This window comes from Nitrospirota bacterium, from assembly GCA_020851375.1.
In the GTDB taxonomy this organism is placed as follows: Bacteria; Nitrospirota; 9FT-COMBO-42-15; order HDB-SIOI813; family HDB-SIOI813; genus RBG-16-43-11.
In genome coordinates this window covers 57,672-115,342 of record JADZCV010000005.1, presented here as the reverse complement: position 1 = coordinate 115,342, position 57,671 = coordinate 57,672, and the positions used below count along the sequence as shown (strand labels likewise).

Annotated in this window: 59 protein-coding genes, 4 tRNA genes and 1 other RNA gene (2 of these 64 cut by a window edge); 34 read left to right on the top strand and 30 right to left on the bottom strand. The window is 46.1% G+C overall.

The window, feature by feature from the left end:
* A protein-coding gene (gene prmC / locus IT393_01565; protein ID MCC7201337.1) for a peptide chain release factor N(5)-glutamine methyltransferase crosses the window boundary here: on the bottom strand, positions 1–90 show its 5' end (the start). 786 nt of this gene lie to the left of the window's left edge; only the first 90 of its 876 coding nucleotides appear in the window; the start codon lies at positions 88–90; its stop codon lies beyond the left edge, outside the window.
* 575 nt (positions 91–665) lie between these two features.
* Here prmC and IT393_01560 point away from each other — a divergent pair.
* From IT393_01560 to IT393_01515, 10 genes are all read left to right on the top strand, one after another.
* Positions 666–2,663, top strand: a complete 1,998-nt coding sequence (locus IT393_01560) for a cation:proton antiporter (protein MCC7201336.1) — start codon at positions 666–668, stop codon at positions 2,661–2,663.
* An 89-nt stretch (positions 2,664–2,752) separates the two neighbouring features.
* The gene (gene ftsH, locus IT393_01555; protein MCC7201335.1) at positions 2,753–4,552 is read left to right on the top strand and encodes an ATP-dependent zinc metalloprotease FtsH; all 1,800 of its coding nucleotides are present in this window, start codon (positions 2,753–2,755) and stop codon (positions 4,550–4,552) included.
* Positions 4,553–4,605: 53 nt separating this feature from the next.
* Positions 4,606–5,406: a dihydropteroate synthase gene (folP, locus tag IT393_01550; protein ID MCC7201334.1), complete on the top strand. Its 801-nt coding sequence runs from the start codon at positions 4,606–4,608 to the stop codon at positions 5,404–5,406.
* A 12-nt stretch (positions 5,407–5,418) separates the two neighbouring features.
* Positions 5,419–6,282, top strand: coding sequence for a TIGR00159 family protein (locus IT393_01545; protein MCC7201333.1), 864 nt, complete (start codon positions 5,419–5,421; stop codon positions 6,280–6,282).
* Positions 6,283–6,292: 10 nt separating this feature from the next.
* On the top strand, positions 6,293–6,961 hold the full coding sequence (locus IT393_01540) for a hypothetical protein (protein ID MCC7201332.1): 669 nt from the start codon (positions 6,293–6,295) through the stop codon (positions 6,959–6,961).
* Positions 6,958–8,322 carry a phosphoglucosamine mutase gene (locus tag IT393_01535; GenBank protein MCC7201331.1) on the top strand — a complete coding sequence of 455 codons (1,365 nt, stop codon included), beginning with the start codon at positions 6,958–6,960 and terminating at the stop codon, positions 8,320–8,322. The genes IT393_01540 and IT393_01535 overlap by 4 nt, the downstream gene beginning before the upstream one ends.
* Before the next feature lie 19 nt (positions 8,323–8,341).
* Positions 8,342–8,800 carry a cytochrome c gene (locus IT393_01530; GenBank protein ID MCC7201330.1) on the top strand — a complete coding sequence of 153 codons (459 nt, stop codon included), beginning with the start codon at positions 8,342–8,344 and terminating at the stop codon, positions 8,798–8,800.
* A gap of 6 nt (positions 8,801–8,806) precedes the next feature.
* Positions 8,807–9,244: a Rieske (2Fe-2S) protein gene (locus tag IT393_01525; protein ID MCC7201329.1), complete on the top strand. Its 438-nt coding sequence runs from the start codon at positions 8,807–8,809 to the stop codon at positions 9,242–9,244.
* Between the two features lie 48 nt (positions 9,245–9,292).
* Positions 9,293–10,042, top strand: a complete 750-nt coding sequence (locus IT393_01520; GenBank protein ID MCC7201328.1) for a cytochrome b N-terminal domain-containing protein — start codon at positions 9,293–9,295, stop codon at positions 10,040–10,042.
* Between the two features lie 115 nt (positions 10,043–10,157).
* A complete protein-coding gene (locus IT393_01515) occupies positions 10,158–10,709 on the top strand; it encodes a hemerythrin domain-containing protein (protein MCC7201327.1) in 552 nt (183 codons plus the stop codon).
* A gap of 19 nt (positions 10,710–10,728) precedes the next feature.
* On the opposite strand, the gene rnpB is transcribed toward IT393_01515, so the two are convergent.
* The 8 genes from rnpB to IT393_01475 form a co-directional block, all read right to left on the bottom strand.
* An RNA gene (gene rnpB / locus IT393_01510) (RNase P RNA component class A) lies at positions 10,729–11,117 on the bottom strand.
* Positions 11,111–11,554, bottom strand: coding sequence for a ribonuclease HI family protein (locus tag IT393_01505; protein ID MCC7201326.1), 444 nt, complete (start codon positions 11,552–11,554; stop codon positions 11,111–11,113). Before IT393_01505 ends, rnpB begins: the two co-directional genes overlap by 7 nt.
* Positions 11,527–12,258, bottom strand: coding sequence for a hypothetical protein (locus IT393_01500; GenBank protein ID MCC7201325.1), 732 nt, complete (start codon positions 12,256–12,258; stop codon positions 11,527–11,529). The genes IT393_01505 and IT393_01500 overlap by 28 nt, the downstream gene beginning before the upstream one ends.
* A gap of 65 nt (positions 12,259–12,323) precedes the next feature.
* Positions 12,324–12,399: transfer RNA gene (locus IT393_01495), tRNA-Ile, on the bottom strand.
* A 7-nt stretch (positions 12,400–12,406) separates the two neighbouring features.
* Entirely contained in the window at positions 12,407–14,173 is a 1,767-nt protein-coding gene (gene rpoD, locus IT393_01490) for an RNA polymerase sigma factor RpoD (protein MCC7201324.1), read from the bottom strand.
* Between the two features lie 19 nt (positions 14,174–14,192).
* The gene (locus tag IT393_01485) at positions 14,193–15,989 is read right to left on the bottom strand and encodes a DNA primase (protein ID MCC7201323.1); all 1,797 of its coding nucleotides are present in this window, start codon (positions 15,987–15,989) and stop codon (positions 14,193–14,195) included.
* A 16-nt stretch (positions 15,990–16,005) separates the two neighbouring features.
* Positions 16,006–16,461: a GatB/YqeY domain-containing protein gene (locus IT393_01480; GenBank protein ID MCC7201322.1), complete on the bottom strand. Its 456-nt coding sequence runs from the start codon at positions 16,459–16,461 to the stop codon at positions 16,006–16,008.
* Between the two features lie 4 nt (positions 16,462–16,465).
* Entirely contained in the window at positions 16,466–16,654 is a 189-nt protein-coding gene (locus tag IT393_01475; protein ID MCC7201321.1) for a 30S ribosomal protein S21, read from the bottom strand.
* Positions 16,655–16,812: 158 nt separating this feature from the next.
* Here IT393_01475 and IT393_01470 point away from each other — a divergent pair, with 158 nt between their 5' ends.
* Complete coding sequence (locus tag IT393_01470) at positions 16,813–17,352, top strand: HNH endonuclease (GenBank protein ID MCC7201320.1); 540 nt, start codon at positions 16,813–16,815, stop codon at positions 17,350–17,352.
* A gap of 47 nt (positions 17,353–17,399) precedes the next feature.
* Here the strand turns inward: IT393_01470 and IT393_01465 are convergent, their stop codons facing one another.
* The 6 genes from IT393_01465 to IT393_01440 all read right to left on the bottom strand — a co-directional run bounded on the left by IT393_01465 (position 17,400) and on the right by IT393_01440 (position 23,616).
* A complete protein-coding gene (locus IT393_01465) occupies positions 17,400–18,020 on the bottom strand; it encodes a pentapeptide repeat-containing protein (protein MCC7201319.1) in 621 nt (206 codons plus the stop codon).
* A gap of 26 nt (positions 18,021–18,046) precedes the next feature.
* Entirely contained in the window at positions 18,047–18,940 is an 894-nt protein-coding gene (locus IT393_01460; protein MCC7201318.1) for a 2-oxoacid:ferredoxin oxidoreductase subunit beta, read from the bottom strand.
* Between the two features lie 67 nt (positions 18,941–19,007).
* Positions 19,008–20,744: a 2-oxoacid:acceptor oxidoreductase subunit alpha gene (locus tag IT393_01455; GenBank protein MCC7201317.1), complete on the bottom strand. Its 1,737-nt coding sequence runs from the start codon at positions 20,742–20,744 to the stop codon at positions 19,008–19,010.
* A 31-nt stretch (positions 20,745–20,775) separates the two neighbouring features.
* Positions 20,776–20,973 (bottom strand): hypothetical protein, encoded by a 198-nt coding sequence (locus IT393_01450; protein ID MCC7201316.1) that lies wholly within the window; start codon positions 20,971–20,973, stop codon positions 20,776–20,778.
* A gap of 215 nt (positions 20,974–21,188) precedes the next feature.
* The gene (locus IT393_01445; GenBank protein ID MCC7201315.1) at positions 21,189–22,526 is read right to left on the bottom strand and encodes a sigma 54-interacting transcriptional regulator; all 1,338 of its coding nucleotides are present in this window, start codon (positions 22,524–22,526) and stop codon (positions 21,189–21,191) included.
* Between the two features lie 55 nt (positions 22,527–22,581).
* On the bottom strand, positions 22,582–23,616 hold the full coding sequence (locus tag IT393_01440) for a zinc-binding dehydrogenase (protein ID MCC7201314.1): 1,035 nt from the start codon (positions 23,614–23,616) through the stop codon (positions 22,582–22,584).
* 314 nt (positions 23,617–23,930) lie between these two features.
* Here IT393_01440 and IT393_01435 point away from each other — a divergent pair, with 314 nt between their 5' ends.
* Both IT393_01435 and IT393_01430 read left to right on the top strand, forming a co-directional pair.
* A complete protein-coding gene (locus tag IT393_01435; protein ID MCC7201313.1) occupies positions 23,931–24,746 on the top strand; it encodes a TIGR02757 family protein in 816 nt (271 codons plus the stop codon).
* A complete protein-coding gene (locus IT393_01430; GenBank protein ID MCC7201312.1) occupies positions 24,733–26,133 on the top strand; it encodes a glucose-6-phosphate isomerase in 1,401 nt (466 codons plus the stop codon). Before IT393_01435 ends, IT393_01430 begins: the two co-directional genes overlap by 14 nt.
* Positions 26,134–26,142: 9 nt before the next feature.
* Here the strand turns inward: IT393_01430 and IT393_01425 are convergent, their stop codons facing one another.
* On the bottom strand, positions 26,143–26,862 hold the full coding sequence (locus IT393_01425; GenBank protein ID MCC7201311.1) for a DUF1003 domain-containing protein: 720 nt from the start codon (positions 26,860–26,862) through the stop codon (positions 26,143–26,145).
* A 99-nt stretch (positions 26,863–26,961) separates the two neighbouring features.
* Between IT393_01425 and IT393_01420 the strand changes: the two genes are divergently transcribed.
* From IT393_01420 to IT393_01400, 5 genes are all read left to right on the top strand, one after another.
* Complete coding sequence (locus IT393_01420; GenBank protein ID MCC7201310.1) at positions 26,962–27,459, top strand: rubrerythrin family protein; 498 nt, start codon at positions 26,962–26,964, stop codon at positions 27,457–27,459.
* A 261-nt stretch (positions 27,460–27,720) separates the two neighbouring features.
* Positions 27,721–28,137 carry a cytochrome c gene (locus IT393_01415; GenBank protein ID MCC7201309.1) on the top strand — a complete coding sequence of 139 codons (417 nt, stop codon included), beginning with the start codon at positions 27,721–27,723 and terminating at the stop codon, positions 28,135–28,137.
* Positions 28,138–28,197: 60 nt separating this feature from the next.
* Positions 28,198–29,565 (top strand): cbb3-type cytochrome c oxidase subunit I, encoded by a 1,368-nt coding sequence (locus IT393_01410; protein ID MCC7201308.1) that lies wholly within the window; start codon positions 28,198–28,200, stop codon positions 29,563–29,565.
* Positions 29,549–30,385 (top strand): CbbQ/NirQ/NorQ/GpvN family protein, encoded by an 837-nt coding sequence (locus tag IT393_01405; protein ID MCC7201307.1) that lies wholly within the window; start codon positions 29,549–29,551, stop codon positions 30,383–30,385. Before IT393_01410 ends, IT393_01405 begins: the two co-directional genes overlap by 17 nt.
* Position 30,386: 1 nt before the next feature.
* On the top strand, positions 30,387–32,429 hold the full coding sequence (locus IT393_01400; protein ID MCC7201306.1) for a hypothetical protein: 2,043 nt from the start codon (positions 30,387–30,389) through the stop codon (positions 32,427–32,429).
* Between the two features lie 303 nt (positions 32,430–32,732).
* Here the strand turns inward: IT393_01400 and IT393_01395 are convergent, their stop codons facing one another.
* The 3 genes from IT393_01395 to IT393_01385 all read right to left on the bottom strand — a co-directional run bounded on the left by IT393_01395 (position 32,733) and on the right by IT393_01385 (position 33,831).
* Positions 32,733–32,915 carry a hypothetical protein gene (locus IT393_01395; protein MCC7201305.1) on the bottom strand — a complete coding sequence of 61 codons (183 nt, stop codon included), beginning with the start codon at positions 32,913–32,915 and terminating at the stop codon, positions 32,733–32,735.
* A gap of 145 nt (positions 32,916–33,060) precedes the next feature.
* Positions 33,061–33,444, bottom strand: a complete 384-nt coding sequence (locus IT393_01390; GenBank protein ID MCC7201304.1) for a DoxX family protein — start codon at positions 33,442–33,444, stop codon at positions 33,061–33,063.
* Positions 33,445–33,660: 216 nt separating this feature from the next.
* Positions 33,661–33,831 (bottom strand): hypothetical protein, encoded by a 171-nt coding sequence (locus IT393_01385; protein MCC7201303.1) that lies wholly within the window; start codon positions 33,829–33,831, stop codon positions 33,661–33,663.
* Positions 33,832–33,877: 46 nt separating this feature from the next.
* On the opposite strand from IT393_01385, the gene IT393_01380 reads away from it, so the two are divergent.
* Positions 33,878–34,327: a nucleotidyltransferase domain-containing protein gene (locus IT393_01380; GenBank protein MCC7201302.1), complete on the top strand. Its 450-nt coding sequence runs from the start codon at positions 33,878–33,880 to the stop codon at positions 34,325–34,327.
* A complete protein-coding gene (locus tag IT393_01375) occupies positions 34,290–34,748 on the top strand; it encodes a DUF86 domain-containing protein (GenBank protein ID MCC7201301.1) in 459 nt (152 codons plus the stop codon). The genes IT393_01380 and IT393_01375 overlap by 38 nt, the downstream gene beginning before the upstream one ends.
* A gap of 10 nt (positions 34,749–34,758) precedes the next feature.
* Here the strand turns inward: IT393_01375 and IT393_01370 are convergent, their stop codons facing one another.
* The gene (locus tag IT393_01370) at positions 34,759–34,890 is read right to left on the bottom strand and encodes a peptide-methionine (R)-S-oxide reductase (protein ID MCC7201300.1); all 132 of its coding nucleotides are present in this window, start codon (positions 34,888–34,890) and stop codon (positions 34,759–34,761) included.
* A 281-nt stretch (positions 34,891–35,171) separates the two neighbouring features.
* Between IT393_01370 and IT393_01365 the strand changes: the two genes are divergently transcribed.
* From IT393_01365 to IT393_01335, 7 genes are all read left to right on the top strand, one after another.
* The gene (locus IT393_01365; GenBank protein MCC7201299.1) at positions 35,172–36,203 is read left to right on the top strand and encodes a hypothetical protein; all 1,032 of its coding nucleotides are present in this window, start codon (positions 35,172–35,174) and stop codon (positions 36,201–36,203) included.
* Positions 36,204–36,276: 73 nt separating this feature from the next.
* A complete protein-coding gene (gene serS, locus IT393_01360; protein MCC7201298.1) occupies positions 36,277–37,545 on the top strand; it encodes a serine--tRNA ligase in 1,269 nt (422 codons plus the stop codon).
* Between the two features lie 147 nt (positions 37,546–37,692).
* Positions 37,693–37,779: transfer RNA gene (locus IT393_01355), tRNA-Ser, on the top strand.
* A gap of 179 nt (positions 37,780–37,958) precedes the next feature.
* Positions 37,959–38,052 (top strand) — tRNA-Ser (locus tag IT393_01350).
* An 89-nt stretch (positions 38,053–38,141) separates the two neighbouring features.
* Entirely contained in the window at positions 38,142–38,657 is a 516-nt protein-coding gene (locus IT393_01345) for a DUF2155 domain-containing protein (GenBank protein ID MCC7201297.1), read from the top strand.
* A gap of 12 nt (positions 38,658–38,669) precedes the next feature.
* Positions 38,670–39,365, top strand: a complete 696-nt coding sequence (locus tag IT393_01340; GenBank protein MCC7201296.1) for a type 1 glutamine amidotransferase — start codon at positions 38,670–38,672, stop codon at positions 39,363–39,365.
* Positions 39,366–39,454: 89 nt separating this feature from the next.
* The gene (locus IT393_01335) at positions 39,455–39,649 is read left to right on the top strand and encodes a hypothetical protein (protein ID MCC7201295.1); all 195 of its coding nucleotides are present in this window, start codon (positions 39,455–39,457) and stop codon (positions 39,647–39,649) included.
* On the opposite strand, the gene pyrF is transcribed toward IT393_01335, so the two are convergent.
* Positions 39,646–40,350, bottom strand: a complete 705-nt coding sequence (gene pyrF / locus IT393_01330; GenBank protein MCC7201294.1) for an orotidine-5'-phosphate decarboxylase — start codon at positions 40,348–40,350, stop codon at positions 39,646–39,648. The genes IT393_01335 and pyrF overlap by 4 nt on opposite strands.
* Positions 40,351–40,589: 239 nt before the next feature.
* On the opposite strand from pyrF, the gene IT393_01325 reads away from it, so the two are divergent.
* Positions 40,590–41,423 carry a kinase/pyrophosphorylase gene (locus IT393_01325; GenBank protein ID MCC7201293.1) on the top strand — a complete coding sequence of 278 codons (834 nt, stop codon included), beginning with the start codon at positions 40,590–40,592 and terminating at the stop codon, positions 41,421–41,423.
* 7 nt (positions 41,424–41,430) lie between these two features.
* On the opposite strand, the gene IT393_01320 is transcribed toward IT393_01325, so the two are convergent.
* The 9 genes from IT393_01320 to IT393_01280 all read right to left on the bottom strand — a co-directional run bounded on the left by IT393_01320 (position 41,431) and on the right by IT393_01280 (position 48,743).
* Positions 41,431–41,778 carry an SCP2 sterol-binding domain-containing protein gene (locus tag IT393_01320; protein MCC7201292.1) on the bottom strand — a complete coding sequence of 116 codons (348 nt, stop codon included), beginning with the start codon at positions 41,776–41,778 and terminating at the stop codon, positions 41,431–41,433.
* Positions 41,747–42,673 carry a U32 family peptidase gene (locus IT393_01315; protein MCC7201291.1) on the bottom strand — a complete coding sequence of 309 codons (927 nt, stop codon included), beginning with the start codon at positions 42,671–42,673 and terminating at the stop codon, positions 41,747–41,749. The genes IT393_01320 and IT393_01315 overlap by 32 nt, the downstream gene beginning before the upstream one ends.
* Before the next feature lie 129 nt (positions 42,674–42,802).
* Positions 42,803–43,810 (bottom strand): U32 family peptidase, encoded by a 1,008-nt coding sequence (locus tag IT393_01310; GenBank protein MCC7201290.1) that lies wholly within the window; start codon positions 43,808–43,810, stop codon positions 42,803–42,805.
* A 41-nt stretch (positions 43,811–43,851) separates the two neighbouring features.
* A complete protein-coding gene (locus IT393_01305) occupies positions 43,852–44,607 on the bottom strand; it encodes a cbb3-type cytochrome c oxidase subunit II (protein ID MCC7201289.1) in 756 nt (251 codons plus the stop codon).
* Positions 44,589–45,374 carry a CBS domain-containing protein gene (locus IT393_01300; GenBank protein ID MCC7201288.1) on the bottom strand — a complete coding sequence of 262 codons (786 nt, stop codon included), beginning with the start codon at positions 45,372–45,374 and terminating at the stop codon, positions 44,589–44,591. The genes IT393_01305 and IT393_01300 overlap by 19 nt, the downstream gene beginning before the upstream one ends.
* A 46-nt stretch (positions 45,375–45,420) precedes the next feature.
* Positions 45,421–46,677 (bottom strand): ATP-dependent Clp protease ATP-binding subunit ClpX, encoded by a 1,257-nt coding sequence (gene clpX / locus IT393_01295; GenBank protein MCC7201287.1) that lies wholly within the window; start codon positions 46,675–46,677, stop codon positions 45,421–45,423.
* Positions 46,678–46,684: 7 nt separating this feature from the next.
* Positions 46,685–47,278 carry an ATP-dependent Clp endopeptidase proteolytic subunit ClpP gene (clpP, locus tag IT393_01290; protein MCC7201286.1) on the bottom strand — a complete coding sequence of 198 codons (594 nt, stop codon included), beginning with the start codon at positions 47,276–47,278 and terminating at the stop codon, positions 46,685–46,687.
* Between the two features lie 17 nt (positions 47,279–47,295).
* Complete coding sequence (gene tig, locus IT393_01285; GenBank protein MCC7201285.1) at positions 47,296–48,534, bottom strand: trigger factor; 1,239 nt, start codon at positions 48,532–48,534, stop codon at positions 47,296–47,298.
* Positions 48,535–48,660: 126 nt separating this feature from the next.
* Positions 48,661–48,743: transfer RNA gene (locus IT393_01280), tRNA-Leu, on the bottom strand.
* A gap of 356 nt (positions 48,744–49,099) precedes the next feature.
* Here IT393_01280 and IT393_01275 point away from each other — a divergent pair.
* The 6 genes from IT393_01275 to IT393_01250 all read left to right on the top strand — a co-directional run.
* Positions 49,100–50,875: an SLC13 family permease gene (locus IT393_01275; protein ID MCC7201284.1), complete on the top strand. Its 1,776-nt coding sequence runs from the start codon at positions 49,100–49,102 to the stop codon at positions 50,873–50,875.
* Between the two features lie 148 nt (positions 50,876–51,023).
* A complete protein-coding gene (locus tag IT393_01270) occupies positions 51,024–52,136 on the top strand; it encodes a LysM peptidoglycan-binding domain-containing protein (GenBank protein MCC7201283.1) in 1,113 nt (370 codons plus the stop codon).
* Positions 52,137–52,203: 67 nt separating this feature from the next.
* On the top strand, positions 52,204–53,313 hold the full coding sequence (dprA, locus tag IT393_01265; GenBank protein ID MCC7201282.1) for a DNA-protecting protein DprA: 1,110 nt from the start codon (positions 52,204–52,206) through the stop codon (positions 53,311–53,313).
* A gap of 12 nt (positions 53,314–53,325) precedes the next feature.
* Positions 53,326–55,569, top strand: coding sequence for a type I DNA topoisomerase (topA, locus tag IT393_01260; GenBank protein MCC7201281.1), 2,244 nt, complete (start codon positions 53,326–53,328; stop codon positions 55,567–55,569).
* Positions 55,566–56,879: a methylenetetrahydrofolate--tRNA-(uracil(54)-C(5))-methyltransferase (FADH(2)-oxidizing) TrmFO gene (trmFO, locus tag IT393_01255; protein MCC7201280.1), complete on the top strand. Its 1,314-nt coding sequence runs from the start codon at positions 55,566–55,568 to the stop codon at positions 56,877–56,879. Before topA ends, trmFO begins: the two co-directional genes overlap by 4 nt.
* Positions 56,876–57,671, top strand: the 5' portion of a protein-coding gene (locus IT393_01250; GenBank protein ID MCC7201279.1) for a tyrosine recombinase XerC. 185 nt of this gene lie beyond the right edge of the window; 796 of the gene's 981 nt are visible here — the first part of the coding sequence; its start codon is at positions 56,876–56,878; its stop codon lies beyond the right edge, outside the window. Before trmFO ends, IT393_01250 begins: the two co-directional genes overlap by 4 nt.

The following is a 57,671-nucleotide window of genomic DNA, read 5'->3' as shown; positions in this document are numbered from 1 at the left end:
TGCATCTATGTATGGAGAAGGCACTTTGCGGCAGACGAGATAATCATTGGCCCATCTTAGAAGGCCGGCAACTGTACTAATTTCATTCACTCGAAAATACTCCTAAGTACCCGTCATTCCCACGGAACCTGTCCCTGCAGGATTTTTCACCCGTCATTCCCACACAACCTGTCCCCGCAGGATTTAAGCGGGGAGTGGGAATCCAGAACCAGGCCCCGGTCTGGATTCCCGCTTACGCGGGAATGACGTTTTCATGAACCCTGGTGAGCCCTGAGCTATGAGCTTGTCGAACAGTCGAAGGGCTCATGACGGTTCACCTGAAAATGCTCCTATTCACCCGTCATTCCCACGGAACCTGTCCCCGCAGGATTTAAACGGGGAGTGGGAATCCAGAATCTGGCCCCGGTCTGGATTCCCGCTTACGCGGGAATGACGTTTTCATGAACCCTGGTGAGCCCTGAGCTGTGAGCTTGTCGAACAGTCGAAGGGCTCATGACGGTTCCTCCGAAAACAGCCCCTGATCATGCCAGTCCGTATAACGGCGTCAGGTCTTGAATTTTCTTGACCGGCAAAATCTAAATTACTATACTGCAAACAGCCTGTAGAATCCAGAATAGATTATTAATTCCATTTACAATAACCTCATAGGAAGGCAATAACTCCTGATGGAACTTGAATTCTTAAAGTCACTCGTTATAATCCTTTGCATTTCAGCCATTATAGTGTTTATCCTCGGAAGGATTAAGATATCTTCAATCGTAGGTTTTCTTATAGCAGGTGTAATTGCCGGGCCCCACGGGGTACATTTAATCGAGGATGTCAGGGATGTCGAACTGTTCGCGGAGATAGGTGTCATCCTGCTGATGTTTACCATAGGGCTTGAGTTTTCACTGAAGAATCTCCTGAGCCTGCGCCGATCAATATTCGGGGGTGGGCTGCTTCAGACATTCCTGACTATAACTGCCGTAGTCTTCCTTACCTCTTTCTTTTTTCAGCACAGTCTTAATATAGCTATCTTTGAGGGATTTCTTGTATCCCTCAGCAGCACGGCCATTGTCATGAAATTACTCCAGGAAAAGAGCGATCTATATTCTCCGCATGGCCGTATGTCACTCGGCATACTTATCTTTCAGGATCTGTGCGTTGTACCGTTCATGCTCATTATCCCTGTCCTTTCAGGAAATGGCGGCGGGATACAGGATATAAGCCTGACTATGCTTAGGGCATTCCTTGTCATAGGGATAGTCCTGCTTGCAGCAAACTGGGGGGTTCCACGGATACTGCATCAGGTGGTTAGTACAAGAAGCCGTGAGCTTTTTGTTATTACCATAATAATTTTATGTCTCGGCACCGCCCTTATAACTTCAGAATTAGGATTATCCCTTGCACTGGGTGCATTTCTGGCTGGCATTGTGATATCAGAGTCCGAATATGCAGCTCAGGCCATTTCAGATATTCTCCCCTTTAAGGAAAGTTTTACAGGCCTGTTTTTTATATCCATAGGTATGCTGATTAACATAAACTTCCTGCGTGCGAATCTCTGGACAATCTCCGGAATAGTAGTTGTAATTATCCTGTTAAAGATCATAACGTCTGCTGTATCCGCATCTGTATCAGGGCAGACACTGCAGAACTCAATCCAAACAGGCTTTTACCTTTCTCAGATTGGCGAGTTTTCCTTTGTCCTCGCAGTAGCCGGTAAAAACTACGGGCTTATTACTGAAGAATTCTATCAGCTTTTCCTGTCAGCCTCAGTACTCACGATGATCACAACGCCCTTTGTCATCAGGGCATCGTCTCCGGCCGCAGTATGGTTTATTTCAAGGGCATTATTCAACAGGCTTGAGAGGAGGCGCAGGGTCGAAGAAAAAGAGGGGATTCCTGCCAGGAGGAGCGGACACGTTATCATCACAGGCTTCGGAATCAACGGACGTAATCTTGCGCACGTCCTGAGAGATTCGGACATACAGTACGTAGTCCTGGAGATGAACAACAATACGGTCAGGAAGATGAAAAGGATGGGAGAACCTATTTATTACGGTGACGGTACGAGCAGTGAAATATTGCATAAACTTGGCATTCATTCAGCAAAGGTTCTTGTAGTTGCCATATCGGATGCACCGGCAACACGGAGAATAGTTCAGATTGCAAGGAAAGAAAATCCGGAACTGCACATCATTGTTCGAACCCGGTATGTTGCAGAGGTTGACCACCTGATGGAATCAGGCGCCAATGAGGTAATCCCTGAAGAATTCGAAACGTCTGTGGAAATATTCTCAAGGGTTCTCCATCACTATAATATCCCAAGGAATGTCATTTCAGAGCATATAGAAAATATCAAAAAAGACTGCTATCTTGTTCTAAGGGGAGTCACACTGCCTCAAAAAGACCTTACTGAACGGCAGGAACTACTGAATGGTATGGAAACAGAAACCTGGCTTGTACGGGACAAATCAGGAGCAATAGGGCTATCCCTGCGGGACCTCAACCTGAGGGTTGAGACAGGCGCCACTATTATAGCAGTAAAACGCAAGGATACCGTTCACCATAATCCTTCGTCTGATTTCGTCGTTCAGGAAGGAGACATTCTGCTTTTTATCGGTAAGAAGGAGGACATAGGCCGGGCTATGGGATATATTGATTCAAAGATAAATGAATTTTAAGCTGATAGTCATCTGCTGTTGTCAAGGTAAAACAAATTGTGTTATATTATTCAATACTTAGTTATGAACAGGAGGAATATAAATAAGACATGAATTCTTTTTATAAGAACTTGGGATTATGGGTCATAATCGGCGGTGTAATGATTCTGTTATATTACCTGTCTCAGCAGGGGGCGCCAACCTCAAAAGAGATGGTATTCAGTGACTTCCTCAACAAGATTGAGGCCGGAGAAGTTGCCGATGTTGTAATCAAGGAAAAACAGATAACCGGGACAATGAAGGATGGTGCCCAGTTTAGTACATATGTTATAGATTACCCCAATCTTGTAACCGACCTCAGGACAAAAAACGTAAAGATTACGGTGAAACCTCCTGATGATACTCCATGGTATATCGCTTTCCTCTTCTCATGGGGTCCTATCATCCTCCTGGTGGCTGTATGGATATTTTTTATGAGACAGACGCAAATGGGAGGGAACAGGGCCCTCTCCTTCGGCAAGAGCCGGGCGCGGATGCTTACTGAAGATCGCAAGAAAGTCACCTTTGCTGACGTAGCAGGTATTGAAGAGGCCAAGGAAGAGGTGCAGGAGATCATTGAGTTTCTTAAAGACCCTCCAAAGTTCCAGAAACTCGGCGGCCGGATTCCCAAGGGGGTCTTGATAGTGGGGCCTCCTGGTACAGGCAAGACCCTTCTTGCAAAGGCTATTGCAGGAGAGGCAAACGTCCCGTTCTTCAGTATAAGCGGCTCTGACTTTGTGGAAATGTTTGTCGGAGTAGGCGCCTCAAGGGTAAGAGACCTTTTTGAGCAGGGAAAGAAGAACGCCCCCTGTATAATATTTATTGATGAGATTGACGCCGTCGGACGTCTTCGCGGGGCAGGACTTGGCGGCGGACATGATGAGCGTGAGCAGACACTGAACCAGCTCCTTGTTGAGATGGACGGCTTTGAGACGAGCGAAGGGGTCATACTAATCGCTGCCACAAACAGGCCTGATGTCCTTGATCCTGCCCTCCTGAGGCCAGGCAGGTTTGACAGGCAGATCGTTGTAGGACGGCCTGACGTACGCGGGAGGATCGAGATACTGAAGGTCCACACAAAAAAGATACCTATGTCAAGCGATGTGGACCTGGAGACTATCGCACGGGGAACGCCTGGATTCTCAGGCGCAGAACTGGCTAATCTTGTGAATGAGGCCGCCCTCTATGCTGCAAGGATTAACAAGAAGTCGGTAGAGATGAGTGATTTTGAGGCTGCAAAAGATAAGGTTCTGATGGGTGTAGAAAGAAAAAGCCTCCTGATAAGCGAAAAGGAGAAGAAGAACACGGCCTACCATGAAGCAGGTCATACCCTTGTGGCAAGACTTCTGCCAGGGACAGACCCGATTCACAAGGTAACTATTATCCCAAGGGGACGGGCGCTCGGTCTTACCCAGCAACTGCCTGTTGACGAGAAATATACATACTCAAAAGAATACCTTTATACAAATATTGCCGTCCTGCTGGGTGGGAGGGCCGCTGAGGAGTTAATGCTGAATCACATGACAACCGGGGCCGGAAATGACATTGAACGGGCAACTGACCTTGCAAGAAAGATGGTATGTGAGTGGGGCATGAGCGAGAGACTTGGCCCTCTTACCTTTGGCAAGAAACAGGAAGAGATATTTCTTGGCCGTGAGATTACCCAGCACAGGGATTACAGTGAACAGACTGCCATAATGATTGATGATGAAGTCAAACGGCTCGTCATGGAAAACTATGACAGGGCAAAGAAGCTCCTTAAAGACAACATTAATACTCTAAAGGCCCTGGCAGAGGCGCTCCTGGAAAAGGAAGTCCTCGACGGTCCGGAAATTGAAGAAATCATACGGTTGACAACTACAACTGTGTAATTATACATATCTTATCTGCACTCAGTTCATGTGCCTCACCGTAGTTAACTGACATGAGTAATAACGTCCGGCTGATGGGAATTTTAAATGTTACCCCTGATTCTTTTTCAGACGGAGGACTTTTCTATGATTACGAAAAGGCAGTAAGCCGCGGGATTGAGCTCGAAGATGACGGTGCGGATATTATTGATATCGGGGGTGAGTCTACACGTCCGGGAGCACCCGCTGTACCGTTTGATGAAGAAGCCAGGCGGGTCATACCTGTAATAGAAACCCTGGCAAGGCGTGTAAGTATTCCAATATCAGTGGATACTTATAAATCCGGAGTTGCAAGACTGGCCATTGAAGCCGGTGCGTCTATTATTAATGATGTAAGCGCCTTGCGATTTGATCCGGAGATGATCAATGTTGCAAGGGACAGGCATGTTCCGGTCATTTTAATGCATATGCTCGGAAATCCGATGGATATGCAGTCAAACCCTGTATATGACGATGTTGTTACTGAGGTGCACATCTTTTTAAAGGAGCGAATACAATATGCCGTTGATAACGGTATCAGCAAAACAAACATTATAATTGACCCGGGAATCGGATTTGGAAAGGGCCTGACTCACAACCTGCTGTTGATGAAACACCTCAGGACTTTTAAGGATATAGGATGCCCTCTGCTCGTAGGTCCTTCCAGAAAGTCTTTCATAGGCACGATCCTGAATCAGCCTGCCTGGGGACGGCTGGAAGGAACAGCAGCGGCTGTGGCAGTCGCAATTATGAATGGGGCAGACATTGTAAGGGTACATGATTTAAAAGAAATGAGACAGGTAGCAGCTATGGTCGAGGCGATACAGGATGCATAACTCATGAATTTCATTAAAGATATAATAAGCGAGCTGCGCTGGCAGGACATAGTGGACATAGCTGTCGTATCCTTTGTATTCTACCGGCTAATACTCCTGATAAAAGGGACACGTGCTTTCTATATGCTTATGGGCCTTGTCATCCTTTTTGTCACATTTGTCATTTCAAGATGGGTCGGGCTATACACGCTCGACTGGTTAATACAGAGCTTTGGCTCCTACATCGTACTCGCGCTGATTATTCTATTCCAGCCTGAAATAAGAAAGGCCCTCGTTCAAATGGGACAAAATCCCCTTACCCAGAGACTGACTCCCATGGAGGAATCCAAGTACATAGAAGAAATTATCAGGGCATCTGTGTCGCTGGCAAGCAAAAAGATAGGGGCAATAATCGTTATAGAAAGAAATACGGAGCTTAAAGACCTTATAGAAATGGGAACTCAACTCGATGCAAGAATTACAAAGGAGCTGCTCACAAGCATTTTCCTGCCATACTCCCCCATGCACGACGGGGCAGTTATTATAAAGGCAGATCGTATCGTAGCTGCAGGATGCTTTCTTCCCCTTACCATCAGCGCAGACGTCAGCAAGACACTAGGGACAAGGCACAGGGCGGCCATAGGTGTTACAGAAGAGACAGATGCAGTTGTAATAGTGGTATCTGAAGAAACTGGCGACATTTCAGTCAGCATTGACGGCAGCATAATGAGGAAACTTGATACTCCTGCCTTACGCCGTGTCCTGACAAACATATTCCAGCAGGAGAAGGGGGGAGATAAAACAACATGGTATGGGAGAATAGTGGAAAAACTATACGTAAAAGGGGAACGCAAGAGGGTCAGGAAAATCATCGAAAGCGAGGAATCAAACAAGTAAGATGGGATTAATGGCATATATAAGAACACTGATATTCGAGAATGCTTTCTTGAAAATAGCCTCTCTTTTTTTTGCTATTATCTTATGGTTCTATATTACACCCATATCCATGAGGGATACCCTTGAGGTCAGTTATGTGCTTCCACTCGAGCTTAAAAACATACCTGAAAATATGATGGTGCTTGGCAAGTTCGAGGACAGGATAAATGTAAGATTAAGGGGGAGACAGAGTATACTCAGAGTTACAGACCCTGATCAGTTGAGTGTAAGCCTTGATCTGTCTAACGTTAAAACAGGTGAGAAATTCTATCCTATTGATAACAGCAATATCAATTTCCCCCCCGGAACAAATATGGATGTCATCAGAATAGAACCAAATAAAATCAAGATTGATGTGGTAAAATCATTAAAGAAAGATGTCAGGGTACAGATAAATGTTAAAGGCAGGCCTGCATCAGGATATAAAGTCCACGGAATCTCAATCAGTCCGCCTCATATTATAGTTGAAGGCCCGGAGAATGATGTAAGGTCATTGTCGGTTGTCGAAGGGCCAGCCGTAGATATATCGGGCAGAAGAAGAAGTTTTTCAAAAGAAATCAAGATCGACACCCCTCTCCACAATGTAAGGATCACAGGAGAAAGGGTTGTAACAGTTGATGTGGAGATAAGCAGACTATGAGAAAACTATTCGGAACGGACGGCATAAGAGGGGTGGCAAATGTTGAACCGCTGACAGCTGAAATGAGTGTCAGACTTGGAAGGGCTGCAGCATATTTCTTTAGAAAGAAAAAGAATAAGATCGGCCATCACAGGATAGTGATTGGAAAGGACACACGTCTGTCAGGATATATGTTTGAAGGCGCGCTGACTGCCGGTATTTGCTCGATGGGTGTTGATGTGCTGCTGGTTGGCCCAATGCCGACTCCTGCAATTGCCTTTTTAACCCGCAGCTTCAGGGCAGATGCAGGCGTTGTCATATCCGCATCCCATAATTTATTCGAGGATAACGGTATCAAATTCTTTTCTGAGGACGGTTTCAAACTGCCGGACGATTATGAACTGGAAATAGAAAGGCTTATCTACTCAGGGGAGATTGACAATCTGAGGCCTGTTGGCGAGGGGCTCGGAAAGGCCTTCAGGATAGATGATGCAGAAGGCAGGTATATCGAATTCGTAAAAAACAGCATATCAAAAGGTCTGGACTTTGAGGGTATTAAGGCAGTTGTGGATTGCGCAAATGGCGCGTCTTACAAGATTACCCCGACAGTGTTGAGGGAACTTGGGGCAGATATTGTAACAACAGGTGTCAAGCCTGATGGGGTCAATATCAATCTTGATTGTGGTTCACTGCACCCTGAGACAGTTCAGTCTCTTGTAAGAGCTAATAATGCCCATATAGGCATCGCCCATGACGGGGATGCAGACAGGCTGATACTGGTGGATGAAAATGGTGATATAGTAGACGGCGACAAGGTGCTGGCAATGTGTGCCATTGAATTTAAAAGATCCGGCAGGCTGTCTCATGATACTCTCGTTGCAACGGTAATGAGTAATTTCGGGCTTGATATAGCGATGAAAGAGGCCGGTATACGTGTTGTCAGGACACAGGTTGGCGACAGATACGTCATGGAGGAGATGATCAAAAACGGCTACAACCTGGGTGGAGAGCAGTCAGGACATCTGATATTCCTTGATTACAATACAACCGGTGACGGCCTGATAACAGCACTGCAGGTATTGACTCTGTTAAAGAAGTCCGGCAAAAGGCTTTCTGAACTGGCTTCAGGCATGAAGACTTTTCCTCAAAAATTGGTTAATTTAAAGGTAAAAGAAAAGAAACCCCTGGATACACTGCATGATTTTAACAGGGTCGTAAAAGAGTCTGAAAAAAGACTGGAAGGAAGGGGACGAATTGTTGTAAGATACTCAGGTACCGAGACCCTTCTGCGTATAATGGTCGAGGGAGAGACGCACGAAGAAATTTCCGAAATAATTGAAACTGTTTCTGATGCAGTAAATGAATATATAGGGATAGTCTGACACAACGTAAGGAGGCACTATGAAACTAATGAAGATGGCACTGATAGTATCCGTAATGATGCTGTTATTTCCTTTAATTTCTCCTGCTGCTGAAGAAGACCCGACTTTAGAACCTGGTTATTACCCCCAGGAATACAAAGACATGAAGAACCCGGTACAATTTAATCTTGCCGCCTTAAGGGAAGGAAGAAAGCTTTATAAGGGTCATTGTGAGGTATGTCACGGCGTCAACGGTGATGGTAAAGGAAATGCAGCCATAATCGGCAAGTATAAACCAATGCCCCGTGATTTTACCAATTCATCCATAATGACAAAGAGGTCGGATGGAATGCTTTTTTATTCTGTTTCCAAGGGTGTTCATGGAACAAGGATGTTCGCCAGGGAAGAGATTATGAAACCTGAGCAAAGATGGGCAGTCATACATTACATAAGGACATTTTCAAAGGGAGAGGATAAGAAGGACTTGCAACAAAATTAAGAAACGATGGAAGACGTAACAAGGCGGAATTTCTTAACTGCAACAATTAATATCCTGATAGGCCTGTGGGCTGCAACTGCGGCCGTGTTGTCCGGATTTGCAGGAGTAAGGTATATCTGGCCCACGGAAAAAACAGCGGGATCTCCAGGTGAAGACAGGATATCGTTCCCTGCCAGTGACCTCCCTGATGGTGGCATGAAGAAGGTCGTAATAGGTGGAAAGCCGGTCGGCATTGTCAGGAGCAATGATAAGATTTACGCCCTGTCTCTTATCTGTACACACCTGGGGTGCATTGTAAACTGGCACCCTGAACAGAATCGCCTCATATGCCCGTGTCACGCAGGCACATACGACCTTAATGGCGCAGTCGTGGCAGGCCCCCCTCCCCGCCCGCTGCCAAGTTATGACGTAAGGCTCAGTGGAGACAAGGTGGTAGTGGGGTAAACAAGACCGACCAGCAGGATCAAAGGGGATTTGAATGGTGATTTTCGGATGAAATCTGACGGCAGTAATAATAAGAAAAGAAGTTTCTGGCTGGACCAGATTGAACGCAGTGTAAACCTTCGGTGGATTATAAACTGGTTTGGTCTCTCCACAGGTTTTTTGTACGGGGAACTTGACGACAGGCTTGATTTGAGGTCAGCCCTTCAGAAGATACTCAAGAAACCTGTACCCAAACATGTAAATTTCTGGTTTTGCTTCGGCGGCTTTACGTTTCTTCTTTTCCTGACAAATATTATAACCGGAATCCTTCTGCTGATGTATTACAGGCCGACAATTGATCAGGCATATGACAGCATAGTCCACATAACAAACAATGTGCCTTTTGGATGGCTTGTACGGGGCTTTCATCACTGGGCAGCCAATATAATGGTAATAACAGTTCTGGTACACATGATACGGATATACTTTCATGGGGCATATAAACACCCGAGGGACATGAACTGGGTCATAGGGATTACCCTGTTATTACTCATAATGGCCTTCGGATTCACAGGCTACCTGTTGCCATGGAATCAGGTTTCATTCTGGGCAACCACTATCGGTGCAGAGATCCCGTCAACATTCCCCGTTCTTGGGAAATATTTTACCTATCTCCTGAAAGGCGGGGATTCGGTAGGCCAGCTTGCCCTGACAAGATTTTTTGCCTTTCACGTAGTAATACTTCCATGGATTACGGTCGGACTCCTTGCAATGCATTTTCTGATGGTCAGAAGACTCGGCATATCGGGTCCATTATAATTCCCCTCACTACCTGCGCATCAGCAGTATGACAAATATCATATAATGTTTATTTAAAATATAGTATTATAATAGACAGGCACCAACTTAACTGAAAAACAGGAGGTAATTTGAAATGGTTGCAACAGAAGCGCTGAAAAAGGACCACAGACTGATTGAAAAGATGCTTGATATTTTACAAAAGGTCGCAAAAAAGCTTGACCAGGGGGGTGATGTACCCGCTGAATCCCTGAATAATGCGTCGGGATTTATCAAGATATTCGCAGATAATTATCATCATGGAAAGGAAGAAGAGCTCCTTTTCAGGGCAATGGAAGAGAGAGGATTCCCAAGAGAAGGCGGACCAATCGGCGTGATGCTCATTGAACATGATGAAGGACGCGCTTATACAAGGGCATTGGCTGCAGCTGTAGAAAGATATGCCTCTGGTGACAGCGCTGCAAAGAAGGACATTGCTGAGAATTCCCGGAATTATTCAAATCTGTTGTCACAGCATATCCCTAAAGAGGATGGCATACTCTACATGATGGCAGATAACATCCTGCCTGATTCCTTTCAGGAAGAACTCTTAAAGAAATTTGAAATTGTGGAAAAGGAAAAACTTGGAGAAGGCGGCTGGCAAAAATATGCAGACCTTGTAGAAAGGCTTGCCAGGGAGCTGGCATAATTTAACGGATTTTTTTATCGGACCAAGTAAGACATAAGCCGAATTCTGTTCTCCCAACAGGTTACCCTGATGGGAGTGATGATCATTCCTCTGAGACCCTGATTGCTCATGGCCTTATGCGACCTAACCCGGAGACTCGGACGGGCAGCCCTTAACGCCTCCCTATTTGGTCTTGCTCCTGGTGGGGTTTACCGTGCCTCCATTGTCACCAACGGAGCGGTGAGCTCTTACCTCGCCGTTTCACCCTTACCACAGGTGAAAGCCTTTCAGCTTTCCCGGGCGGTTTGTTTTCTGTGGCACTTTCCTTAGGGTCACCCCCACTGGCCGTTAGCCAGCACCATGCCCTGCGGAGTTCGGACTTTCCTCTCCATCCACGAAACGGGACAGAGCGATCATCTGTCTTACTTAGTCCGGAAAAAAGGAATCGCAGCCTTTGTATTAACTGCCCTGTTGGCCAGCAGATCTGCTTCCTTGTTCTTCTCACGCGGTATATGTTCAATAATAAAATGCCTGAAATTAGATGTCAACCTTTTTGCCTCCTGATACAATGGAAGCAAACCTTCATTCTTCACTTTATAAAGCCCGTTTAACTGTCTTACCATAAGCTCAGAATCAGAATATACAATAATTTTTCCGTCACTGTATTTTAAAGCGGCTTTCAGTGCAGTAAGCAGGGCCGTATACTCTGCGATATTGTTCGTAGTAACGCCAATATACCCGCCGAGTTCCTCAACTATGGTCCCGTCTGCATCCTTTATGATTACCCCAAAACCACCTTCACCGGGATTCCCTCTTGCAACTCCGTCCGTATAGATTGTCAGGACGCTGTGTCTTGTGGTTTCCAATAAAGTATCCTCTTGCAGCTAAGGCAGTAGCTTACCTTTTCATTCTTTTTTATTTCAGCAAAGATCTGAGGGGGAATTCTCATGTGGCAGCCAAGGCAGTGTTCATTTTTTACACTAACAACGGCTAATCCCTTTTTGTCTGCAAGCAGCCGGGTGTAATCTGAAAGAAGTCTGGAGTCCATTTGAGATATGATACCCGATTTTTGTGCTTCCAACTCCTTTAACATCTCTGCAAGCTGGCTGAAGTCCTTCTCAATTACTTCCTTCTCACTGTTAAAGATCCTCTCTTCATCCCTTACAATATTTTCCTTCTCTGTTCTTATTGCCTTTAATTCATCGAGTTTCTCAAGCAGTATCAATATCTTCTCTTCGATATCAGACTTCTCATGCCCCACTGTCTCAATCTCCTTAAGCAGCGCATGATATTCCTTATTCGTTTTTATCTCCGGAATCTTCTCTTTAAGTTTGGTTACCCTGGTTTCCGTATCCTTAAGTAAGCTCTCAAGGGACTTGCGTTCCTTTGTTGCAGAATCAAAATTATTGGATGATTCAGATAGTTCCTTTTGGGCCTTGTCGAGCTTACCCCTTATGGAAGCTATGATTGATGGCAGGTTATTTTGCTTTTCTACTATTTCTGCAATGCGGAAGTCTTTTTCCTGAATTTGAACAAGGATTTTTAACTGGTCATTTTTAATAAAATCCATCACTGAACTTCAAATTATATCATACTTATTAAAACTTACAACAAAAAACACCATGTTATTAAACATGGTGGGCCCACCAGGACTTGAACCTGGGACCAACCGGTTATGAGCCGGTAGCTCTACCAACTGAGCTATGGGCCCTGCAATCCTACTCTATAAAGCTCTTAAGGCGTTTACTCCGGCTTGGGTGTCTGAGCTTCCTCAATGCCTTTGCCTCAATCTGGCGTATCCTTTCACGTGTAACATCAAAGTTCTGCCCCACCTCCTCAAGTGTGTGATCTGTAATCTCACCGATGCCAAACCTGAGTCTCAACACCTTTTCCTCCCTTGGTGTAAGGGTCTTCAATACAGAGTCAATCTGCCCATGCAGGTTTGCCTTCACAGCAGCCTCAAGAGGAGACACAACCTTTTTGTCCTCAATAAAATCACCAAGATGACTGTCCTCTTCCTCTCCTACCGGTGTCTCAAGAGAAATAGGCTCTTTTGCAATCTTTAAAACCTTCCTGACCTTGTCAACAGGGAGTTTCATTTCTGCAGCTATCTCTTCCGGTGTAGGTTCCCTGCCGATCTCCTGAACAAGCTGTCTCGAGGTACGGATCAGTTTGTTGATTGTTTCAATCATGTGCACAGGGATCCTGATAGTACGGGCCTGATCAGCAATAGCCCTTGTAATTGCCTGACGAATCCACCATGTGGCATAAGTGCTAAACTTGTATCCTCGCCTGTATTCAAACTTGTCTACAGCCTTCATAAGGCCAATGTTCCCCTCCTGTATAAGATCAAGGAACTGTAAACCGCGATTAGTATATTTCTTTGCAATGCTGACTACGAGACGCAGGTTAGCCTCAATTAGCTCACTCTTGGCAATCCTGCTCCGCAACTCTGCCATCTCCAGGGCCTTTACAGACTCCTTGAGTTCCTGAGCAGGTATTACAACATCACCTTCAATCCTTCTAAGGGCTTCCGAAGCAGCAGTCCATGTCCTCTCAAGGCTCAATATATCTTCTTCCCGCTTATTGATCTTGTCTGCAAGTCTCTTTAACTTTAATTTGTTCCCCTGGATCCTGCCGAAAATTGCAGGAAGTTCATCGGCCTTGCACTTCATCTTCCTGCTGCATACCTGTATTTCATTCTCCCTGCGGTGAATCTCCTTATTATACTCTTTGAGGCACTCAACTATCATATCAACAAACTTTGCATTAAGATTAAGGGACACCACCATATCAACTATCCTGGCCTTTATTGCAACAACCCTCTCCCTGGCCTTTAGTAGCTCTTTAACCTTCAATGTGCCGGAGCTGACCTTTTTATGCTGATTTCTGTAATCACGATAAGTCCTTTTAAGTCTTTCAATGGCAGCTAATGTCTTATCCTTCAACTCCTCCACATCCTGCTCTACAATCTCCTCAAATTCTACATCCTCCTCCTCATAAGTAGATATAAACTCATGAAGTGTCACCTTGCCTGTTTTCAGCTTGTCACCAAATGAAATTATCTGACTAATGGTAAAAGGCATGCCAAAAATTATGGACTCAATCTGTCTCTTGCCTTCCTCTATCCTCTTGGCTATTTCTATCTCGCCTTCCCGGCTCAGGAGGGATACATCTCCCATTTCCTTTAAATACAACCTTACCGGGTCGTCAAGCCTTGCTACTCCGACACCAAGGTCTCTCTCTTCCTTTTCTTCTTCCTCTGTCTCTTCCTCATTGACAAGCTTCTGATAATTTTCTTCCTCTATCTGATCAACGATGTCAATCTCCATCTCGCCAAACATCATCATAATGCTATCCATCTCATCAGAGGAGACAAAATCTTCAGGCAAGGCATTGTTAAGTTCGTCATATGTAAGATATCCCTTTTCCTTGCCTACTGAAATAAGATGCTGAACTTCAGCTATTTTCTCATCTTTTGCCATGTTTTATCTCACCCCTCCCTTAGTTATTTTCAAATAAAAACCGTCTCTTCCGGTGAATCTGCTGCATCTCAACCTGCAGCCCCCTGATCCTGTCAAGCATGCCGCTGCTCTCTGCGGATGATATTTCCCTTTCAAGGCGCTTTAACTCACTCTCAAGCCTGTTACGCTGCAGCACCTTTGTGCAATCAATTAAAGTCTTCTCAGGGGACTCAATATGCAAGTCACATACACCTAATCCTGAAATGATGTTTTTGACTGCATCCTCGCATGAAGAGTCGTTAATAATGTCATGAAATCCTTTTTCACTGTTTAAAATGTATCTGCCGGCCTTACGCAGCTTTATATCAGTAAAATCTTCATCAGCTATAACGCCCCTCGCAATCCTCCTGAGATTTGTATCTTTCAGGATTAAGCAAAGTATCACCTCTTCCACTCCTGGCTTATTCTTTAACCCTTCCGGTCCCGAGACCCTGTCACTTATTCCCGTAGCAGATGATTTGACTGTCAACTTCCCTTTTCTTGCCAGCTCAGATCTTAATACTTCTTCTGATGTCCTCAAGTCCCGCGCAACCTTTTTTAAATAATAGTCCTTTTCAATCCTATTGTTGACCTTCCTTATAAGTGCAAGGCACTCGTCTGCAACACGAACCCTTCCGCCGATTGAATCACTCTGATTCAATTTTGACGGTTTTTCAATAATTCTGTCTATCTCAAACTCAATAATACCTTTAGCACCATTTACTAATTCCAGGAATGAGGCCTTTCCTGCCTTCCTTATATAACTGTCAGGGTCTTCACCTGCAGGAAGCAGCAATACTTTTGCGGTCATATCACTGTTAAGAAAAAGCTCAACAGACCTTCTTGCAGCGCTAATACCGGCAGCGTCTGAATCGAAGGTTAAAGTAACCTCGCTCGTATACCTGCTTAGACTTTTAAGGTGACTCCCTGTCAATGAAGTTCCAAGGGTACCCACTACATTTTGTATACCAGCCTGATGAGCTGCTATAACGTCCATATAGCCTTCCACTATTATAGCATAACCTGACTCTCTAATATAGTTTTGCGCAATATCAAGACCATATAACAGTTGCCTTTTACTAAACAGGGGGGTTTCCGGTGAGTTAAGGTATTTTGGAGTATTATTATCCATCACCCTGCCACCGAATCCCACTATCATCTTATGAGTATCGAGGATTGGCAGCATAACCCTTCCACGAAACCTGTCATAGTATCCTTCCCCCTTACCCTTCTGGACCACAATACCTGCCTCTGCCATTATTCCGTCAGTAATCCCCTTCATCCCAAGGTACTCAAATGCCCTGTCCCACGAATTCAGGGAATAGCCGATATTAAACCTCTCGATTGTCTCCGGCAGTATGCCCCGCTCTGACAGATAAGCCCTGGCTGCTGCCCCTTCCTTAGACTTAACAAGAATATTATGATAATATTCTGCTGCCAGTTTATTAGCCTCAAAAAGCCCCTTTTTCCTTTTGTCCTTCTCTGTAGAATCAACTCCACTATCAGGTATTCTTATACCAGCATCTCCTGCCAGTTTTTTTACAGTATCTATAAAAGACAAATTCTCATACTTCATAAGAAAGGTAATGATGTTTCCACCAGTACCACACCCGAAACAATGGAAAAGCTGTTTTGCCGGACTTACGATAAAAGATGGAGTCTTCTCAGAATGGAAAGGGCAGAGACCCACAAAGTTCTGCCCTGCTTTCTTCAGAGAGAGATGTCTGGAAATCACCTCTACAATATCCTGACTTCCTCTTATCCTGTCTAATAATTCTTCAGGAATATATCCATCCAAGGGGAAACTCCCCCTATTAATGTGCCGCTGCATCCATAAGTTCTTTGACAATTGAACTTACCTTTGTGCCTTCAGCCCTTCCCTTCACACGTGGCATTAATGCCTTCATAACCTTTCCCATATCCCTGACAGAAGCAGCGCCTACTTCTTTTATAACCATCCTGATTTCTTCTGCAAGCTCTTCATCACTGAGAGGTTTGGGCAAATACGCCTGCAGTATCTCTATTTCCTCGCTCTCTTTTTTAACGAGGTCGCTTCTTCCACCCTTATTAAACTGCTCTATAGACTCCCTTCTCTGCTTAATACCGGACATTATTACGTCAATTATTTCGTCATCTGACAGCTGAGCCTTCTTTTCAATCTCCCTGTACTTTATGGTTGACTTTAATAGCCGGATCACAGAAGACCTGACACTGTCTCCGCCTTTTAATGATTCCTTTAGGTCCCCTGAGAGTCTGTCGAGCAGCGTCATAGAATTATACCTTCTGGCGTTTTGCTGCCTTCTTTTTTGCAGCTAATGCCTTGCGTTTACGCCGTACACTTGGTTTTTCATAGTGCTCTCTTTTCCTCATTTCAGAGAGAATACCCGATTTTTCACACTGTTTTTTGAACCGGCGGAGGACGCTTTCAAAGGACTCATTGTCCTTAACCTTTACCCCCAGCATATTTTATCCACCCCCTTACCCTAACAGATTATATTTATAAGTTTTTTTAGCAGATTTCTTGGATTGTTAAATATAGCAGACAGTAGTTGCATGTGTCAAGTATTCTTTTCTCCAAACATATTGCTTTTTAATAAGTTTTATGTGATAATTTAAAAAATATGGAGCATACTCTACTTCTTAATGCTACATATGAACCACTAAAGGTCATACCATGGAAGAGGGCGGTAACACTCCTTTTTCAGGGAAAAGTTGAGGTGCTTGAAGTCTATGACCGCGAGGTTCGTGGTATAAGATTCAGCTTTCACCTTCCGTCTGTCCTGAGACTGCTAAAGATTATAAAGACCCGCAACATTCATGCGGTTAAATTTTCACGGGCCAATATCTTCACCAGGGACAACCACACTTGCCAGTACTGCGGTCATAGATTTGATGTCAGAGACTTGACGTTTGACCATATTATTCCCGTTGCGCGGGGTGGAAAGAAAAACTGGGAAAACATAGTTACAGCATGTTGGATGTGCAATAATAAGAAAAGCGGCAGGACACCGTCAGAGAGCGGCATGCATCTCATAAAAACACCTTCTGAACCTAAGTGGCTCCCACACATTACTGTCACGCTCGGGATAAAAAACAAACCTGATAGTTGGCGTGATTACCTGTACTGGAACGTTGAATTGGACAAGGAAGACACAGGCTGACTCAATTAAATACTGCATATTTTACTACTCTATAGGAACTTCATCTGCTAATCATCCTGACAAGCAGGAAGCATCTTCTTCCAATCCATATCAATAACAGACTTATCCCATGGAGTTTTACCATAGAATAAAACATCATCAGCCTTTATATTCTTAAAAACAGCCCCCTGAGTCTGCACCTTTCTAAAATCAGAATGGCTAAAATCTGTCTCCTCCAACGTGGCTTCTTTTATATCTGCGCCCCGAAAGTTAGAGTTAAAAAGATTAACTTTTCTTATTACGGCCTTGTGTATTATAGAATCCTCAAGATTTGCTCCTGTCAGGTCAGAGTTTATGATTTTAATGCCTGTCAGATCGCTTACCTGAAACCTTGCCCCTGTAAAGTCTGAGTTCTCTATAACAGCGTTATTTAACCGCGTCCTCTGAAAAAACACCCTCCTCGCTTTTACATTTTTTAGGCTTGCATTGACGAGCCTGCATTCAGGCATAAAAGCGTCGTTTAACATGGCGTTATCGAGCCTTGCGTTCACAAAGGAGGTACAAGTAAGCGTAGCAGCCGTAAAATCAATACCTGTCAAATCCTGGTTGTCAAAATTAAGGTAGCTTAAATCACAACCCTCCAGGCTCTCACCCCTTTTATATTTTGCGAGCGCTTCAGTTTCCGTCATAGGAAAATCTGTCATCTTGTCGTCATTTATGGCTTGTAATCTTCAAAAAGGCTGGCAACGTCAAAGTTGTCATTGCCGTTGTTTCTTTTTTTAAGTTTGGCAACCTTCTCTTCAAATGTTTCCTGCGCTTTTTTGTAAAATATACCCACAGGGACTTTTGCATTCGGATCTGTTCTGTGTCCCATTACTTTCTCAGAAAATTCAAATGCCTTTGCCTTGTCTTCGAGATTAGTGTGACCGTAAACTTCCTGGATATTTTCTGTTCTGCCTTTATAGTACTCAAATGTTTCATCCTGGTTGTAAGTGGGGCACGGGGAAAGGATGTTAACGAAGGAAAAGCCCTTGTGAAGAATTGCCTGCTCTATTACTTCACCTGAGTGTCTGGGGTTGCCTGCATAGGTCTGGGCTACGAATGTAGCTCCGTAAGCAAGCATCAGGCGTATTGTATTCATAGGCTCATCAAGTGTTCCATAGGGCGTTGTTGAGCCTTTCATCCCGAGACGGCTTGTAGGAGAAACCTGTTTTTTTGTAAGGGCGTATATGTTGTTATCCATGACAATAAGCGTTAAATCCATATTTCTTCTTGCTACATGCGCATTATGACCGCCGCCGATAGAGAAGGCATCGCCGTCTCCGATAGTTATAACAACAGTCATCTCTGGTTTTGCCATTTTTATGCCTGCTGCAACAGGCACTGCCCTTCCGTGGCAGGAGTGAAAGCCAAAGGTTTTGAGCCACAGCGGAAGCCTGCTTGAGCATCCGATACCAGAAACCGTCGTGATTTGATATGGATCAAGTTTGAGTTTACTGTAAGCTGAACATATAGCAGAGGTTACGGAAAAGTCTCCGCATCCTGGGCACCAGGTTGGTTCTATATCACTTCTGTAATCTTTAGGTTTTAATTCCATCGCTATTGCCATTTATCTACTCCTTTTATAATATAACTTCTGATAGTTCTTGTATTTTCATTCCTGCTGTTTAACGGCTTCATTTTTTAAGATATTTTTCCGCAAATTCCTCAATCTCTCTGGGGATAAACGGCTCACCTCTGTAGATATTCAATTTTACAGGATTGACATGATCTGTTTTGGCCTTTACAAGCTGAGCAAATTGCCCCTGATAATTGGCCTCAGGTATAATAACTGTTTTAATCTTAGATGCAAATTTCTCTATGCCCTTCACAGGCACCGGGTATACCATTTTAGGATACAGGGCAGAGACTTTATATCCTTTGTTCCTTAATCTTTGTACCGCCTCTTTTGTAATAGAAGCTGTTAAACCCCATGCAATAATACCCACTTCTGCGCCCTTTTGTTCGTCTACCTCTATATTTGTATATTCTTCTTCTATGTTTTCAAGCTTTCTCCATCTTTTTTCTGTCATCATGTTTCTCGTCTCTGGATTTGTTCTCGGACCGGAGTCTTCTGAGTGCTCAAGACCTGTTGCAGCATAGCTTGCACCACACGTGCCCGGTATACCCATAGGAGAAATACCTGACTGGGTATTTGCATATCTTAAGAATTTCTCCTGCTCTTCCTTCTGACCTGCATACGTAACCCTGTTTTCTATTTTTATTTTAGATATATCAGGAACAGGTATGGCCTCTGTTCTGATAGCCAGGGATGCATCTGATAACAAAAATACAGGCATCTGGTATCTTTCCGCCAGGTTAAAGGCATCTACCGTAAGGTAGAAGTTTTCTTCAACATTGGATGCTGCAAGAATTATCTTTGGAGTGTCACCGTGAGAGTTGTAAGCTGTTGAAAGAAGATCTGCCTGATCATGTTTTGTAGGCATACCGGTTGATGGCCCACCCCTTTGAACATTTACAACAACAACAGGCAGCTCTGCCATTGAACCAAGCCCCAGGAGCTCGCACATCAGGTCCATACCCGGACCTGATGTGGATGTCATTGTTTTAACGCCCGCAAAGGAGGCGCCAAGGCAATTGGCAATGGATGCAATCTCATCTTCAGCCTGATAAACAAAGCCATTAGCCTTAAGTATCATGGAAGACATATAGTTTGCGATTGACGTAGCCGGTGTAATCGGATAACAGGAGAAAAACCTGCAACCAGCTGCCATACCCCCAAGTGCAACGGCCTCACTGCCTTCTACGATAATTACATTTTTCTGAGGTGTCGGAGAGGGGAAAACAATCGTATCTGTCTTTTTAATATTTTCTCTGACATACCTTGCGCCTGCCTCTATCGCCTCAAGATTTTTATCTACAACTGCCTGACCTTTTTTAATAAATTTATCTATAATACTCTGCCTCAGGCTTTCCATAGGAACTTTAAACAGCTCCGACACAGCGCCCAGGGCAACCATATTCTTTACAATAGGGGCTTGCAGCTCAAATTTTGCAATTTTTGACATTGGCACCGGGTACATATGAACATCCTTGTGCTCTTCAGGCTCAAAATCTCCGCCCGGAAAGTCATACACCATAATTTTACCAGGGGTAAGCTCTTTCCTATTTATTGCGTACGCCTCGCCGTTAAAGGCAACCAGGATATCAAAAGTATCTCCCTGCGAATGTATTTTGTTATCCGAGATCCTCACCTGGCTCAGGGCATATCCACCCTTAATCTCTGAAGGGAATGTCTTGAAAGTTACCACCTCCATGCCTGCCCTTGTAGCGGCCTGCATTAAAAAATCTCCGGAGCTTATAACGCCTTCTCCTCCCTCTCCGGCTATACGCATGATTATATCTATTGCCACGGCTTACCTCCTTCGTGTTATTACTTTCCTATTACGAAACCTTCTTTAACCGACGCCTGCGATGACTCTTTAATAACGCAGCCGGGCTGATCTTGTTCTCTATTATAGTAGAATCAACAATGGTTCCGCAAGCAATACAACGCCAGCCATAGAAAAAGTAGTTGCTGGATTCTCCCATATCCAGGAACTTCTCGTAAATCATCAGGCCATTACATTTTGGACATTTCATTTTTATCACCATTCCTTTCTTCCACCTAATGGTAATAACTTTGCAATCCGCTTGCCAAAACACTTTAGTATTATAATTCAATGAGTTATGAATTACTTATGGATGCAGCTTGCGTTCCATAATGAAACAGTGACTGAGTTTATGACCTATCAAAAGACATAAGGTGAAACAAATACCTAATAAACAGGCAATGTTTCAATAAGCAACTATATGTTTCATTTATGAACTACTGATGTATGATCTTCAATACCAAACAACTTGATCTTTCTCCATAGAGTGGTCCTGCTTATGCCTAATCTTCTGGCAGTCTCAGCATATCTCCAACCGTTCTCTTCAAGCGTTCTGAGGATCCATTCTTTTTCCACCTTGTCAAGTGATGAGGTCTGTGCAGCGGTAATATTGAGACGCTCTCCTTCCCGAAGCAACTCGCCAGGGAGGTGCTCGGGAAGGATAGTGTTGTCTTTACTGCAGATAAATGCATGCTCAACTATATTCCTCAGTTCACGAATATTGCCTGGATAGAAGTAATTGAGCAGTACTTTCATGGCCTGAGGAGAAATATTGTCAATCTCCTTTCCTATCTCTCTGTTGAATTTTTCTACAAAGTGCGTAATAAGAAGGGGGATATCTTCCTTGCGTTCCCTTAAAGGCGGCAGGAAAATGGGAAAAACGCTGATCCTGTAGTAAAGGTCCTCTCTGAATCTGCCCTCTTTTACCTCTTTAAGGAGCCCCTTATTAGTGGCGGCAATTATATGTACATCCACAGATATGGTCCTGGTGCCGCCGACCCGTTCAAACTTCTCTTCCTGGATTACTCTGAGGAGTTTTGCCTGCGTTGACAGACTCATGTCAGCAATCTCATCCAGGAATATAGTGCCATGGTTGGCCAGTTCAAAACGGCCGACCCTGTCCTGATGCGCGCCGGTAAAAGCCCCCTTTACATGTCCAAACAACTCACTTTCAATGAGGGTATCCGGGATTGCTGCGCAATTAACAGCAATAAAAGGTTTATCCTTCCTGTTGCCGTTGTTGTGTATCGCCTTTGCAATAAGTTCTTTCCCTGTTCCGCTCTCTCCCTCAATCAATACTGTACTCTTGGTCTGAGCAACAGAGGGGAGGATAGATAAAATCTCTTTCATTCTCCTGTCTTTGGTAATAATATTGCCAAAATCGTACACATCTGCAAGACGTTCTTTCAATTCCTTTATCTGGGAAATGTCCCTGAATACTTCAACAATTCCTATCAGGCTCCCTGTTTCATCAAACAGAAGGTCGGTATTAATGTTAACTGGCACCCGGCGGCCTTCCCTGTTCTCTACAAAACTCTCATAATTTGACAGCCGTTCCTTTTTTGCAAGGGTACGGCGAAGGACACAGTCTTCAGAAGCGCAAATATTACTCCTGATAAAATTCTCGCACCTCTTGCCTATCAGGGCACTCTCCGGATAACCCAGAAGTTCCTGCATAGCCTTGTTGACATAGTTTATCCGGCCGGAAAGGTCAATTGTAAGGACACCATCACTGATACAATTTAGAATTATACGTTCTTCCATAGCAATGTTCCAAATTTAAACAATATGTTAACAGAGGTTGTAACAAAGGGCAACGCTACGGCTTAAGAATTATCTTGCCGAAGTTTTCCCTGTTGAGCATGTGCTCCTGGGCCATTCGTGCCTCTGATAATGGAAATGTCGCGTCAATCACAGGCCTCAGCTTCTTCCGGCCAATAAGTTTTGTTATGCTTAGAAGGTCCCGGCGCGTACCCATTACAGAACCCATAATAGTCTGCTGCCGCATAAATATGTATCTGAGATCAAGCCTTACATCAGGTCCTGTAGTTGCTCCGCATGTTACAAGCCTGCCATTTTTGGCAAGTGATGAAATGCTTTTATCCCAGGTGGCAGGACCAACGTGCTCATAGACAACATCAACTCCCCTCCCATTTGTAATCTCCTTTACTTTGTGGGAGAAGTCCACCTGAGTGTGATTTATGGTCTCATCCGCACCAAGTTTTTTGGCCTGTTCGAGCTTTTCATCGCTCCCTGCAGTGGCAATAACACGGGCGCCGGCAAGCTTTGCTATCTGCACAGCGGCAGTTCCTATGCCGCTGCCTGCACCAATAATCAGCACATCCTCCCCCGGGGCGAGATGCGCCCTTTCAATCAGCATATGCCAGGAGGTAACAAATGTCAGGGGAAATGCAGCAGCCTCTTCAAACGTTATTCCGTCCGGAACCCGGATAATATTTATGGCCGGAGCCTTCGCATAACCGGCATACCCGCCATCCACCTGACCGCCGATGATCCTGAAGGTCTCACACAGATTGTCCATACCTGAAAGGCAATATGAACACTTGAAACAGCTGAGCCCAGGGGCAATAATGACCCTGTCCCCGGACTTGATGCTTCCTTTGTCAACATCATCCCCAACAGCCTCAACTACCCCTGCAATGTCACAACCTGATATATGCGGCAGCGTTAACTTGTATGCCGGTATACCCTGCCTGACCCATATATCAAGATGATTAAGTGCACAGGCCTCTACCCGAACCAGGACTTCACCGCTGCCAATCGAGGGGACAGGGACATCTTCATAAACAAGTCTGTCCGGCCCGCCAAATTCATGAAATACAACTGCCTTCATGAATAATCAGTAACATTGTTTTTCGTTTCATGTCAAGAATAAAACTGTGCATGGAGATCCGGACCGGCTTAATGAATTGACTCAGTGCATTGTCAGGTGATAGAATATTCCTTGACGGAAAGGAGAAACAGAATGCAATCGTATCAGTTCAAATGCGTTGACTGTGGCGTATTGTTCGAAGCGATGTCAGACCGGAATAGCTCCACATTTTACTGCGATTTCTGCGGGAGTCAAAACGTGAAAAAACTATTCGCGGTAGCTGACCCCGTAATGAGAGATGATGAAACGCTCTTAGAAGACGAGTGTTAATACAGATGGCCCTTCTCAAAGATGTCCTCGATTCTCTCTGTGATATACCTCGTCTCAAGACTTACATAAAGGATGATCCTGTTGAATTTCCCCACCTTTATACTGATCCCCGGGATATTGAACTTGCAGGGTTAATTGCCTCTTCACTTGCCTTTGGACGGATCACTTTATTCAAGCCGGCAATCAGAAAGATTCTTTCTTTTGCAGACGGCAGTCTTTATGAATATGTGATAAATTTTGAACCTCACAGGGATGAGAAACGCTACCAGGGTCTCTACTACAGGATGTGCAGGGGGGAAGACATGGCAGCGCTCATATTCATACTGAGAGAAGTCCTCAGAAAATACGGCACTATCGGCAGTCTCTTTCAATCATGCCATGACAATCACAATACTCTGCGAACCACACTCGGCAGATTTGTAAGCCGCCTCAGAGAGACAGACACCAGCCCGGTATACGGCAAGACAATAACTACGCGTGGACTGCTTCAGTTAATACCATCACCGGATAACGGTGGTCCATGTAAACGCCTGAATATGTATCTGAGATGGATGGTCAGGGGTGATGACGGCATTGACTTTGGTCTGTGGAAACATATTCCACCCTCTATCCTTATCTATCCCCTTGATACCCACATCGAGAGGATTAGCAAAGAACTGAACATGACAAGCCGGAAATCTGCAAACTGGGCAATGGCTCAGGAGATTACAGATAATTTCCGTCTGATATCGCCGGACGATCCGCTAAAATATGACTTCGCCCTCTGCCACCTTGGCATATCGGGTAAATGGAAGGAGGTTTTATCTGATGGAACAAAATGAGGTGCGTCTTGACTTCAACTTCATGATGAAAGAACAGATTGGTGATGATTCCGGTATAGACCCCGGGGACATAGATTTTTACTCTGGCGCAATAAAGACGACCCATGAAGAGCTTTTGAACAAGAGGAAGAACGGCGCGCTGCCCTTCTTTGACCTCCCCTATCAGGACACAGGCGGACTCAAGGCGATCGCCAGGGACATATCTCACAATTTTGAAAACTTACTTCTTATCGGCATAGGCGGCTCAGCTCTCGGCCCCCTGTCCATACATAATGCCCTGCATTCGCCATTCTATAACAGTTTGTACGCAGGCAAAGGGAAGGGAAGACCACGCCTCTATTTCCTCGATAATGTTGACCCTGATGAAACAACTGCACTACTTGAAGTCCTTGACCTTAAGAAAACGGTCGTAGTCGTGATTACCAAGTCAGGCGGCACTGCTGAGACTATGGCAAGCTTCCTTGTGCTAAAAGACGCTATTAAAAAGGCAGCCGGGAAGGTTGATCCATCGCAGGTTATTGCTATTACTGACCCTGCTAAGGGAGACCTGTTGCAGATTGCGAGACAGAATGGATACAGGACACTTGAGATACCTCCAGGGGTAGGCGGCAGATTCTCTGTTCTGACCCCTGTGGGCCTGCTGTCTGCTGCTGTCTCAGGGATTGATATAGACGAGATGCTGCAAGGGGCTGCCCTTATGGATAAACGGTGCAGCAATCCTGACATATGGAAAAATCCTGCGTACATGAAGGGGATGCTCGAATATATTTTTCAGACAAGGCAGGGCCGGCATATCTCCGTAATGATGGCCTACTCAGAGGCGCTCGGCACTATTATTGAGTGGTTCGTACAGTTATGGGCGGAAAGTCTCGGAAAGAAACATGGTATTGACGGCCGGACAGTATTTACCGGCCAGACACCGGTGAAGGCAGTTGGCGCAACGGATCAGCACTCCCAATTACAGTTGTATGTGGAAGGGCCGCATGACAAGACAATAACATTTCTGCGGGTCAACAGATTTAATTCCACTGTCCCTATCCCGGCAGACTTCAGTGACGCAGAGGGCATAAGTTATCTCGGCGGCCACACATTAAATGAGCTGATACTCGCTGAGCAAAGGGCAACGGAGGTAGCGCTTGCCATGAACGGAAGGCCCAGCTGCCGCATAGACATCCCGGCAATAACGCCTTCGGTAATAGGGCAGTTGTTTTACCTGTTTGAGGTGCAAACCGCCTTTGCAGGCGGACTTTACAGGATAAACGCATTTGACCAGCCAGGCGTTGAAGAAGGCAAGAAACTCACATTCGGCATGATGGGAAGAAAGGGATACGAAGACAAGAAAAAAAAGGTCGAAGGAATAGGCAAAAACAAGAGTTATATAATCTGACTTGTCCTGCTATCCCTCATCCTCGTTTTCTAACATGGATTTGAGTTCACTTAGAATATCGTTCAGGTAGTCCGACTGGATCTCCTGGATCTCGAGCAGACGTTTATTCTGATGAATAATCAGGTGGTCCAGTTTATCATGAAGCAGCCTGATCTCCAGTTCAGCCTTCAGGTTTACCTTATAGTCATGTTCACCGCGCAACCGGTCTTTCTGTTCAACCCGGTTCTGACTCATCATTATGACAGGCGCCTGAACAGCGGCAAGACAGGAAAGTATAAGGTTCAGCAGGATGAACGGGTAGGGATCAAAGGCACGCGTGACAAATACGAATACGTTAATGGCCACCCACAGGAAGATCAGAAGGAAGAATAATCCTATGAAGGTCCAGCTTCCGCCAAACCTTGCGATAATGTCTGCCACTTTCTGACCGGCTGTCAGCTGTTCCTCGATATCCGGCTCAATGTTTTCCGAGAGTATCTTGTTTTTATGAATAGCATCGAGCACATCCCTTTCGAGGCTCGTCAACTCGCCTGTTTCATCCACCATGATTGAAGTCAGGTATCTTCTGCGGTACCGGTTTAACTCCACCAGCGATATATAGTTATCCCTGTTCAGATCGGGAAAATCTTTCCTGATGAACTGATATAATCCTTCGCTGAGGGAGTCGCATCTATACGCATGGGTAATTTCCACATCTTTCTTACTGATCTGGCAAAGGACTTTTTCCATTTCGAATGAATAATAAACTCCGGAACCATCGGGGTCAAGAAGTTTATTGAAATAATCTTATGGATAGTGTAAATTCCATAAAAATTGATGGAGGTGACAATGTCGAATACACTGAGAAGTCTTAAGGAGGCATTCGCCGGTGAGAGCCAGGCAAACCAGAAGTACCGGGCATTTGCAAAAAAAGCAGAGCAGGAAGGGTTCCCAAACATTGGACGTTTATTCCGTACAACAGCAGAGGCAGAGAGGATTCATGCCGAGGGACACCTGAATTCACTTGATGCAGTAGGTTCAACATCCAGGAACCTTCAGGCAGCCATAGACGGTGAGACATATGAGTACAAGGAGATGTATCCGCCCATGCTACGGGAGGCTGAATCTGAAGGTCACAGGGCAAAGCGCATGTTTGGTTATGCAGTCAGGGCAGAGGAGGTACACGCAAGACTTTACAAAATGGCGCTGGAGGCTGTTCAGCGGGGTGAAGACCTGAGCGAAACCAATTTTTATCTTTGTCCTGTCTGCGGACATATTGAGATAGGCAACCCGCCACAGTCGTGTCCCATCTGCAATGCAAAGGGTGAGAAGTTTATACAGGTTTAGGGAATTTAAAGTTGTAAAACCAGAGCTGATATATATCATACCCATAATCCGCATGTACGTGTCAGTATCGTAAAACGGGCGCTGTCCTGTATGCGCCCGATGCTGATCAGTATGATCTCCGTCATACCAGAATCCTGTATACCGTGTCAGCATTGTAAAAAAGCCATGGGTTCGTGCACGCCCAGGGTTCATGTATGGTTTTGAACACAATGTCCGTCAGATCCAGCGTTATTGTCAATGCTGGCAACAAAGGAGGGTTAGATGACAAAGGCTTCGGCACGAAACATGTTCATTGGGTCAACTGTAGTGGTGTCCGCGATACTGCTGGTACTCACAGTCATGTCACACCAGTCGTATCCGGAAAGGACCCACCCTGAAAACATTTCCCCCTCTGTCGCGTGGGGAAAGAAGGTGTGGGAGAAACACGCATGTATTGACTGTCACACACTCCTCGGAGAAGGGGCCTACTATGCACCTGAACTTGGCAACGTCATTGCCAGACGCGGTGAGCCGTATGTGCGCACAGTGCTTCAGGTAACGGCGGTCCAGGGCTGGGGAAGCATCAGAAAAATGCCGCAGTTCGACCTGTCGGAGAAAGACATTGACTCGCTGATCGCGTTCTTTAAATGGATGGGGCAGGTAAACACCGACAACTGGCCGCCCAATAAAGAGGGCTGACGGCCCATTCTTATCGTGCATCTTGAATAAAATAACAACCATCTGAAAGAGAGGAAATTCATGGAATACAAGTATGAATCACAGCGTGTAGCCTATCCGTTTTTTTTCGCCGCCATGTTGCTTTTCGCAGGCCAGATCCTCTTCGGCCTGATCATAGGCGCGCAGTACCTGTGGCCTGACATGCTGTTTCCGGCCATACCGTTCAACATAGCCCGCATGGTGCACATCAACCTGCTGGTAGTCTGGCTTATTTTTGGTTTTATGGGCTCGGCCTATTATCTGCTCCCTGAAGAGGTCGAAGGTGAGATATACAGTGTCAGGCTTGCGCTGACGCAGTTCTGGCTTTTTCTGATAGGCGGTGCGACCGCTGTAGTCGGCTATCTCTTCAGGTGGCATGACGGCAGGGAGTTCCTCGAACAGCCGTTCGTGATCAAGGTGGCGATCGTTATTGTCGTACTGATGTTCATCTTCAACATGATCATGACGATGATAAGGGGTAGAAAGAGGACGAGCGTGTCCCTCGTCCTCCTTTTCGGATTTCTTGGACTTGCCGTCTTCTATCTCTTTGCCTTCTTCAAGCCGGAAAACATGGTGGTGGACAAGTATTACTGGTGGTGGGTTGTGCATCTCTGGGTCGAAGGGGTATGGGAGCTGATCATGGCTGCGCTGCTATCCTTCCTTCTGATCAAGCTTACAGGCATCGATCGTGAGGTCGCCGAAAAGTGGCTCTATGTCATCATAGGCCTGACCTTCATCTCAGGCGTCATCGGCACCGGGCATCACTACTACTGGATCGGTACACCGACATTCTGGCAGACATGGGGGCTCTGGTTCTCAGCGTTTGAGGTGCTTCCGTTTGCAGCGATGGTAGCCTTCACCTTCCGGATGGTCAGCAAGAGGACGCGCAATCATCCGAATCGCGCGGCCATCCTGTGGACGGCCGGCACAGCGATCGTATCGTTCCTCGGCGCAGGTCTATGGGGTTTCATGCACACGCTGCCTCAAATCAACTACTATACACATGGCACACAGATCACGGCAAGTCACGGACACCTGGCCTTTTTCGGCGCGTACGCGATGATCGTTCTGGCGATGGCATCTTATGCCATGCCTAACATCCGGAAGCGCAGACCAACGCATCAAAAGGCCGAGATACTTGCCTTCTGGATCATGGTGGTATCCATGATGTTCATCGCGCTTTCGCTCACAGGCGCTGGCATCGTCCAGGTCTACCTGCAGCGCATCCTCGGAATGCCCTTTATGGAAACGCAGGGACATATGGAAATCTTCTACGGTCTCAGGCTGTTCTTCGGCTGCACGTTTGCTGCCGGGCTTGTCATCTATCTCTACGACTTCTTCTTCCCCGGCAAGACTGTGCACGCTGGGGTTGAGGCCTATGGAGAATACTCACATGGCGGGACACATTAGCAGCACGGCGTATGACGCCGCACCTCATCCAGACAGGACGGAAAAAGGGGCTGAGCCGTATTACCTGCCTGTCAGCAATGAGGTAGATATATTCGAGGCAGCCTACAGGGGCGGCATGGCGGTACTGCTGAAAGGGCCGACCGGCTGCGGCAAGACCCGCTTTGTGATGCACATGGCGTGGCGGCTTGGTCTCCCCGTTCACACGGTCTCATGCCACGACGATCTGACGTCGTCAGACCTGGTCGGCAGGTATCTGATCAAGGGGCGGGAGACTGTCTGGGTGGACGGGCCGCTGACGAGGGCAGTCAGGGTGGGCGGTATATGCTATCTCGATGAGGTGGTCGAGGCGAGAAAAGATACCACCGTCATCATCCACCCCCTGTCAGACGACAGGCGAATCCTGGTCATCGAGAAGACGGGAGAGGAATTGCGCGCTCCTGACAACTTTATGCTGGTGATATCTTACAACCCAGGTTATCAGCATATCCTGAAAGACCTCAAACCGAGCACCCTCCAACGGTTTGTCGCCCTTGAGTTCGACTATCCGCCCGAAGAGATGGAGGCAGACATTGTCGCAAGCGAAAGCGGACTCGACAGAATGACGGCCGCGGGACTCGTCAGTGCTGGCCGGAAGATGCGCTCGCTCGCAGACTCCGGGCTCGACTCGCACCCTGGTACCCGCATGCTGGTGCATGCCGCAAGGCTCATCCAAAGCGGTCTTCCGGTCAGTACTGCGTGCGAGGCAGCCATTGTCAGGCCGCTGACAACCGATGCCGAGATTCATCGCACGATGATGGATATCATAGGGGCCGTGTTTTAAGATGGAACATCTCGCAGGAAAGGGCTTCGATAAGGCCATACAGTTTTTCTCAGGCAGGCGAATGCGAAAATGGGGGGCTGACAAGGCCCCCTATCTCCTCGCAGGACACCTGAGGAGGTTCGGCATCCTGGCTTCAATGGCTGCCGGCAAAACTGTGCGTGCGGCCTGCATCAGGGGAGACACGCCTCCCAGACCCTATCTTAAGACACTGAACAGGATGGGGCATCCAGCCATCCTGGCGGACCATGGATTCGGCTGGAGCGACGGAGAGACCATATTCCTGCCACACTCGCTGGTGGATATGCCCGACAGCGAAGGACAGGAGAAGCTGGTCAGGCTCATCATCTTTTTCCTTTCAAGCCATATACGCCTTAATACCCTGAAGACAGCGTTCGAGAACCGGGTGTTACTGGAACAGGACAGGCTCGTCGCAGACCTCTACTGGATCACTGAAAATGTCAGAATTGCCCCTATCATCAAGGGAACATTTCCGGGCGTCTTTCGCGACTGGGAGGATATCGTTCACTATCTGCTCAGCAGGCGGCCTGGCCACAGGCACATCAACGCGCCGGAGCAAAGGATCGAGCAGTTTTTAAGAGACGCTTTCACTGGTGTATCTGCCGGGGTTTCGGCTTCAAACGGGCCAGAGGAGAGCCTCAGGATGGCGCAGGCCATCAAAGGCCAGTGGCAGGAGGCCGGCGTGCCGCTGAAAAGATACCGGGGTATGGTACCTTTTACGCCGTGGGGCAAGCTCATACCCGGCAGGATAAGGGAAGGGCTTCTATATCAGGATGAGAGGGCCGCTGACAAGGCCCCATCTTCTGAGGCAGCCAAACCCGCGGATACGAAGAGACCAGGGCCCGGATCCGAGACCCGTAACCGATACGCTGCGAAGAAAACCGTTGTTGATGAGGAGGAGAACGGGCAGGGACTCACACTAAACATCTACGACAAGCTCCTCTCATGGGCAGAGTTTGTAAATGTCTCCCGGCCGTTTGATGATGACCCTGATGAAGACGCGGGTGAGGCGGCTGACTGCATGGAAGAGCTGACGACCGCGGAGATCAGAAAGACGACCACCTCTTTCTTTGACGCCGACATTGAAAGGGTCGATGATCATCCTCCGGCGCCGGCTAAGGAAGTAGACACAAAGAGGGTATTTTCATATAAGGAATGGGACTACCGCAAAGGGGCCTACACAGCGGACGCCTCCAGACTAAGTGAATTTATTGCGGCCGGGGCCAGGGCAGATGCCGTAGACAACATCCTTAGAGAGAAGAAGCGGGTAATCAAAGAGGTAACGCGCAAGTTCGAGGCGATCACCCCGGCCGCTACACTCAAAAGCCGGCAGCTGGACGGCGACTTCATAGACTTTAATGCCGCGGTAGAGGCCTTTTCAGACTTTGAGGCTGGCAAGACGCCAGACGACAGACTCTACGCATCATACACGCGAAATGAACGGGACATTGCCGTGCTCTTTCTCGTGGACCTCAGTATGTCAACAGACGGTTGGGTGGACGGCCGGAGGATCATTGATCATGAAAGAGAGGCCCTTGTGATCCTGTGTGAGGCGATGGTCAAACTGAGGGACAGACACGCGATATACGGTTTTTCAGGAAAGACGGCGAGGGATTGCCGCTTCTACCACATCAAGGGCTTCAACGAAAACTACGGCAGCATAGTCAAAGAGCGCATCGGCTCGCTGATTCCCTACCACTACACCAGGATGGGTCCTGCCATCCGGCATGCGGCAGGCATCCTGAAGAAAGAGTCTTCAAAGGTGCGCCTCCTCTTTATGCTCTCGGATGGAAAGCCGAATGACATTGACGCCTATGAGGGACGCTACGGGCTGGAAGACACGCGCATGGCCATTAAAGAAGCCGGGCGGGAAGGGATCATCCCCTTCTGCCTCACAGTGGACAACAAGGCGCAGGAGTATCTGCCGCGCCTCTTCGGCAAAGGTAATTACGCGGTATCATCGCGGGCGGACAAGCTGGCCAGAAGACTCCCCGACCTTTACGCAAGGATCATCCGGCAGCTTTGAAGAAACTGTGAAATAGTCCTCTCTATAGCACATCGTGTCTGTCTTATCAGTTTCACTGCCTCCCCCGCAAATGATGCACTGTGAACCTTACAGGCGGTGGCTTGAAACACCTGACGGTTCTGAGACAGCATCGTCTAAAGTAATCAAACAGCGGTTACATAAGAAGATATATCTGAGATCATCATGAAATCATAATTGACAAGGGTGTCGGACCAAAGACCCTCGACTATTTACTGACCCTGAGAGTAATATAATGCATGTTGCGGGCATTAAAAGTCTGCACTGAGTTGGCCTTGAGTATCACTATCTGGGGATATAGGCGTTAAGCCCGATTGTTAAAGGTTTTCCTTCCACGATGCAGGATGTTTTCATATTGCCTCTGGTGCTGGCTACTACAAGCGTTTTCCCGGATGCGCTCGGCGTAGGTGTTTCCAGGTCGCAGGTGATAATCAGCTTGTTCCCTTCGATTCTTGTTTCAATTGCCATGCGTGTCTCCTCTGCGTATCGGCGCCCCATGTTAATACGTCTTCAATCATGTCAGTGAAATGCTGTTCACAGGTACCCTCAGTATAGAGGACTCAGTAAATAATTACCATCAGGATGACGAATTCCTTCCAGCCATGTTCCCGCCTTAGTCTTTGTCCAACTTCCATTTTACACCGCCCCGGCTGGCGATGTAGAGGAAAACAAAGCTATAGAGCGCTGCCAATTCGCCCTTGTTGATCGTCGGAAAGAAACCAGATCCCATCTGGAACCTCCAGTGGTATTGGAAATAGGCCACGGCCATCATGCCGCTGCAAATAAACGCCACAATGCGCGTTTGAAACCCCAGCATTACCGCTATTCCTCCCAGGAGTTCGATGATCCCGCCGAACCAGAGCTGGGAGCCAACCGGCGGCTGGAACCCGGAAAGTATCCCAAGGATTTTCTGGACACCGTGGAATGAGAACATGAATCCCACAATTATCCGCATCAAGGCGTAAGCATGGTCCGCGTACTTTGAAAGCCATTTCATGAGTGTACCCTCCCTATCGGTTTATTTTTACAGTCATATATGGGTAGAGCATAAGGTTGGCATCCAGATGGTTCCTCTGGATGATTTAAATGCTATCAGGCTTGCGGAGCCTTGTCAATTCAAAAGGGAACATCTTCACCGGAAATCTTGAGGTCAAAGCAAACGATAATAATGCGTTTGCGATGCTGCGGTACATACGCACTCGCATCTACAACTTTATGAAAGATGTGGTAAATGTTCTTCCCCAGGCTCCAGAAAATCAAACGAGTATTCGTCCTTGACTGTCAGCTTTGCCTGATGCCTGTATTTCTCCGGAACAACCTTTTCAAAATTTGTCTGATTCGCCATATAATATTCGAACGCCCCTGCCTCAAGTTGATTTATCATTGTTTCTTCCTTTACCCCATAAGCCCCCTATGCTATATTGTAATTCATGCAAAACAAATATATAGAAGAGCTTGCCGTCAGATACGGGATTCATATCATTTATCTCTTTGGTTCACAGGCAGATAAAGGAAAAAGATACATTGAGGGAGAAGATGTTACACCTGATATTTTTTCCGATCTTGATGTAGCCGTTGCCTTTGAAGCTCCCCCTCAGGAGGTCATCAAAACTTACGGAAACCTTTATAAGGAAATTTCCGGCATATTCGAACCCTTCAACATAGACCTTTTATTTATGCATGAGGTCAGCACCTTATTCCAATACGAGATAATAAAGGGCGTTAGAATATACGAGCGGGAGATAAATCATGCAGATGAATTTGAAGAGGACATAATGAAGAGGGCCGGAGACCTGTTCAAGAAAAAGGAATTTGATAAAGATGTCATGGAGGCCATAGAAGATGGTTATTTCGAATTTGAATACAACCCGCGTTCTTGAGTTGATCAGGTTTATTGAGGGCTGTGTTGAAGAGTTAAAACCATTTTCAGGAATGATAGAAAAAGAATTTCTGTCAGACAGGAAAAATCCTCCGTTTGTTGAAAGCTATCTCAGGAGAGCACTTGAGTCTGTGTTTGACATTGGAAGGCACATCCTTGCAAAGAACTATGGTTTCAAGGAAATAGAATACAAGGCCATTGCAGGAGAACTTGGCAAAAGAAAAGTCATTTCAGAAGGACTTTCAGAAGTCCTCATTAAAATGGCCGGCTACAGGAATCGCATGGTACATTTTTACAGAGAAATTACCCCGCTGGAGCTTTATCAGATAGTTAAAACCAATTTCGATAAATTTAACCGGGAAATCCTGGCCTTCGTCAAAACTTACCAGAACGAGAAACACTCCCTGGAAGATCAGCAATAACCTTTGTCATTTATTTCTTGTAAAACAGCCCCATGTACTCACCATATCCCTCTTTGCCCATGTCATCTTTGGGAATAAAGCGTAGGGCGGCGGAATTAATGCAGTAACGCTGACCGGTCGGCTGAGGTCCGTCAGGATAAATATGCCCGAGATGTGAGGAGGCATTGCTGCTCCTGCCCCCGGCTCAGCCCACTGCCAGTCTGTGCGCCCCTCCTATGTTGCCACAAAGCACACAATGTATTACCATGTCAAAAGATGAAGCATATAAAATTGACAATAGAAGAACAGGGAATACTGGAGAGTTATGAAAAAGGCGAGTGGGTTCCGGTCTAAGGATTACCTTATCAGACATATGCTTCAGGCATAATTCATATTTTTTTTGAATGGAAGGCTGATAGAGGCAAAATAAGGGTATTATTAAATATGGAAGATTCCACGGAAAAGATGGCAGGACGCATAGTCGTATTCCTCCTCGGTCAGGCGGGAATAAGCGTGTCCAGCCTCGAATCACTGAAATTTAAGTCTACCAAGAGTTCTCCCAACTATCCGGACGTCATTCCCTCGCAGTGGAGTATTACATCTTTTAAATCTGTAATCCATGACCATGAGACAGCGATTCATGTCAAGGCCTATCAGCCGGATATTATCGTATTCGAGGCATCTGTGGATGTTGGGGATATCCTGTCTGACTTTGTCTTTGACCTTAAGCGGGTATTGATTCAGGAAGGACAGAAGACGCTGAACCAGTATAAGTGCAATATGGACTTCTGCGAAGAATACAGTGTCTACTGTATATCTGAATACCAGGGAGACCCGGAGGCTTATATAGCAGCCTTTGGAGACAGGATAGTCAGTCACCTCAAGAATGAACGTTTCCATCTGGATGAGGAAGAAATCAGCGCTACACTTGCCTCTCATCTGAAATATGCGAGCGATGACGTGGCAATAGTGGACTGGGATGGAGCCTTTCTCTTCGACCATTCAGGGATGTTTGCAGAAAATATTGAGCTCTTCCAGATCGCTAATCTCGAGCTCCTGCGTTACCGGAGCCTCGATGACAGGGTTGATGACAGGCTGTCTGCAACGTTAAATCTCCAGAAGGGGAACTCCAGGACAATCCGTTCCTCCCGAAAGATAAAGACAAACCTCCTTGAGATCATGCAGATCAGAACTGAGTCTATCCTTGAAAGAGAGGCAGTGGAATATCCGATTAAACTAATTGGCGACTGGTATTCAGCAAAGTTGTATAGTCTTATATCAAAAAAATTTCACCTTGACACATGGAAGGAAAATATTGACAAGAAGCTGGATACAATTGAAGACATATACTCAATGGCAGCTCAGAACTTTGCCATATCTTCCAAGACAAGGGCCGAATTCTACCTCCTCGGCGGCTGGTTCATCCTTCTGATTGGCTGGACTGTCCTGCTGATCTTCGAGATATTAACGAAATAAACCAACATCGCCTGATGCGTTGACTATTTCACATGCGGATGCTAAAGTATACGTCTGTTTTGGACAATATCATATGTTAGATATAAGACTTATACGGGAAAATCCTTCAAAGGTTATGGAGGGATTCAGAAAAAGGGGTGAGACTGTTGATCTCGTAGCTATTATGAAGCTTGATGAAGACAGGATGTCTCTGCTTCGAAGGATCGAAGACCTCAGGTCTCAGAGAAACAGGAATTCGGATGAGATCGGAAGGCTCAAGAGGGAGGGTAAATCTGCTGACCTGTTGCTGGAGCAGATGAAAGGTGTCTCTGATGAAATCAAAAAGCTTGAGACGGACATACGGGGCATAGAAGAACAGGAACAGGAAATTTTATTGATCCTGCCAAACATCCCGCATGAGTCCGTACCGGTTGGTGAAAATGAACATGGGAATATAGAGATCCGGAACTGGGGAGAAATCCCTGAATTCAGTTTCGAACCAAAGCCTCACTGGGAAATAGGAGAAGACCTCGACATTATAGATTTTCAGCGTGCGACCAATATCGCAGGTGCAAGGTTTTCCCTGATGAAAGGCTCCGGCGCCCTGCTTGAACGGTCTCTGATCAACTTCATGCTTGATCTCCACACAAGGGAACATGGTTATAAAGAGGTTGTCCCTCCATTCATGGTGAACAGGAAGACAATGACAGGGACAGGACAGTTGCCGAAATTCGAGGAGGAACTCTTTAAGATTGAGCGTGACGGATACTATCTCATCCCGACCGCTGAGGTGCCGGTGACTAATATCCATCAGGGTGAGTTGTTGCAGGAAGAGGCGCTTCCTTTATATTATACAGCCTACACCCCCTGCTTCAGGAGAGAGGCAGGCTCCTATGGCAAGGATACGAGGGGGCTGATTAGACAGCATCAGTTCAACAAGGTAGAGCTGGTAAAATTCAGCAAACCGGAAGATTCTTATAATGAACTGGAGAAACTGACCAGTAATGCGGAAGAGGTTTTAAAGCGGCTTGGCCTCCCTTACAGAGTGGTCGCACTGTGCACCGGAGACATGGGGTTTTCATCTGCAAAGACATATGACATAGAAGTCTGGCTTCCCGGCCAGGGCACATACCGGGAGATATCGTCATGCAGTAATTTCGGGGACTTCCAGGCAAGGCGCGCTGACATAAGATACAAGACAATAAAGGGGAGAACCGAATATGTTCATACCTTAAACGGTTCAGGGCTTGCAGTCGGCAGGACACTTGTGGCAATATTAGAGAATTACCAGCAGGAAGACGGAACAGTGGTAATTCCAAATGCCCTGAGGAATTACATGGGAGGAGTGGAGCGGATAATCTGAGCCCAAAATTTCCTGGCAACTAAGAACGTCAGAAATGGCTTTCTACAAGGCGGACGACGAAGGAAACCGGAGGCGTACTATTAAGTACGCTGAGGATTTCCTAAGGAGTCCAACGCCGTAGAAAGACATTTATGGCGTTCGTAGCAAGGAGGGGTGGCCGAGTGGCTTAAGGCGGCGGTCTTGAAAACCGTTGTGTGATGAGCACCGTGGGTTCAAATCCTACCCCCTCCGCCAATTATGTTTGCAGAATACGTAGTTAGGAACGTAATTGTGTTTTCAGCAAGTTAGAACGTCAGAAATGCCTTTCTACAAGGCGGACGACGAAGGAAACCGGAGGCGTACTATTAAGTACGCTGAGGATTTCCTAAGGAGTCCAACGCCGTAGAAAGACATTTATGGCGTTCGTAGCCAAAGGAGAGGTGGCCGAGTCGGTCGAAGGCAGCTGCCTGCTAAGCAGTTGTAGGGCTAATAACTCTACCGTGGGTTCGAATCCCACCCTCTCCGCCAAGGAAATTGCATAGCAATTTCCACTGATAGCTAATAGCTTATAACTTATAGCTGAAAAAAGAAAAGCAATAGAGGAATATTTAGACAATATGAAATATAACAACAATTTAATCATTATTGCACTCTCTATCATTTTTCTGTTGAACCTTGGCGCATGCGCGAAGAAGGAGCAACCCCGGCCGCAGGCACCAGAACAGCAATCAATGCTTCCGGGACACAGCAATGTTCAGATGCCATCGGCAGGACAGATGAAGATCGTCATATCCGATGAGATAAAGGGTAAATGGAAGGTTGTTGTATTAACTGTAATGGACAAACAGACGATGAGTGGAAAGGATTACAATGTACCAATCGGCGGCAAGTTTACCATATCTGGCAGCAACATTGAGGTTCAGACCGGCACATTCCTGCCTGACTTTCAGATTACAGATAATGTCTATTCCACAGCTTCTGCCGAATTGAACAATCCGGCAATACAGGTCGAGGTAACAGAGGGCGGGAAAGAGATCTTCAAAGGTTGGTTATTCCAAAAATATCCAACTGTCCATCCATTCAAACACGAGCGTTTTTTTCTTTCACTAAAAGAACCTGTTTCTGCTTTGTAAAAGAGGTTACATGTGTCAGGCTTTCTCGTACTGCAGCATATAGAATGTGAAGACCTCGGCACAATTGCCGGCGTAATGTCAAAGAGAGGCATCGGATACAAGTATGTAAGACTCTTTGATGGTGAGACTGTCCCTCCTGACATAGGGAAATACTCCGGCATCATAATACTTGGCGGCCCCATGAATGTCTATGAGGAAGACAGGTACCCATTTCTTAAAGATGAGGACATCCTGATAAAAAAGGCTGTAAAAAGAGATTTGCCGGTACTCGGTATCTGCCTCGGCAGTCAATTAATAGCAAAAGCAACCGGTGCAAGAGTAACTAAAGGTACAAAAAAAGAGATAGGGTGGTACAAACTAAGTCTCACAGAAGACAGCAGGCAGGATAATCTCTTCAGTGCCCTTCCTGATGAACTTGTTGTATTCCAATGGCATGGAGACACCTTTGATATCCCGAAGGGCGCAACCAGGCTTGCCGGCTCAGGTCTATTTCCAAACCAGGCTTATCGTATAGGGAGAAGGACTTACGGCCTGCAGTTCCATTTCGAGGTGACAGAAAAAATGATAAACCGGTGGATTTCGGAATACAGGGATGAACTCTTAACACTTGATTATATCAATGCCGGCAGGATAATTTCAGGAACGCCAGAAAATATAGGTAATCTTAACCGCTGGGCCGGCCTCTTCTTTGATAAATTCTTTGAATAACGCCTGGCTAAAGAACATTTCTGCCATATCCGATAAACAATCTGAAACGTGGAAGACAATACAAAAAACTAAGAAAATCAGGGGCCGCAATGTTCAAACAGCTTCTCGAAGACCGTAAAGTGGATGAGGTATTTGTAGCAGATGAGCTTTATTGCAATTTCTGCGTTGAGCTGCATCAGACTAAAAAGCCAGGAAATGAAAACCCGGTTGTCCTCCCGCCATGCAACAAGTGTACAGGACTTATCTATGCGATGAAGTCCAAGATATACTTTGTGGTCAACTAAAGATTTACCATCTCTTCGACAATCTTAACAGCAGCCTCAACAGGATCTTTTGCATCGCGTATGGGCCGTCCAACAACGATATAGTCAGAACCAAGCCTTGCGGCATCTGCCGGTGTCACTACCCTCTTTTGATCATCTCCAGGAATAAGAGACCATGACGGTCTGACACCCGGAGCAACGATAATGAAATCTCTTCCGAGATTTTCTCTGATGATTGATATCTCGTGTCCCGAGCATACGATCCCGGCACAGCCCGATTCCTTTGCCATCTTTGCCCTGTGAATCACGAGATCTGTCAATGACACGCCGTCTCTCAGAAGCAGTATTTTTCTTAGATCTGCTTCCCCCTGGCTTGTCAGTACAGTAACTGCCAGGATCTTCACTTTATCAGACACGCTGCCAACAGCCGCATTTAATATACCAGGCCCGTCACTGCTGTGGACAGTAATGAACTCCACATCCTTAATATATGGCGTTTTAAGCGCCCTGCGTACAGTCTCAGGGATGTCGTGAAACTTCATATCAAGGAAGATCCTTCTGCCGCCGGCCTCAAGCACCCCCTTTATGGCATCCGGCCCAGCGCTGACAAACAGCTCCAGACCTATCTTGAATACATGAACATGGTCTCTTAAAAGGCTGACATATTTTAATGCCGAATTTAAGTCAGCAAAGTCGAGCGGAAAAATAAGCTGAGTTGACATAAACTGCAATATAACATATTTTCTTTCGAAAATCCCGCTTCAAATCCCCCCTCGCCCCCCTTTACTAAAGGGGGGAACTTTTTTCCCCTTTGAAAAGGAAACTATTTTTCCCCTTTGAAAAGGAAACTAATTTCCCCCTTTGAAAAAGGGGGATTAAGGGGGATTTTCATTGTCCTTTGTGAGCCAGGGAAGCAAGATGTCCATTGCCTGCAATTCAGGATTAATATATAATCGTCTCCATGTCAGAGGAGACCAAGAAAGCCGAGTTTCAGATATTTATCGTGTCCGATGCCACCGGCGAAACAGCCGAGACCGTTATGCTTGCCGCCCTGTCACAATTTAAAAAGAAGGACATGATAATAACACGCATCAGCAATGTAAGGACTGAAGAGCATATACGCAGTATTGTAAAAGACGCCGTCGAGTTAAAGGGGCTAATCGTGTACACCCTGGTCTCAGAACGGCTGAGGGATGCACTAAAAGAGGAGGCATATAATTGTGATGTCCCGACAATTGACATCATCGGTCCCATACTGGATACCCTCACCTCTTATCTGGGGAAATCCCCGCAGGCTAAACCTGGACTCATTCACAAAGTAGATGAATTGTATTTTAAGAGGATAGAGGCCATCGAGTTTACAGTTAAGCATGACGACGGACAGAACCTAAGGACTATCGGAGAGGCTGACATAGTGCTGGTAGGTGTCTCAAGAAGCACAAAGACCCCTCTGAGTGTTTACCTTGCAAAAGAGGGATGGAAGGTGGCCAATATCCCCATAGTCCTCGATATCCCCCTGCCTCATGAACTATTTTTCATAAACCAGAGCAAGATAGTAGGCCTTACCGTAGACCCGGAGAAACTATCCAATATACGGAAAGTCAGACTCAGACATTTAGGACAGGAACAATCAGCCTACGCCGACATTGACCACGTTTCACAGGAAGTAGTTTATTGCAAAAACATCTGCCGGAAAAGCAAGTGGCCTATCATAGATGTCACCAACAGGGCAGTTGAAGAGGTTGCAAGTGAAATCCTGACACTGATTATAGGGAAAGATAGACGGGTTGAGTAGAACTTCTTTACAAATGTTCAAGGAGATTTTTAAAAAACACTGACGTCTTTACATCCCCTTTGATCGTAAGCTTTCTTGAGAAAAAGAGGCTGTCTGCATCCGCCTTATGGCGTAACAACTTGACAAAGGTATCAAAGTCTCCCTGCAGCACGACGTCAGGTTTCCTGCTGCCATCATACATTACCGAGATTCTCCCGTCATTCACATAAAAGAGATAACTCCTGTCAATATCACTTGCATGCAGACGGAAAACCTTTCCGTTTATGTCTGCCAGTCTCTGACAGACACCGGGGTTACTATTGATTGTCCGGTCAATGATAATCTTAAATATGTGGTTGTGAAATGCCGCTGGCATAAGCCGCAGCAGATTCTTTACCCACATATTGCCAGCCCGGTTGTCCGTAGAACCAGCCATTACTAATACCCTCCGGTGCAAATCTTCGTAAATCTTCAAGTGCCTTCGACTTTGTAAGACTTCCTTCAATGACCCTGTTAAAGATGTCAATTATTTCTGACGTAGCAGTTGCATGCGGTATAATGCGCAGGAAACTCAGGCCCATGTCCTTAAATAATTCTATCTCCCCGATCATGCAAACCTTCTGCGCACTTACAATCTGTGTGCCGTTTATGTTATAAACAGGCTTCCTGTCCATAGTCTCAAGAGGCATCCCCTCAGGATATTTAATACAGGAGATTGCGCAATTTGACTTTGACATGCCAAGTGCACGCGCTGTGTAACACCTCCATGAAAATGCCAAAGGGAGATTCCCAAACGCTATTATCTCTTTCTCAACCTCCGGGACGTCAGATGAGATTGACTTAATAGCATCCATGCTCAGTTCCGGCATGAATACTATCCGTTTCACACCTATGGACGAGTAAAACCCTGCTGTCGGGGCATTGTATATGGCAAGATGAGGGCCGGCAACAGTCTCCTTCCCCTCACAGAAATTCAGGATGCCCATATTGTTGATCTCGACAGGTACAGGCAGCTTACACAGAGCCTCCGCAAGCTCAAGTTCTTCATTGTTCGTCATAAGGCCGAAAGTGGAAACAACCACCTCTTTACCTGCATCAGCAAGCATCCCGGCGATTGTCCTCAGAGTGTCAATGCCAAGTATGGCGCGCTTGCTGCACACCACTTCACCTATATAGACGGCAGAGACAGGAGTACCTGCAATCTCCTTATAAAAGGAGATTATCTTATTCTTTTCCCATAAGAATGGGATGGGACCAAGAGATAGTTTCACTCGAAAATACTCCTAAGTACCCGTCATTCCCACGGAAGTGGGAATCCAGAACCAGGCCTCGGTCTGGATTCCCGCTTTCGCGGGAATGACGTTTTCATTGCCCTTTGTGAGCCTCCGGCTAATGACGGCTCACTTGCCCTTGTAACACCCTGCACTCGGCGCGAGGCCTTCGAATAATGATTGCAGTTCCTCTCCCGCACCTGAGCCGGCCCTGGGAACCCCATTATCATAGTACCTGTCTACTGCCTCCCTGAATGTCCTGACTACCTTCTCTACGTACGTCCTGCTCCTCTGGCGGCCTTCAATCTTAATTGAATCTATGCCTGACCGTATAATCTCCGGCAGTATCTCAAGGACATTGAGTGATTCCGGATCCTGTATTGAGTAACCCAGCTCCCCTGTTGCCGTGTTATGATAACGCCCCTTGCATGGAGTCGGATATGCCATCTCCTCCATTGAAGAACATTTATTAAGAAGCACGCTTCCTGACAATATCTTCATGATGCCTTCGTCCTCATCCTCCTCAAAGTTGATAAACTTTGGATGAGAACATGCACCGTACGTATTGATTGATTCACTGGTAAGATATGAAGACAGGAAACACTGCCCCTCGCTGTTGATGCATAGAAGCCCAAGGGCAAATATCTCAAGCTCCACACTGGTTCGTTCCCGCAATGCCCTTATTTCTTCTATCGTCAGGACCCTCGGCAGCACAACTCTTTTTATTCCGAAGTGCCTGCGGCAGAACTCAATTGCGTGCGCATTCGAAGCGCTTGCCTGAACAGAGAGATGAAGCCTTTTGTCAGGATATTTTTCCCTGACATAGGAAAGGACAGCGATGTCAGATGCAATTACCGCATCAGCACCGTATTCATATGCCCTGTCAACTACCTGATATGCAAGTGGAAGTTCCCTCTGCTGAGGGTAGGCATTTACTGTAATGTAGACCCTGGATTTCCGGCTGTGGGCATATTTTATTGCCTTACAGACCTCGTCATCTGTAAAGTTCAGTGCAGGGAAGTTCCTGAGATTGGTATCCCCGGAGAAGCCCATATATACAGCATCAGCGCCATTGTCAACTGCGGCCTTAAGAGAAGGCAGGTTACCTGCAGGGGCACAGATCTCGATTTTTCTCACCTGAAGTCCTCATGCCGGGTCAGTGACCCCGCGTAACACGGTTATACAGTTAGTACCTTTAAAAACACAAGGACTACTATTATAACAATCATTACTATAAAAACAATAGAGACAATTACGCGGTGTTCAAGCTCCTTCTGATAAGAAAGGACATCCTGCATTATCTCCTTTGCGATAGTTATCGCTTCCTCTGTCTCCGTTGATACACCTGCCAGGTTGTGTGTATAAATCATATTATTGATCGTCTCAAGCCGGGTCCATCCCTGGACATATTTCACTTCCAGTGCATCAACGTTAAATCCGCTCTTTTTTATCCCATCAACGCCCTTTCTTGCCTCATCAAGCTTTTCATGGGCTGTCTTGATCAGGAGCTCAATATCCTTTGGCAAGTCCGTACTCTTAAGGCTTGTCAAATACACAGCCAATGCCTCAGCCTCCTTTTCAAGGAGATCAATCTTCGGCATCATTGAACCTGGAACAACCGATGATGGGTCTTTAAAGTGACTCTTGTGCCATTCAACAGTATGCAGAAGGACATTTCCCTCATTAGTCAGGTCCGGCCCAACGTTTCCGCCAGCGCCTGCTATCTTATGACAACCTGAACAGCCTTTCCTGTCATATATCTCCCTGCCTGTTGATATATGCTCATCAGTATTCAAAGGTTGTACATCTGCACAGACCTTATTACTGAAGAAAATAACAGCAGAGAAAGCAATTGATAAAATAATGACGACCCCGGCCGTCTTATCACCGCTGTCTGCTGACCTTCCGGCCATCATCATGAAATATGTCCCCATACAGTAAAAAGTGCGAATAACAGTGTCACAAATATGCCAAGGGCTATTGCAACCGGTCTTTTCCTGTACGCCCTGTCGGGATTCCTGTCAATAAACGGAATTGCGTACAGAAGGAAGATAAAGACGATCTCAAACACGACACCTATTGTCTTGGGAGCCCAGTCACCTAAAAACCTCAGGATATCCGCAACCTTTAAAAGCTGATAGGCGGCAAGGAAGAACCATTCAGGCTTGATATGTTCGGGAGTTGCAAGCGGATCAGCCTTTGGAAGCATTGGTGCAGGCGACATAAGGGTAATAATAGCAAGCAGGCCAATCATAAGAAATGCCCCGCCTATCTCCTTAAGTGCATGATTGGGCCAGAAGGGTATACTCCCCCCCTCTTCTTCATATACAGGTTCCAGAATATCCCTCGCAGAAATGACCCCTACGGGTGTACCGTCTTCTACAACTACGAGATGTCTTATATTACTTTGAGTCATCATCTCATTGGCATTCGCTACAGACGCATCTGAGTTGATGGAATAGAAGGGTGAACTCATCACATTTTCAGCAGGTGTTGTATAAGGATCAAGACCACCTGCCAGGACTTTTCTTGTCATGTCCACATCAGTGACTATTCCAACCAGGTTGTTATTCTTTCTGACAAGGACACTCCCGGTCTTTAACTCACGCATGATCTTAGTCGCGGCAATAACAGGCTCGTGCGCCTCTACCGCAACTATCTCCCTGCTCATTATCTTTTTGACCGGGATAAGAGGTATCATTTGATTATTTCCTGCTGTAAAAAATTACCTGGCCGGAAGAGGAAGTCTATGCAGATTTTATATTCTGGTCATTTGCATAAATAAGGATTGGTTTTGCTTTACCGGTAATTACATCCTCATTTACAATGCACTCATGAATGTCTGTCTGCGATGGGATGTCATACATAAGCTCGAGCATGACTTCTTCCAGAATTGCCCGTAATCCGCGCGCTCCGGTCTTGCGGGCAACGGCCTTTTTTGCTATCGCATTTACTGCGCTGTCTGTAAACCGCAGAGTCACTCTCTCAAGCGCAAACAATTTCTGGTACTGCCTTATAATGGCATTGCGCGGCTCTGTAAGCACTCTGATTAATGCATTGTGGTCGAGGTCTTCAAGTGTGGCAATAATAGGGAGACGGCCTATGAATTCAGGGATAAGCCCAATCTTCAGCAAGTCCTCTGTCTGGGCATGGGGAAGTATTTCCCCTGCCCTCAACTCCTGCCTGCTTTTTACGTCTGCACCAAACCCCATTGAAGACTTGCCAAGCCTGTTCTGAATTATGCCTTCAAGGCCGACAAACGTGCCGCCGCATATGAACAGGATATTCGAGGTATCTACCTGAACAAACTCCTGCTGAGGGTGTTTTCGCCCGCCCTGCGGAGGAACACTTGCGACAGTACCCTCTATAATCTTCAACAGCGCCTGCTGAACCCCCTCACCTGATACATCCCTTGTAATTGAAGGATTTTCACTCTTTCTGCTGATCTTGTCTATCTCATCTATATAGACAATTCCCCTTTCAGCCCTTTCAACATCATAGTCTGCTGCCTGAAGAAGCCGCAGTATGATATTCTCGACATCCTCCCCAACATATCCGGCCTCTGTCAGGGTGGTTGCATCAGCTATAGTAAACGGGACGTCAAGTATCCGTGCAAGCGTCTGGGCCAGCAGGGTCTTACCGGTTCCAGATGGACCTATAAGAAGTATATTTCCTTTCTGAAGCTCAACATCGGTCATTATCCGCACATCTGCAAAAAGCCTCTTATAGTGATTGTGCACAGCAACGGAAAGGATTTTCTTTGCCCGGTCCTGACCTACAACATAATTATCGAGGATGTCCTTAATCTCTGACGGCTTGGGGAGTTTTAACGGCTTCTGCCCCTTATCCTCTTCCCACTCCTCAGAAATAATGTCATTGCAAAGGTCTACACACTCGTTACAGATAAATACTGTCGGACCTGCTATAATCTTTCTAACCTCATTCCTGCTCTTTCCGCAGAATGAACAGCGTGCATCACCCTCTTTTGTCCTGTTTTGACTCATTAGATTCTTAACTCCTCTTTGGCGTTCTTTCTTTTATAACTTCGTTGATTATACCATAATTCTTTGCTTCATCACCAGACATAAAAAAATCCCTATCGGTGTCCTGCCGTATCCGCTCCAGGGACTGACCGGTGTGAAATGCAAGAATATTATTCAGGGATTCTTTCATCCTCAATATCTCTTTGGCATGGATCTCAATATCTGTAGCCTGCCCCTGAAAACCGCCCATAGGCTGGTGAATCATAATCCTTGCATTCGGCAGTGCATATCTCTTCCCGCTTGCACCGGCGGCAAGCAGCAGCGCTCCCATACTTGATGCCTGTCCAATGCATATAGTTGAGACATCAGGCTTTATATATTGCATCGTGTCGTAGATTGCAAGACCGGCAGTAACCACCCCCCCAGGACTGTTTATATAAAGATGAATATCCTTATCAGGATCATCAGCCTCCAGAAACAGGAGCTGGGCAATAATTATGTTAGACACATTGTCATCTATTGCTGAACCAACAAAGATAATCCTGTCCTTGAGGAGCCTTGAATAAATATCATAGGACCGCTCTCCCCTGCTCGTCTGCTCCACTACTATTGGCACTAACATATCGTCTTACCCTCCGTTCATGTCCATTTGACTTTTTCAAGGATATGGGCAATTACCTTGTCCTCACGAATCTTATCTTTCATATTATCCATGCCGCCTTCTACAGATGATATATAACGCCTTATTAATACCTCATCCTGCTGACTTTTCGCTGCCATCCTCTTTATCTCAGCATCCGCATCCTCATCAGTCGCATTAATCCCTTCAATCTCAGCTATTGCTGTGAGCAGAAGACCGCTCTTCACCAGCTCTTCAGCATGAGATGTATATTTCTCTCTAAGCGCCTTTTCTTCATCAGGTTCGAAATTATCCTTTTTACCCATGAATTTCTTTGTCCTTGAAAGAAAATTTCTCATCTCTTTTTCTACAAGCGAAGGCGGCAAGTCTACAGGATTCAATTCAATGAGCTTCTTTATGACACTGTTTCTATACTGAGACCTGAGTTCATCTTCCTTGCGCACCCTAACCCGCTCCCTGACCTTCTCCTTTAATACGGCGAGGGTCTCACCCTCACCTGCATCCTTTGCAAGGTCATCATTTATCTCCGGCAACACCTTCTTCTTTACCTCGGTAATCCTGACCTTAAACAATACATCTCCTTCAGGAATCTTAATCTCCCTTTCTTCCCCAGGGTGTGCACCGATGAGGCCGTTGTCAATCTCCGGAGCCACCATCTCTGCTCCGGTCTGAAACTCCACCCCTTCTTTCTTCAGCTCTTTTACCGGCTTCCCCCCTGCAAATCCCTCATAATCAACCCTGATATGATCCCCTTTGGCAATGGCATGCCCCTCATCGCAAATCTCCAATTGCGCATTCCTCTCCCTTATTTCCTCAATACCGGCGGCAACGTCTTCATCAGTTACCGTTGACTCCTCTTTTTTCAGCTCTATTCCCCCGTAATCAACACTCCCGATCTTCGGCCTTATCTCTACCGTTGCCGTAAATGTCAGCGGGCTCCCCTTTTTTACCTCCACATTATCTATACTCGGCATATCAACCGGCGTAACGCCGCTTTCTTTGATGGCCTTGAAATAATATTCAGGGACCAGCTTCTTGATTATTTCCGACTCGACGTCATCTTTGAATCTGCGTTCTATTACAGCAGCAGGCAACTTGCCCTTTCTAAACCCAGGCACCTTTGCGTTCTTACGCACATTGTCATATGCCTCTGAATATTCCTTTGATACCACGTCTGACGGCACTTCAATCTTGAATATACGTTTGATTTTTGAGACTTCTTCGATGTCAATCTTCATTTCTTTCTTTTTCCTCTCTTTGCTAAGATATTAAGTAAGACTTAAGACCGAGGGTAATCAGGGTTAGTACCATCAGACTTCAGTCTTATCACCTTCAGTCTTATCACCTTCAGCCTTTCTTCTCCCTGGTGCGAGAGGGGGGAGTTGAACCCCCATGGTTGCCCGCTGGATCCTAAGTCCAGTGCGTCTGCCAGTTCCGCCACTCTCGCGCGATTGTGTTGAAAAAGGCCCATCTGCGGCGTCAGGAGAGAAAATTTGAGCTTCAACGTACGACACAGTACGTCCTCAGCTCAAATTTTCTCTCCTTCCTTGCATCTGAACCTTTTTGAACACAATCGCAATCTGTTGGACAAAATTACATGAACTCTTCATGAACGCCCTGCAACGGACGAATTCGTAAAAGACCCATATGCAAGGCGCGCAAATCCTGAGGAATAAGGCGTACTTCTTTATGTACGCCGCAGTGACGAAGGATGCAGCGCAACGCCGCAGATGGGCTTTTTACGAATTCGTCACATGCTAATTTACTTGAATACATCAGGGGTTGTCAAGTATAATGCCATCCATGCCTGATATGAATATTGTAATAACCCTGCTGATAATGCTCTTTGCCATAATCCTCTTTTCTATAGAAGTGGTGCCTGTTGATATCGTATCTGTAATTGTTGTTCTCGCTCTGATCTTTTTCGGCCTGCTCTCGCCAGAGCAGGCATTTCTGGGATTCAGCAATACGGCCCTTGTAATGATTGGAAGCGTTCTTATCATGACTGCGGCGCTGGTCAGGAGCGGTGTTGCAGACAGGATTGCACACTATATCCTGAGATGGGCCGGACAAAGTCCGATACGCCTTCTCTGTATCTTCCTGATTACAGTCGGTATCATCTCATCATTTATAAACAATGTGGCTGCCACTGCCATTCTCCTGCCGTCATCAGTCAGCATTGCCAGGGTGGCAAAGATTAATCCTTCAAAACTACTGATGCCGTTATCCTTCGGATCAATGCTCGGAGGGATGTGCACACTGATCGGGACATCAACAAATATAGCAGTTTCAGAGGCTCTGCCTGCATATAATTTAGCGCCTTTCTCATTGTTTGAATTCACTCCCATCGGTCTTATCATTTTTCTGGGCGGATTGTCCTTTTTCATGACAATCGGGTATTTTATGCTTCCTGCAAGAGAAAAAGAAGAGGTAATGGAAGATTACGGCATAAGAGAATATCTTTCTGAACTCAAGATTCTGCCAGCTTCTCCACTTGTAGGAGTAAAGGTGTCTGAGGGGGCCTTTGGCAATATGCATGACATGTCAATAGTGGGCATTTACCGCAAAGGGCATAACATTTATATCCCTGGAGACCATTTTACCATTGAAAGCGGAGATTCACTCCTCGTTGTAGGGAGTATCGAAAACCTTGCAAAGGCAGGCCAGACAGATGGGGTCGAGATTAAATCCGGATTCAAGCATACGGGCAAAGACCTTGAACCCGGAGATGTGCGTATGGCAGAGGCAGTAATATCACCGGATTCACTTCTTGAAGGAAAGACCCTGAAAGACGTCAATTTCAGACATACTTACGGACTGTCTGCAATCGCACTCTACAGGCACGGCATATGCCTTCGGGAGAAAGTGGGAAGAGTCCACCTGCGTGTCGGAGATGTTCTTCTGCTGCAGGGAGAAAGAGACCGTATAAATGCACTTGGAGATGTACTGCGTCTGATCATAATCGGGGACGTTACCCCTGAGAAGTTCCGTGCAAATAAGGCAGGCATTGCGACAATCATCTTCCTTGCCAGCATTATTGCAGGAGTATCGGGTATAGTACCCATATCAGTCTCCTTCCTCACTGGAGCCGTACTAATGGTACTTGGCAAGTGCCTCTATGCAGATGAGGTATACAAATCTGTAAACTGGCATCTCCTTATACTGATTGGAGGGATGATATCACTTGGAATTGCTGTTGTACAGACAGGCACAGCGCAATTCCTTGCAGACATCATAACGAATGCTACAGCAGGATATGGCCCTTATGCCTTATTAGGCAGTTTCTTTATCCTGACAGTGATATTGACTCAGCCCATGTCTAACGTAGCTGCCGCACTCCTGGTCCTCCCGATTGCCATTCATGCTGCCGAAAACCTTGCAGTAAATCCAAGGACATTTGCTATCACCATAGCAATAGCCGCCTCCTGCTCGTTTATAACACCCCTTGAACCAGCCTCTGTCCTTATTTATGGCCCTGGAAGATACCGTTTTTTTGACTTCATAAGAGTAGGACTTCCCCTTACGATTGTTGTCTTTATTATTTCAATGTTGATGATACCTGTCTTATGGCCACTATAGTCTGAAGTTGGAAAGACCGAAGACTAAAGGTAATTGAGATTACCACCTTCAGTCTTCAGCCTTCAGCCTTCAGCCTGATTTTTATAAATTGTTATTGACAAACCTGGCACTCTTTGATAAATCCTTAAAGGATGGGAAAAGGAGACTTATGAAGATAAAAAAATCACTAAGTATCATCACTCTGACAGGAGTGCTTATCATCAATGCAGCTTCTTATAGTTTCAGCCAGCCTTCCGAAGGCAATCGCAACGGGGAGGTTAAGGAAGGCGACACATCTGTTTATACTATAATTAAAGGCGACACACTCTGGGACATTTCAGGGGATTTCCTGAAGAATCCATTCCTTTGGCCCAATATATGGGAGAATAATAAATACATAAAAAACCCTGACCTCATATTTCCAGGCAAAAAATTAATCATACCATCTGTTATTGTCACAGGACCTGAGTCTGGGCAAGAGGCAGCAACGGAAGAAGCGCCTGTTTCAGCAGCCGAAGCCACACTTCCTGAGCAGGCTGCAACTGAGCCAGGGGAAGAAGCCCCATTGCTCCTGCCACCGGATATTGCACAGCCTCATAAGAGAACTGCCGGACCAGCTGCGCCGTCTGTTGTGAAACCGGCCATAGCAGCCAATACAATCGAGGCTGGCGGACATATTATAAATAATATTGAAAGCTATGGGGTCATAAAGGGGACAAGGGAAGACAGGACTATCTTTGCGCAGGGAGACATCGTTTATCTGGACCTGTCAAAAGTCCATGCTAACAAGGTGTTATTGGGTCAAAAATTCACAATCTTCAGGACATCGGGGCCTGTTATTCATCCAATTACAAAGAAAACGTCAGGTTATCTCTTTACACCTATAGGGGTAGTTGAGATCAACAGGCTGCAGGGATATGATGCATCAGGAATGATAATAAGATCATACAACTATGCCTCAATCGGGGATCAGATACAGCCATATATCCCTGCTCAGCCGGTTAATGAAATCTCAAAGTCTTCCACAGAAATCGAGGGATATATAATTGAGGCACAGGAGAAGTCTGCCCTAAGCGCGCAATATAGCGTGGTTTATGTGGATAAAGGTGCGGCAGACGGCATTATACCCGGGACGATTCTCTATGTAACCGGAGACAGAAAAGATGATGTTATCGCTGAACTTCGGGTACTCTCAGTGCAGGATAACACCTCTGCTGCTTTTGTCAAAAAAAGTGCTGAACCATTTGGAACCGGCAGTAAGGTTACAACAGTAATAAAATAACAAACCCCTTTCAACCTTAATCACAAGCAGTCCGCTAAACCAGAAGTCACAGGGTCAATTACTATTTATGAACGAACACTATACATGGCTGGCGCTTGCGCATATATTATCTAACAAGTATTCACTATGCAGAAGGCTTATTGAAAGATTTTCCACACCTGAAAAGGTATTTGCATCCTCGTTTGAAGACCTGTGCAGCGTAGATGGTCTTACACCTTCAATGGCATGGGAAATAATATCAGTGCGGCATCCTTCTCCGGAAGTTGAGGATGAAATAAGCAGGATAAACAATGCCGGCATCAAATTTATTCACATCAACCATCCGGATTATCCAGACAGGTTAAAAGACATATATGATCCGCCGTTATATTTCTATATGAATGGTTCTGTAAGTCCTGACGATATAAATGCGCTGGCTATAGTTGGAACGAGGAATCCGTCACCTTATGGTAAAAAGGTATCAGAAATGCTCTCTGCAGAACTGTCATCTGCTGGTTTTACCATTGTGAGCGGCATGGCAAGAGGGATAGACAGCTCTGCACACAGGGCTGCCTTAAACGCAGGAGGAAGAAGTATTGCCGTATTGGGATGCGGGGCTGATATAGCCTATCCTCCTGAAAACGAAAAACTCATGCGCGAGATCACAGGGAACGGGGCAGTAATCTCAGAGTTTCCCATCGGCACATTGCCTGATAAAAGAAACTTCCCTCAAAGAAACAGGATTATAAGCGGCATCTCCCTTGGGGTCATAGTCGTAGAGGCAGCGGAAAAAAGCGGCTCTCTCATCACTGCGAGATTTGCATTGGAGCAGGGCCGGGAAATATTTGCCATACCCGGGAATATCAACTCACCTTTAAGCAGTGGGACGAATAATCTTATTCAGCAGGGGGCAAAGGCTGTCACGAATGTCAATGATATACTGGAGGAATTTGATCAATTGTTGACGCTCAGGCCAAAACATGGTATCAACAGTATGCCTGTGAAACATAAATCCATGTCAGAGGAAGAAAAAAATATTTACAGGGTCTTAACACTTGAACCAAAACATATTGATCAGGTAATTACAGAGTGTGGAATTGAGACGCGTAAGGTGACACAACTTTTATTAAATCTTGAACTTAGCGGCCTGATAGAACAACTGCCCGGAAGTTGTTATACAAGGTCAACCCTGAATTAAGGAGAAAAAAGAATGGCAAAACCGTTAATCATCGTAGAATCCCCGGCAAAGGCGAGGACAATTACAAAGTATCTTGGCAAAGCCTACAATGTAATGGCCTCGGTTGGTCATGTCAGGGACCTCCCAACGAGCAAACTGGGGGTAGACATAGAAAATGATTTTACACCCCATTATATAACTATAAAAGGAAAGGGCAAGATACTCACAGAGATAAAAAAGGCCGCAGGATCTGCCTCCAAAGTCTTCCTTGGCCCTGACCCTGACCGTGAGGGTGAGGCTATTGCGTGGCATATAGCTGAAGAGCTTCGTGATAAAGACGATAGTATCTACCGTGTAATGTTTCATGAAATAACGGAAAAGGCAATCAAAGAGGCGCTCAGCAATCCAGGCAGGATTGACACAAATAAGGTTAATGCCCAGCAGGCACGCCGCATACTGGACCGCATAGTCGGTTACAAGCTAAGCCCACTATTGTGGGAAAAGGTGCGCCGCGGGCTCAGCGCAGGACGGGTCCAGTCAGTGGCAGTACGCCTGATATGCGACCTTGAGAAGGAGATAAGTCAGTTTGTATCTGAAGAATACTGGTCTCTTACTGCAACATTAGAGGGAAAAGTCCCGCCGCCTTTTAAAACACGATTAATCAAGTACCGCGGTGAAGATATCAGGATATCTGACCAGCAGGAGGCCGAACGCATCAAGGGCATTCTTTCAGGCAGTGACTACATCGTCAAAACGATTGACAGGAAGGAAAGGAAAAAGAACCCGCAGCCGCCATTTACAACAAGCAAGCTCCAGCAGGAAGCTGCCAGAAAATTAAGATTTACTGCCAAGAAAACAATGCTGATTGCCCAGAAATTGTATGAGGGTATGGAAATAGGTTCAGAGGGGCCTGTCGGACTAATAACATACATGAGAACAGACTCCGTCCGCATATCTGCTGATGCACAGGGTGAGGCGCGCAAATACATAAAAGAGAGTTTTGGCGGTGACTACCTGCCTGCTAAAGGAATTGAATATAAAAATAAGAAAGGGATTCAGGACGCACACGAGGCAATAAGGCCTACATCCGTATTTCGGGCCCCTGAAGAGATCAAAGAGTATGTTGATAAGGATACTTATAACCTCTACAGGCTCATATGGAACAGATTTGTTGCATGCCAGATGAACCCGGCGCTTCTTGACATAACTGCTATAGACATCCAGGCAGGAGATTATCTGCTGCGCGCCACAGGCTCAGTAATCAAATTTCCAGGTTTTATGAAACTGTATGAGGAAGGGCTGGACGATGCGGCTCAGGCCCAGGAAGGAGAAGAAGGTGATTTGCTGCCGTCTGTAGCCGAAGGAGAACGGCTGAATCTCCTCCTTATAGAACCAAAACAGCACTTTACCCAGCCGCCTGCACGCTACACAGAGGCCTCCCTGATTAAAATCCTTGAAGAGAAGGGGATCGGCAGGCCAAGCACATATGCGGCCATCCTCTCAACAATTCAGGACCGTAAATATGTAGAGAAGAAAGAAGGGAGATTCCACCCTACTGATCTTGGCGTCCTTGTCAATGACATGCTTGTAGAGCATTTTCCTGAACTGATAGACGTTATGTTCACGGCAAAGATGGAAGACGAACTCGATGAGATAGAAGAAGGACATTATGAGTGGCGGCAGGCTGTAGGTGACTTCTACCGTCCCTTTGACCAGCACCTTGAAAAGGCGCGAAAAGAGATGCGCAATGTCAAGGTAGAAGAGACCCCGACTGACATCAAGTGCGAGAAGTGTGGCAATGTAATGGTCATAAAGTGGGGCAAACTGGGACACTTCCTCGCCTGTTCCGGCTACCCTGAATGTAAAAACACCATGAACTTCAAAAAAGGTGATGATGGCACAATAGAGGCCATGAAGGAAGAGACAACAGGTGAAAACTGCCCTCAGTGCGGATCCCCAATGGTAATTAAGAGCGGGCGATTCGGGAGATTCTTTGCATGCTCAAATTATCCTGAATGCAAGACTACCAGGCCCATAACTACCGGTATAGCATGCCCCCAGGAGGGATGCGGCGGCGAGTTGACAGAAAAACGGAGCAAACGCGGAAAGGTCTTCTACTCATGCACAAAATACCCTTCCTGCAAATTCGCCATGTGGGACAAGCCGGTGCCGAGGCAATGCCCTCAGTGCGGCGCACCATTTCTGGCTGAGAAGTTTTCCCGTGGAAGCAGCAAAATATACTGTATAAAAAAAGAGTGCGGATACAAGGAAGAATGAAACCGGAACTTGTGATTATTGGAGGCGGGCTTTCCGGCTCTGAAGCTGCCTGGCAGGCTGCAGAGAGAGGTATAAAGGTGCTTCTGTACGAGATGCGTCCCGGGAAAATGACTGAAGCCCACAAAACAGGAGACCTGGCAGAACTTGTCTGCAGCAACTCCCTGAAATCCAGCGCTATGACAAATGCGCACGGCTTACTCAAGGAAGAACTCCGGATGCTGAACTCCATTATTTTGACTCTGGCTGATAAAAACAGGGTGCCTGCAGGCTCTGCCCTTGCAGTAGACCGCTCTGCCTTCTCGAGGATGGTAAGTGACCACATTGCGTCTCATCCCAACATAAGGGTTATCAGGGAAGAGGTCTCCATGCCTTCATTTGAGATACCTGCAATAATTGCAACAGGCCCTCTTACATCTGAAAAAATGTCAAATGCGCTGTCTGAGATCATCGAAGAAGATTTTATATATTTCTATGATGCAATCTCCCCTATCATAAGCAGTGACAGCATAAATGAGGATGTTACATTCAGGGCTTCACGATATAACAAGAGCGGCGGCGATTACATTAATTGTCCCCTCAATAAAGAGGAATATGAGCAGTTTTATCAGGCGCTGGTTTCAGCAGACAAGACAGTGGCAAGGTGTTTTGAGAAGGCGGCTTATTTTGAGGGATGTATGCCGGTAGAGGCCATGGCAGAACGCGGAAGGGACACACTGCTGTTCGGCCCCATGAAACCTGTGGGACTGAAAAATCCCGCTGACGACAGAGAACCATACGCAGTGATCCAGCTTCGCCAGGAAGACACACACGGACAGGCTTTTAACATGGTAGGTTTTCAAACAAGGCTCAGGTGGCCGGAACAGAAAAAGGTTTTCAGGTTGATTCCCGGCCTTGAGAATGCCGAATTTTTACGTTATGGGAGTCTTCACAGAAATACCTATGTAAATTCTCCCCGGCTCCTTGACACATCCCTGAGATTAAAGAAGAGAGAGAACGTATATCTGACAGGACAGTTAACAGGCGTCGAGGGTTATACTGAATCAACCGCAATGGGTATTGTCGCCGGATTGTCTTCTGTAATGCACATCAGGGGGGAGGAGTTTGTACCTCCTCCGGCAACAACCTGCATTGGCGCACTGCTCAACTACATCACGGCAGACGGGGTGTCAGGGTTTCAGCCAATGAACATCAACTGGGGACTCATTCCGCCACTGCAGAAAAAGATCAGGGACAGGGATCAGAACAGGATAAAACTTGGCGAGAGGTCATTCAGGGATATTGAGAAGTGGAAAAAACAGATAAAGATCTGAAATCTAAAACCATAGAAGAATTTATCAGACACATCTCCTCAGAAAAGAATTTCTCAGGGCATACCGTGAGAAATTACCTTTCAGACTTATCACAATTTCATGACTTCTTACTCGGAATCTCAAAAAAAGAATCACTGACGCCTGAGGATTTAAGGAAGGTTGACCATATAATGATCAGGGCTTATCTATCATCCCTGCATGAAAAAGGCATGTCGAGGTCATCGGTTGCAAGGAAGATTTCCACTATCAGGACATTTTTTAATTTCCTGTGCAGGGAAGGGATTCTGGATAATAATCCCGGTAAACTTGTATCAACACCAAAGAGGGGCAGGACGCTTCCCAGGTTTTTATCCGTTGATGAGGCAGTCCGGCTGATAGGAGCGCCTGAAGGCAGCGGCAGAATGTCATCAAGAGACAGGGCTATACTCGAAACCTTCTACTCTGCAGGCCTGAGGATTGGAGAAATCACATCTATGGACCTCGATGACCTTAATCTATCCGACGGACTTATAAAGGTCAAAGGAAAGGGACGCAAGGAGAGGATCGTACCGGTAGGACAGAAGGCTATTGAAGCCATTAAGGAATACATTGTCAGTCACCACTCATCAAACAGCAGAAAGCATTCAAAAACCCCCCCCCCTTTAGTAAAGGGGGGTAAGGGGGGATTTGAACCTGAATTCTCAAATGAAAAAGGCTATCCCCTGTTCTTAAATAAATATGGCAGGAGAATCACCACAAGGAGTGTCCACAGGATTGTGGTTAAATACAAAAAGATGAGCGGCTTATGGGATA

Excerpts from the sequence above, each read along its gene's own strand:
- serS (MCC7201298.1), top strand. The coding sequence starts at position 36,277 with ATGTTAGATATAAGACTTATACGGGAAAATCCTTCAAAGGTTATGGAG.
- IT393_01540 (MCC7201332.1), top strand. The coding sequence starts at position 6,293 with ATGGCATATATAAGAACACTGATATTCGAGAATGCTTTCTTGAAAATA.
- IT393_01380 (MCC7201302.1), top strand. The coding sequence starts at position 33,878 with ATGCAAAACAAATATATAGAAGAGCTTGCCGTCAGATACGGGATTCAT.
- IT393_01415 (MCC7201309.1), top strand. The coding sequence starts at position 27,721 with ATGACAAAGGCTTCGGCACGAAACATGTTCATTGGGTCAACTGTAGTG.
- folP (MCC7201334.1), top strand. The coding sequence starts at position 4,606 with ATGAGTAATAACGTCCGGCTGATGGGAATTTTAAATGTTACCCCTGAT.
- IT393_01535 (MCC7201331.1), top strand. The coding sequence starts at position 6,958 with ATGAGAAAACTATTCGGAACGGACGGCATAAGAGGGGTGGCAAATGTT.
- IT393_01385 (MCC7201303.1), bottom strand. The coding sequence starts at position 33,831 with ATGATAAATCAACTTGAGGCAGGGGCGTTCGAATATTATATGGCGAAT.
- IT393_01420 (MCC7201310.1), top strand. The coding sequence starts at position 26,962 with ATGTCGAATACACTGAGAAGTCTTAAGGAGGCATTCGCCGGTGAGAGC.
- clpP (MCC7201286.1), bottom strand. The coding sequence starts at position 47,278 with ATGTTAGTGCCAATAGTAGTGGAGCAGACGAGCAGGGGAGAGCGGTCC.
- IT393_01560 (MCC7201336.1), top strand. The coding sequence starts at position 666 with ATGGAACTTGAATTCTTAAAGTCACTCGTTATAATCCTTTGCATTTCA.
- IT393_01275 (MCC7201284.1), top strand. The coding sequence starts at position 49,100 with ATGCCTGATATGAATATTGTAATAACCCTGCTGATAATGCTCTTTGCC.
- IT393_01445 (MCC7201315.1), bottom strand. The coding sequence starts at position 22,526 with ATGGAAGAACGTATAATTCTAAATTGTATCAGTGATGGTGTCCTTACA.
- IT393_01525 (MCC7201329.1), top strand. The coding sequence starts at position 8,807 with ATGGAAGACGTAACAAGGCGGAATTTCTTAACTGCAACAATTAATATC.
- IT393_01435 (MCC7201313.1), top strand. The coding sequence starts at position 23,931 with ATGGCCCTTCTCAAAGATGTCCTCGATTCTCTCTGTGATATACCTCGT.
- IT393_01410 (MCC7201308.1), top strand. The coding sequence starts at position 28,198 with ATGGAATACAAGTATGAATCACAGCGTGTAGCCTATCCGTTTTTTTTC.
- IT393_01345 (MCC7201297.1), top strand. The coding sequence starts at position 38,142 with ATGAAATATAACAACAATTTAATCATTATTGCACTCTCTATCATTTTT.
- IT393_01460 (MCC7201318.1), bottom strand. The coding sequence starts at position 18,940 with ATGGCAATAGCGATGGAATTAAAACCTAAAGATTACAGAAGTGATATA.
- IT393_01500 (MCC7201325.1), bottom strand. The coding sequence starts at position 12,258 with ATGGATTTTATTAAAAATGACCAGTTAAAAATCCTTGTTCAAATTCAG.
- IT393_01430 (MCC7201312.1), top strand. The coding sequence starts at position 24,733 with ATGGAACAAAATGAGGTGCGTCTTGACTTCAACTTCATGATGAAAGAA.
- IT393_01450 (MCC7201316.1), bottom strand. The coding sequence starts at position 20,973 with ATGAAATGTCCAAAATGTAATGGCCTGATGATTTACGAGAAGTTCCTG.
- IT393_01270 (MCC7201283.1), top strand. The coding sequence starts at position 51,024 with ATGAAGATAAAAAAATCACTAAGTATCATCACTCTGACAGGAGTGCTT.
- tig (MCC7201285.1), bottom strand. The coding sequence starts at position 48,534 with ATGAAGATTGACATCGAAGAAGTCTCAAAAATCAAACGTATATTCAAG.
- clpX (MCC7201287.1), bottom strand. The coding sequence starts at position 46,677 with ATGAGTCAAAACAGGACAAAAGAGGGTGATGCACGCTGTTCATTCTGC.
- pyrF (MCC7201294.1), bottom strand. The coding sequence starts at position 40,350 with ATGTCAACTCAGCTTATTTTTCCGCTCGACTTTGCTGACTTAAATTCG.
- IT393_01365 (MCC7201299.1), top strand. The coding sequence starts at position 35,172 with ATGGAAGATTCCACGGAAAAGATGGCAGGACGCATAGTCGTATTCCTC.
- IT393_01390 (MCC7201304.1), bottom strand. The coding sequence starts at position 33,444 with ATGAAATGGCTTTCAAAGTACGCGGACCATGCTTACGCCTTGATGCGG.
- IT393_01400 (MCC7201306.1), top strand. The coding sequence starts at position 30,387 with ATGGAACATCTCGCAGGAAAGGGCTTCGATAAGGCCATACAGTTTTTC.
- trmFO (MCC7201280.1), top strand. The coding sequence starts at position 55,566 with ATGAAACCGGAACTTGTGATTATTGGAGGCGGGCTTTCCGGCTCTGAA.
- IT393_01515 (MCC7201327.1), top strand. The coding sequence starts at position 10,158 with ATGGTTGCAACAGAAGCGCTGAAAAAGGACCACAGACTGATTGAAAAG.
- IT393_01520 (MCC7201328.1), top strand. The coding sequence starts at position 9,293 with ATGAAATCTGACGGCAGTAATAATAAGAAAAGAAGTTTCTGGCTGGAC.
- dprA (MCC7201282.1), top strand. The coding sequence starts at position 52,204 with ATGAACGAACACTATACATGGCTGGCGCTTGCGCATATATTATCTAAC.
- topA (MCC7201281.1), top strand. The coding sequence starts at position 53,326 with ATGGCAAAACCGTTAATCATCGTAGAATCCCCGGCAAAGGCGAGGACA.
- IT393_01405 (MCC7201307.1), top strand. The coding sequence starts at position 29,549 with ATGGCGGGACACATTAGCAGCACGGCGTATGACGCCGCACCTCATCCA.
- IT393_01530 (MCC7201330.1), top strand. The coding sequence starts at position 8,342 with ATGAAACTAATGAAGATGGCACTGATAGTATCCGTAATGATGCTGTTA.
- IT393_01480 (MCC7201322.1), bottom strand. The coding sequence starts at position 16,461 with ATGACGCTGCTCGACAGACTCTCAGGGGACCTAAAGGAATCATTAAAA.
- IT393_01305 (MCC7201289.1), bottom strand. The coding sequence starts at position 44,607 with ATGGGGACATATTTCATGATGATGGCCGGAAGGTCAGCAGACAGCGGT.
- IT393_01440 (MCC7201314.1), bottom strand. The coding sequence starts at position 23,616 with ATGAAGGCAGTTGTATTTCATGAATTTGGCGGGCCGGACAGACTTGTT.
- IT393_01320 (MCC7201292.1), bottom strand. The coding sequence starts at position 41,778 with ATGCCAGCGGCATTTCACAACCACATATTTAAGATTATCATTGACCGG.
- IT393_01475 (MCC7201321.1), bottom strand. The coding sequence starts at position 16,654 with ATGCTGGGGGTAAAGGTTAAGGACAATGAGTCCTTTGAAAGCGTCCTC.
- IT393_01375 (MCC7201301.1), top strand. The coding sequence starts at position 34,290 with ATGGTTATTTCGAATTTGAATACAACCCGCGTTCTTGAGTTGATCAGG.
- ftsH (MCC7201335.1), top strand. The coding sequence starts at position 2,753 with ATGAATTCTTTTTATAAGAACTTGGGATTATGGGTCATAATCGGCGGT.
- IT393_01325 (MCC7201293.1), top strand. The coding sequence starts at position 40,590 with ATGTCAGAGGAGACCAAGAAAGCCGAGTTTCAGATATTTATCGTGTCC.
- rpoD (MCC7201324.1), bottom strand. The coding sequence starts at position 14,173 with ATGGCAAAAGATGAGAAAATAGCTGAAGTTCAGCATCTTATTTCAGTA.
- IT393_01335 (MCC7201295.1), top strand. The coding sequence starts at position 39,455 with ATGTTCAAACAGCTTCTCGAAGACCGTAAAGTGGATGAGGTATTTGTA.
- IT393_01470 (MCC7201320.1), top strand. The coding sequence starts at position 16,813 with ATGGAGCATACTCTACTTCTTAATGCTACATATGAACCACTAAAGGTC.
- IT393_01300 (MCC7201288.1), bottom strand. The coding sequence starts at position 45,374 with ATGATACCTCTTATCCCGGTCAAAAAGATAATGAGCAGGGAGATAGTT.
- IT393_01395 (MCC7201305.1), bottom strand. The coding sequence starts at position 32,915 with ATGGCAATTGAAACAAGAATCGAAGGGAACAAGCTGATTATCACCTGC.
- IT393_01425 (MCC7201311.1), bottom strand. The coding sequence starts at position 26,862 with ATGGAAAAAGTCCTTTGCCAGATCAGTAAGAAAGATGTGGAAATTACC.
- IT393_01465 (MCC7201319.1), bottom strand. The coding sequence starts at position 18,020 with ATGACGGAAACTGAAGCGCTCGCAAAATATAAAAGGGGTGAGAGCCTG.